The 57,262-nt window shown below is 72.7% G+C and carries 47 protein-coding genes (2 of these 47 running past the window's edge); 26 read left to right on the forward strand and 21 right to left on the reverse strand.

Features of this window, described 5'->3' with window-relative positions; genetic code table 11:
* Positions 1-514, forward strand: the 3' end of a protein-coding gene (locus ACIQWX_RS47410) for a M14 family zinc carboxypeptidase (protein ID WP_400886074.1). 1,946 nt of this gene lie to the left of the window's left edge; 514 of the gene's 2,460 nt are visible here — the last part of the coding sequence; its start codon lies beyond the left edge, outside the window; it ends in the stop codon at positions 512-514.
* 45 nt (positions 515-559) lie between these two features.
* Here ACIQWX_RS47410 and ACIQWX_RS47415 read toward each other — a convergent pair whose 3' ends face one another.
* From ACIQWX_RS47415 to ACIQWX_RS47425, 3 genes are all read right to left on the reverse strand, one after another.
* Complete coding sequence (locus ACIQWX_RS47415) at positions 560-1,252, reverse strand: LysE family translocator (RefSeq protein WP_400886076.1); 693 nt, start codon at positions 1,250-1,252, stop codon at positions 560-562.
* Positions 1,249-2,337, reverse strand: coding sequence for a DnaJ domain-containing protein (locus ACIQWX_RS47420; protein ID WP_400886078.1), 1,089 nt, complete (start codon positions 2,335-2,337; stop codon positions 1,249-1,251). Before ACIQWX_RS47420 ends, ACIQWX_RS47415 begins: the two co-directional genes overlap by 4 nt.
* A 342-nt stretch (positions 2,338-2,679) precedes the next feature.
* Complete coding sequence (locus ACIQWX_RS47425; protein ID WP_400886080.1) at positions 2,680-4,263, reverse strand: AMP-binding protein; 1,584 nt, start codon at positions 4,261-4,263, stop codon at positions 2,680-2,682.
* Positions 4,264-5,187: 924 nt separating this feature from the next.
* On the opposite strand from ACIQWX_RS47425, the gene ACIQWX_RS47430 reads away from it, so the two are divergent.
* The gene (locus tag ACIQWX_RS47430; protein WP_400886084.1) at positions 5,188-6,135 is read left to right on the forward strand and encodes a TIGR03557 family F420-dependent LLM class oxidoreductase; all 948 of its coding nucleotides are present in this window, start codon (positions 5,188-5,190) and stop codon (positions 6,133-6,135) included.
* Position 6,136: 1 nt separating this feature from the next.
* Here the strand turns inward: ACIQWX_RS47430 and ACIQWX_RS47435 are convergent, their stop codons facing one another.
* The 3 genes from ACIQWX_RS47435 to ACIQWX_RS47445 all read right to left on the reverse strand — a co-directional run bounded on the left by ACIQWX_RS47435 (position 6,137) and on the right by ACIQWX_RS47445 (position 9,216).
* On the reverse strand, positions 6,137-6,838 hold the full coding sequence (locus tag ACIQWX_RS47435; RefSeq protein ID WP_400886086.1) for a transporter substrate-binding domain-containing protein: 702 nt from the start codon (positions 6,836-6,838) through the stop codon (positions 6,137-6,139).
* Positions 6,839-6,887: 49 nt separating this feature from the next.
* Positions 6,888-7,919, reverse strand: a complete 1,032-nt coding sequence (locus ACIQWX_RS47440) for an aldose epimerase family protein (protein ID WP_400886089.1) — start codon at positions 7,917-7,919, stop codon at positions 6,888-6,890.
* Positions 7,920-7,980: 61 nt separating this feature from the next.
* Positions 7,981-9,216, reverse strand: coding sequence for a helix-turn-helix domain-containing protein (locus ACIQWX_RS47445; protein ID WP_400886092.1), 1,236 nt, complete (start codon positions 9,214-9,216; stop codon positions 7,981-7,983).
* A gap of 257 nt (positions 9,217-9,473) precedes the next feature.
* On the opposite strand from ACIQWX_RS47445, the gene ACIQWX_RS47450 reads away from it, so the two are divergent.
* From ACIQWX_RS47450 to ACIQWX_RS47480, 7 genes are all read left to right on the forward strand, one after another.
* Entirely contained in the window at positions 9,474-11,468 is a 1,995-nt protein-coding gene (locus ACIQWX_RS47450) for an MMPL family transporter (protein ID WP_400886094.1), read from the forward strand.
* Positions 11,465-12,862: an MFS transporter gene (locus ACIQWX_RS47455; protein ID WP_400886096.1), complete on the forward strand. Its 1,398-nt coding sequence runs from the start codon at positions 11,465-11,467 to the stop codon at positions 12,860-12,862. Before ACIQWX_RS47450 ends, ACIQWX_RS47455 begins: the two co-directional genes overlap by 4 nt.
* Positions 12,863-12,954: 92 nt before the next feature.
* Entirely contained in the window at positions 12,955-14,679 is a 1,725-nt protein-coding gene (locus ACIQWX_RS47460; protein WP_400886098.1) for a fatty acyl-AMP ligase, read from the forward strand.
* Entirely contained in the window at positions 14,676-21,269 is a 6,594-nt protein-coding gene (locus tag ACIQWX_RS47465) for a beta-ketoacyl synthase N-terminal-like domain-containing protein (protein ID WP_400886101.1), read from the forward strand. Before ACIQWX_RS47460 ends, ACIQWX_RS47465 begins: the two co-directional genes overlap by 4 nt.
* Positions 21,269-22,846, forward strand: coding sequence for an acyl-CoA carboxylase subunit beta (locus ACIQWX_RS47470; RefSeq protein WP_400886104.1), 1,578 nt, complete (start codon positions 21,269-21,271; stop codon positions 22,844-22,846). The genes ACIQWX_RS47465 and ACIQWX_RS47470 overlap by 1 nt, the downstream gene beginning before the upstream one ends.
* A gap of 11 nt (positions 22,847-22,857) precedes the next feature.
* A complete protein-coding gene (locus tag ACIQWX_RS47475) occupies positions 22,858-23,826 on the forward strand; it encodes an alpha/beta hydrolase (protein ID WP_400886106.1) in 969 nt (322 codons plus the stop codon).
* A 31-nt stretch (positions 23,827-23,857) separates the two neighbouring features.
* On the forward strand, positions 23,858-25,072 hold the full coding sequence (locus ACIQWX_RS47480) for a lipase family protein (RefSeq protein WP_400886109.1): 1,215 nt from the start codon (positions 23,858-23,860) through the stop codon (positions 25,070-25,072).
* A 3-nt stretch (positions 25,073-25,075) separates the two neighbouring features.
* On the opposite strand, the gene ACIQWX_RS47485 is transcribed toward ACIQWX_RS47480, so the two are convergent.
* Entirely contained in the window at positions 25,076-25,720 is a 645-nt protein-coding gene (locus tag ACIQWX_RS47485) for a cutinase family protein (protein WP_400886110.1), read from the reverse strand.
* Positions 25,721-25,856: 136 nt separating this feature from the next.
* On the reverse strand, positions 25,857-26,522 hold the full coding sequence (locus tag ACIQWX_RS47490; protein ID WP_400886112.1) for a TetR/AcrR family transcriptional regulator: 666 nt from the start codon (positions 26,520-26,522) through the stop codon (positions 25,857-25,859).
* A 69-nt stretch (positions 26,523-26,591) separates the two neighbouring features.
* Here ACIQWX_RS47490 and ACIQWX_RS47495 point away from each other — a divergent pair, with 69 nt between their 5' ends.
* Complete coding sequence (locus ACIQWX_RS47495) at positions 26,592-27,758, forward strand: helix-turn-helix domain-containing protein (protein ID WP_400886115.1); 1,167 nt, start codon at positions 26,592-26,594, stop codon at positions 27,756-27,758.
* Positions 27,759-27,795: 37 nt separating this feature from the next.
* Here the strand turns inward: ACIQWX_RS47495 and ACIQWX_RS47500 are convergent, their stop codons facing one another.
* On the reverse strand, positions 27,796-28,650 hold the full coding sequence (locus ACIQWX_RS47500; RefSeq protein WP_400886118.1) for an SDR family oxidoreductase: 855 nt from the start codon (positions 28,648-28,650) through the stop codon (positions 27,796-27,798).
* 114 nt (positions 28,651-28,764) lie between these two features.
* Here ACIQWX_RS47500 and ACIQWX_RS47505 point away from each other — a divergent pair, with 114 nt between their 5' ends.
* Positions 28,765-29,154, forward strand: coding sequence for a winged helix-turn-helix transcriptional regulator (locus ACIQWX_RS47505; protein ID WP_400886120.1), 390 nt, complete (start codon positions 28,765-28,767; stop codon positions 29,152-29,154).
* A 6-nt stretch (positions 29,155-29,160) separates the two neighbouring features.
* Here ACIQWX_RS47505 and ACIQWX_RS47510 read toward each other — a convergent pair whose 3' ends face one another.
* The gene (locus ACIQWX_RS47510) at positions 29,161-29,940 is read right to left on the reverse strand and encodes a hypothetical protein (protein WP_400886122.1); all 780 of its coding nucleotides are present in this window, start codon (positions 29,938-29,940) and stop codon (positions 29,161-29,163) included.
* Positions 29,941-30,005: 65 nt separating this feature from the next.
* Between ACIQWX_RS47510 and ACIQWX_RS47515 the strand changes: the two genes are divergently transcribed.
* The 7 genes from ACIQWX_RS47515 to fgd are packed head-to-tail and all read left to right on the forward strand — an operon-like array spanning position 30,006 to position 36,032.
* Positions 30,006-30,773: an SDR family oxidoreductase gene (locus ACIQWX_RS47515; RefSeq protein ID WP_400886125.1), complete on the forward strand. Its 768-nt coding sequence runs from the start codon at positions 30,006-30,008 to the stop codon at positions 30,771-30,773.
* Positions 30,770-31,648 carry an SDR family oxidoreductase gene (locus ACIQWX_RS47520; protein ID WP_400886126.1) on the forward strand — a complete coding sequence of 293 codons (879 nt, stop codon included), beginning with the start codon at positions 30,770-30,772 and terminating at the stop codon, positions 31,646-31,648. The genes ACIQWX_RS47515 and ACIQWX_RS47520 overlap by 4 nt, the downstream gene beginning before the upstream one ends.
* Entirely contained in the window at positions 31,648-32,388 is a 741-nt protein-coding gene (locus ACIQWX_RS47525) for an enoyl-CoA hydratase family protein (protein WP_400886128.1), read from the forward strand. The genes ACIQWX_RS47520 and ACIQWX_RS47525 overlap by 1 nt, the downstream gene beginning before the upstream one ends.
* Positions 32,378-33,241, forward strand: coding sequence for a CoA transferase subunit A (locus ACIQWX_RS47530; protein ID WP_400886130.1), 864 nt, complete (start codon positions 32,378-32,380; stop codon positions 33,239-33,241). The genes ACIQWX_RS47525 and ACIQWX_RS47530 overlap by 11 nt, the downstream gene beginning before the upstream one ends.
* Positions 33,238-33,969 (forward strand): CoA-transferase subunit beta, encoded by a 732-nt coding sequence (locus ACIQWX_RS47535; RefSeq protein ID WP_400886133.1) that lies wholly within the window; start codon positions 33,238-33,240, stop codon positions 33,967-33,969. The genes ACIQWX_RS47530 and ACIQWX_RS47535 overlap by 4 nt, the downstream gene beginning before the upstream one ends.
* Entirely contained in the window at positions 33,966-35,021 is a 1,056-nt protein-coding gene (locus tag ACIQWX_RS47540) for an NAD(P)H-dependent flavin oxidoreductase (RefSeq protein WP_400886135.1), read from the forward strand. Before ACIQWX_RS47535 ends, ACIQWX_RS47540 begins: the two co-directional genes overlap by 4 nt.
* Positions 35,022-35,027: 6 nt before the next feature.
* On the forward strand, positions 35,028-36,032 hold the full coding sequence (gene fgd, locus ACIQWX_RS47545; RefSeq protein ID WP_400886137.1) for a glucose-6-phosphate dehydrogenase (coenzyme-F420): 1,005 nt from the start codon (positions 35,028-35,030) through the stop codon (positions 36,030-36,032).
* Between the two features lies 1 nt (position 36,033).
* Here fgd and ACIQWX_RS47550 read toward each other — a convergent pair whose 3' ends face one another.
* From ACIQWX_RS47550 to ACIQWX_RS47560, 3 genes are read right to left on the reverse strand one after another with little or no spacing between them, the layout of a single operon-like run.
* A complete protein-coding gene (locus ACIQWX_RS47550) occupies positions 36,034-37,185 on the reverse strand; it encodes an acetyl-CoA C-acetyltransferase (RefSeq protein ID WP_400886139.1) in 1,152 nt (383 codons plus the stop codon).
* A gap of 8 nt (positions 37,186-37,193) precedes the next feature.
* The gene (locus ACIQWX_RS47555; protein WP_400886142.1) at positions 37,194-37,964 is read right to left on the reverse strand and encodes an SDR family oxidoreductase; all 771 of its coding nucleotides are present in this window, start codon (positions 37,962-37,964) and stop codon (positions 37,194-37,196) included.
* Positions 37,961-39,106 carry an acyl-CoA dehydrogenase family protein gene (locus ACIQWX_RS47560; RefSeq protein ID WP_400886144.1) on the reverse strand — a complete coding sequence of 382 codons (1,146 nt, stop codon included), beginning with the start codon at positions 39,104-39,106 and terminating at the stop codon, positions 37,961-37,963. Before ACIQWX_RS47560 ends, ACIQWX_RS47555 begins: the two co-directional genes overlap by 4 nt.
* A gap of 82 nt (positions 39,107-39,188) precedes the next feature.
* On the opposite strand from ACIQWX_RS47560, the gene ACIQWX_RS47565 reads away from it, so the two are divergent.
* From ACIQWX_RS47565 to ACIQWX_RS47585, 5 genes are read left to right on the forward strand one after another with little or no spacing between them, the layout of a single operon-like run.
* Positions 39,189-40,721 (forward strand): FadD3 family acyl-CoA ligase, encoded by a 1,533-nt coding sequence (locus ACIQWX_RS47565; protein ID WP_400886147.1) that lies wholly within the window; start codon positions 39,189-39,191, stop codon positions 40,719-40,721.
* Positions 40,718-41,563 carry an enoyl-CoA hydratase gene (locus ACIQWX_RS47570; RefSeq protein WP_400886148.1) on the forward strand — a complete coding sequence of 282 codons (846 nt, stop codon included), beginning with the start codon at positions 40,718-40,720 and terminating at the stop codon, positions 41,561-41,563. Before ACIQWX_RS47565 ends, ACIQWX_RS47570 begins: the two co-directional genes overlap by 4 nt.
* A complete protein-coding gene (locus tag ACIQWX_RS47575; RefSeq protein WP_400886151.1) occupies positions 41,563-42,693 on the forward strand; it encodes an acyl-CoA dehydrogenase family protein in 1,131 nt (376 codons plus the stop codon). The genes ACIQWX_RS47570 and ACIQWX_RS47575 overlap by 1 nt, the downstream gene beginning before the upstream one ends.
* A complete protein-coding gene (locus ACIQWX_RS47580; protein ID WP_400886153.1) occupies positions 42,690-43,604 on the forward strand; it encodes an acyl-CoA dehydrogenase family protein in 915 nt (304 codons plus the stop codon). The genes ACIQWX_RS47575 and ACIQWX_RS47580 overlap by 4 nt, the downstream gene beginning before the upstream one ends.
* On the forward strand, positions 43,601-44,638 hold the full coding sequence (locus ACIQWX_RS47585; RefSeq protein WP_400886156.1) for an acyl-CoA dehydrogenase family protein: 1,038 nt from the start codon (positions 43,601-43,603) through the stop codon (positions 44,636-44,638). Before ACIQWX_RS47580 ends, ACIQWX_RS47585 begins: the two co-directional genes overlap by 4 nt.
* On the opposite strand, the gene ACIQWX_RS47590 is transcribed toward ACIQWX_RS47585, so the two are convergent.
* From ACIQWX_RS47590 to ACIQWX_RS47600, 3 genes are all read right to left on the reverse strand, one after another.
* Complete coding sequence (locus tag ACIQWX_RS47590) at positions 44,635-46,449, reverse strand: flavin-containing monooxygenase (RefSeq protein WP_400886158.1); 1,815 nt, start codon at positions 46,447-46,449, stop codon at positions 44,635-44,637. The two genes, ACIQWX_RS47585 and ACIQWX_RS47590, sit on opposite strands and share 4 nt — an antisense overlap.
* 90 nt (positions 46,450-46,539) lie before the next feature.
* A complete protein-coding gene (locus ACIQWX_RS47595; RefSeq protein WP_400886161.1) occupies positions 46,540-47,712 on the reverse strand; it encodes a GAF domain-containing protein in 1,173 nt (390 codons plus the stop codon).
* Between the two features lie 160 nt (positions 47,713-47,872).
* Positions 47,873-48,640, reverse strand: coding sequence for a sigma-70 family RNA polymerase sigma factor (locus ACIQWX_RS47600; protein ID WP_400886163.1), 768 nt, complete (start codon positions 48,638-48,640; stop codon positions 47,873-47,875).
* 160 nt (positions 48,641-48,800) lie between these two features.
* On the opposite strand from ACIQWX_RS47600, the gene ACIQWX_RS47605 reads away from it, so the two are divergent.
* Positions 48,801-49,790: a TerC family protein gene (locus tag ACIQWX_RS47605; protein WP_400886165.1), complete on the forward strand. Its 990-nt coding sequence runs from the start codon at positions 48,801-48,803 to the stop codon at positions 49,788-49,790.
* Here ACIQWX_RS47605 and ACIQWX_RS47610 read toward each other — a convergent pair.
* Positions 49,770-50,186 carry a VOC family protein gene (locus ACIQWX_RS47610; RefSeq protein ID WP_400886167.1) on the reverse strand — a complete coding sequence of 139 codons (417 nt, stop codon included), beginning with the start codon at positions 50,184-50,186 and terminating at the stop codon, positions 49,770-49,772. The two genes, ACIQWX_RS47605 and ACIQWX_RS47610, sit on opposite strands and share 21 nt — an antisense overlap.
* Positions 50,187-50,208: 22 nt before the next feature.
* Between ACIQWX_RS47610 and ACIQWX_RS47615 the strand changes: the two genes are divergently transcribed.
* A complete protein-coding gene (locus ACIQWX_RS47615; RefSeq protein WP_400886169.1) occupies positions 50,209-50,856 on the forward strand; it encodes a GntR family transcriptional regulator in 648 nt (215 codons plus the stop codon).
* On the opposite strand, the gene ACIQWX_RS47620 is transcribed toward ACIQWX_RS47615, so the two are convergent.
* Positions 50,857-51,579 (reverse strand): TetR/AcrR family transcriptional regulator, encoded by a 723-nt coding sequence (locus ACIQWX_RS47620; protein WP_400886171.1) that lies wholly within the window; start codon positions 51,577-51,579, stop codon positions 50,857-50,859.
* An 89-nt stretch (positions 51,580-51,668) separates the two neighbouring features.
* Between ACIQWX_RS47620 and ACIQWX_RS47625 the strand changes: the two genes are divergently transcribed.
* The gene (locus ACIQWX_RS47625; RefSeq protein WP_400886173.1) at positions 51,669-53,186 is read left to right on the forward strand and encodes an FAD-dependent monooxygenase; all 1,518 of its coding nucleotides are present in this window, start codon (positions 51,669-51,671) and stop codon (positions 53,184-53,186) included.
* A gap of 110 nt (positions 53,187-53,296) precedes the next feature.
* Here the strand turns inward: ACIQWX_RS47625 and ACIQWX_RS47630 are convergent, their stop codons facing one another.
* From ACIQWX_RS47630 to ACIQWX_RS47640, 3 genes are all read right to left on the reverse strand, one after another.
* Positions 53,297-55,231 carry a DNA/RNA non-specific endonuclease gene (locus tag ACIQWX_RS47630; protein ID WP_400886175.1) on the reverse strand — a complete coding sequence of 645 codons (1,935 nt, stop codon included), beginning with the start codon at positions 55,229-55,231 and terminating at the stop codon, positions 53,297-53,299.
* A 174-nt stretch (positions 55,232-55,405) separates the two neighbouring features.
* Positions 55,406-57,022 (reverse strand): CocE/NonD family hydrolase, encoded by a 1,617-nt coding sequence (locus ACIQWX_RS47635; RefSeq protein ID WP_400886178.1) that lies wholly within the window; start codon positions 57,020-57,022, stop codon positions 55,406-55,408.
* On the reverse strand, positions 57,019-57,262 hold the final stretch of the coding sequence (locus tag ACIQWX_RS47640; RefSeq protein ID WP_400886180.1) for a TetR/AcrR family transcriptional regulator. Its footprint extends 359 nt past the window's final position; the window shows 244 of its 603 coding nt (coding positions 360-603); its start codon lies off the right edge, out of view; its stop codon occupies positions 57,019-57,021. Before ACIQWX_RS47640 ends, ACIQWX_RS47635 begins: the two co-directional genes overlap by 4 nt.

Below are 57,262 nucleotides of genomic sequence, written 5' to 3' on the forward strand. Positions count from 1 at the left end.
CGTGAACCCGCCGGGTGTCCCGCCGATCAACCAGAACTACCCGGCGGACGCGACGGCGGAAAGCTTCACGTTCCACGTCGACGGCCTGCCGAAGGTGGACAACGGGAAGTTCAGCGTCAACATCAACTGGGCGAACACCGCGACCGACTGGGACCTGTTCGTCTACGACGCGGCGGGCAACCTGGTCAGCTCGTCGGCCAACGGCGGCACGACGTCCGAGCACGCCGTGCTGTTCGACCCGCCGGCCGGCGACTACAAGGCCGTGGTGGTCAACTACGACCAGGCCGACCCGGCCACGGCCGACGACTGGACCGGTGACGTGTCGTTCGCGTCGCCGATCCCGCCGACGTACGGGCCCAAGGAGGCCTACCAGCTGACCTGTTCGTCGCCGAAGGGCAAGCTCGTGGGTGTGGCGGACGTGTTCGTCGACCGCGGCCAGACGGTCGACGTCGGCGAGGTCTGCACCCGTTCCGCGCACGCGCAGAAGCAGCGTGCTTCGGGTGGGGCTCGGTAGTTCGTTCCGTTTTGTGAAGGCCTCCTCGCCGCGGCGAGGAGGCCTTCACGGTGTCAGGGCGAGGGTGACGCCGAGGGCGACGAGAATCGTGCCGACGACGCGGTTGAGGGTGGGTTCGGCGTGGGCGTACCAGCGCTGGGTGGCGGGGGAGGAGAACAGCAGGGCCACGGAGAGGTGCCAGGCGCTCGAGGCGACGACGATGAGCCCCACGGCGGCGGCTTTGACCGCGGTGGGTTCGGTGGGCGGCAGGGCGGCGGTCAGGACGCTGCCGAAGAACGCGGCGGCCTTGGGGTTGGTCAGGTTGCTGACCACGCCTCGGCGGAAGTGCGTCGCGTGCTGCCGGCCGCCGGGCCGGTCCGGCGAGGTGCTGCCGGGTGGCTCGAGGGGACCCGGATCGGGTTGCGGAGCGCTGGGGTCGTCTTCCTGGCGCGGGGCACCTGCGTCCCGCGCCGGCGCTCGCCACCACAGCCGCACGCCCAGCCACGCGAGATACCCGCCGCACACCACCCGCAACGCCGTCGCCAGCCACGGCGTCCGAGCCAGCACGCTCCCCAGCCCGAACACCGCCACGGCCGCCAGCACCCCGCCCGCCGCGACCACCCCGAGCGCGACCGCCACCGCCGACCGGCGCGTCCCGGCCGCGGCCGTGTGCGCGATGAGCACGAAGTTCGGGCCCGGCGAAACGGCCGCCGGGAGGTAGGCCAGCAGCACCGTGCCCAGCGTGGCCGCGGCCGTCACGCCGCCCGGCCGCCGACCACCTGGTCGCGCATCGTCCGCAGCGCCTGGTGGTCCACTGTGGACGGATCGGCGGCCAGCCACTCGCCGATCTCGTGCAGGAACTCCTCCGGCGTCATCGGCGCCGCGGGCAGGTCGCCCGGATCGGCCGTGGTCAGGTCGCCGCTGCGGCTCGGGTACACGATCATCGCCCCGCGCAGCGCGACCCCGGGCAGCAGGCCGCGGTAGGCGGCGAGGCTCTCGGCGAGCCGGCTGCCGCCGCCGCGGAACGGGCGGCCGTTGCGCAGCAGCCTGCCGTCCTCGGCCGTCTCGTAGTGCCCGGGCAGCCACAGCTTCGACTCGATGAGGACCAGTCGCTTCCCGCACAGCACGGCGTGGTCGACGTCGGCGAACACCGAGCCGGGCCACGCAAGGCCGTGGAAGATCCGCGCGCCGGGCAGCCGGGTCAGGTAGGTCTCGAGCAGGTCGGCGGTGAGCCGCTCGGCCAGCTCGTCGCGCTCGGTGCCGGGCGCGCCGAACACGGTGCGGCCGCCGAACTCCTCGGCGTAGGCCTCGCGGGCCCGGCTCGCCCGCAGGTAGCCGCGGGCCAGGCGCTGGACGAGCAGCGCGGTGCCGGCGGTGAGCAGCAGCCAGACGATGAGCACCGGCGTGCTGAACCCGACGCCGGCGACCAGGGGCAGCAGCACCAGCACCATCCCGCCGACCGCGGCGACCACCGGCGTGTGCCCGGGCCCGCGGCGGCGGCCGTGGCGCATCCGGGTGTCCTCCCCGGCGAAGTGCCACCAGCTCAGGTCTTCGGCGTCGAGTTCGGGCAGGTCGGGGACGAAGCCGGGCTCGTCGCCGAAGCGCCGCCGGGGCCGCGGCCGGACCGGTACGGGCACCACGGTCGCGCCGCCGGAGTCGTAGCGCGCGCGGGAGACGGGGTCGCCCAGGACTTCGTATGCTTCGCGGAGCAGGCGGAACGTGCCGACGGTGCCGCCGCCGTCCGGGTGCATGGACTTCGCCAGCCGGCGGTAGGCCGTCTTGACGTCGGCCGCCGTGGCGTCCCGGCGGACGCCGAGCACCTCGTAGTAGTCGACCTCGGGCACGCGGGCGTTCACCTCCGGATGGCTGCGCGAAGACTTTATGGGACGCGGTTTTCCGCTCGCTCACCGCCTCTTCGGCGCGTCGGGGTGATGGTCCTCCGGCGCAGGTCAGTGCGGTGTCGGGAGTTCTGCCGCCTCGGAGGCGTGGCTCGGGACTGTCCACTGAGGACTCCGCGTCACTCGGAAGTGTTGCCGCGGCACGATTTTGGTGACGTTTCGTAGTGGTGATTCACTCGAAGAGACGCGAACACGTGTTCGATCCGCCGGGTATCGTGGAGGCATGTCCTCCCTCAGACGTGACGGGCCCACCGCCACCCCACCTCGGCAGCGGGCCCGTCACCCCCGTCAGCGCTCGCGCAGCAGGAAGCGCTGGAGCTTCCCGCTCGCGTTGCGCGGCAGCGCGTCGATGAACCGCACCCGTCGCGGGTACTTGTACGGCGCCGCAACGGCTTTGGCATGCTCCTGCAGGGCGTGCACGACGTCCGGACCAGGGGTGACGCCCGCGCGCAGCACGACGAAGGCGGTCACGAGCGCGCCCCGGTCCGGGTCGGGCGTGCCGACGACCGCGCACTCCTCGACGTCCGGGTGGCCGAGCAGCACCTCTTCGACCTCCGGAGCCGCGATGTTGTAACCGGAGGAGACGATCATGTCGTCGCTGCGCGCCACGAACCGGAAGTAACCGCCGGGTTCGCGGACGTAGGTGTCGCCGGTGATGTTCCAGCCGTCCCGGACGTAATCGGCCTGCCGCGGGTCCTCGAGGTAGCGGCAGCCGGTGGGGCCCTGCACCGCGAGCAGCCCGGGCGTGCCGTCGGGCACCGGCGTGCCGTCGACGTCCAGGACGGCGGCGCGGAACCCGGGCACGGCGGTGCCGGTCGTGCCCGGACGGGCGGCTTCGTCGGCGGCGGAGATGAAGACGTGCAGCATCTCCGTGCTGCCGATGCCGTCGATGAGCGGGCGCCCGACGACGTCGCGGTACCGCTCGGCCACGGCGGCGGGCAGTGCTTCGCCGGCGGAGACGGCGCGGCGCACGCCGGCCAGGAGGGCGCCGTCGCCGGAGCCGAGGATCGCGCGGTACGCGGTCGGTGCGGTGAAGAGCACGGTCACCGCGTGCTCGGCGACGATCGAGGCCAGTTCCTTGGGCGTGGCGCGCTCCACGAGGAGCACGGACGCGCCGGCGTGCAAGGGGAAGACGAGCAGTCCGCCCAGGCCGAAGGTGAACGCGAGGGGAGGGGTGCCGCAGAAGAGGTCGTCCGCGGTGGGCCGCACGACGTGGCGCGAGAACGTGTCGGCGATGGCGAGCAGGTCGCGGTGGAAGTGCATCGTCGCCTTGGGCGTCCCGGTGGTCCCGGAGGTGAAGGCGAGCAGCGCGACGTCGTCGGCGGCGGTGGGCACGTCGGCGAAGGCGGCCGGGTGCCGTGCGCAGCGCTCGTCCAGCTCGCTGCCGTAGGAGACGACGGGCAAGCCGGGTGGCAGCTCGTCGAGCAGGCGTTCGTCGCACAGGGCGACTGTGGGCCGGGCCCGCTCGACGATCTTGTCGAGCTCGTGGCGCCGCAGCATCGGCATGGTGGCGACGGCGACCGCCCCGGCCTTGAGCACGCCCAGCCAGCACGCCGCCAGCCACGGCGTGTTGGTGCCCCGCAGCAGCACGCGGTTTCCCGGAACGACCCCGAGCTCCGCGGTGAGCACGTGCGCGATCCGGTTGGCGCGGGCGAGGACGTCGCCGTAGGTCCACGTCTCATGCGGCGACCGCAGGCAGGGCCGATCGGGCCCGAAGCGGTCGACCGCGCCGTCGAGCAGGGCGGTGGCGGCGTTGAGCCGGTCCGGGTAGCGCAGCTCGGGCAGGTCGAACAGAAGCCGCGGCCACGCCTCCGCCGGCGGCAGCCGGTCCCGGCAGAACGAGTCGGTGTGCGCGCTGGGAGAAAGCCTCATCGCAACCCCTCGGGTCGACCTGCACCACGAGAAACGTAGCACCCGTTGCGACCGTCGAGAAGCCGCGATGCCGGATCGATGACGGCAGCGACGAGAAAGCGATATCACACCGTCGACCGGGGACAGCGCACAGTGACAGCCGCGGCGGACCAAGAGAGTTGCGCTGGTGGCCACGCGGCGCCGAGCGCGGAGAGGGTGCCGGCGGTCCAGCCAGGTAAGCCGGTCGGCCTTCGACGACGCGCTCGGCTGGGTCGCCGCCCGCTGGCTGCCTCCGCTGACCTGACCGCGCCAACCCGGCGCCGCAACCCGCCCAGCTACCCGGCCCACCCAGTCCTCTCGCCCCGGCTTGTCGGCTCGCCTCGGAGGCTTGGCCTGCCCACCTGCCCCGCAGTCCTGGCCCCGGCCCGGTGCGCCCCGTCGGCGCCGGCCTGCCCATGCCCGCTGCACTCAGGCCCGCTTCGCCCCGCCCTACCCGGCTCGCCCGCTTGCCTCGGAGGCTCGGCTTGCCCACCTACCTTGCAGCCCTAGCCTTGGTCTGGCGCGCCCCGTCGGCCTCGGTCCACCGAAGCCCGCTGCACCCCCGGCCCGCCCCGCCCGGCTCGCTTCGGAGGCTTGGTCCGCCCGCCCGCCCGCCCGCCCCGGGGCCCCGGGGCCGCTCGTGCCCGCTCCTCGGCTTGCTCCACTCCGCCCGGCTCGCTTGCTCGCTTCGGAAGCTTGGTCTGCTCATTTGCCTCGCCGTCCTGGCCCCGGACCAGCTCGCCCCGCCGACGCCGAGCCCGCCCATGCCCGCTCCACCCCGGCCCGGCCCCGCACTACCCAGCTCGCCGGCTCGCCTCGGAGGCTCGGCCTGCCCTACCTGCCCCGCCGCCCCGGCCCGCTGCCGTGTCCACGTTTCGGGCCACCGCCACGTGGTAGCCACCGATCATGGTGAGCGTCGGCTACTTCCTGTCGTCCGAAGAGTTTTCGCCGCGTGAGCTGGTCCGGCAGGCCCGGCTCGCCGAGTCCGCGGGGTTCGAGCGGCTGTGGATCTCCGACCACTTCCACCCCTGGCTGGACGAGCAGGGCAACAGCCCGTTCGTGTGGTCGGTGATCGGCGCGCTGAGCGAAGTCACTTCGCTGCCCATCTCCACCGCCGTCACGTGTCCGATCATCCGGATGCACCCCGCCGTCGTGGCGCATGCCGCCGCTACCGCCGGCGTGCAGTGCGAAGGGCGTTTCGTGCTCGGCGTCGGTACCGGTGAGGCGCTCAACGAGCACGTCACCGGTGAACAGTGGCCGCCGCCTGCTGTGCGGCTGGAGATGCTCGAAGAGGCGATCGACGTCATCCGGCAGCTGCACACCGGCAAGGAGGTCAACCACCGCGGCCGGTACTACACGGTCGACCACGCCCGGCTCTACACGCTGCCCGACGAGCCGGTGCCGATCTACGTGTCGGCGTTCGGCCCGGCCGCCACCGACCTCGCCGCCCGCGTGGGCGACGGCTTCTGCACGGTTATGCCGGACGCCGATCTGGTGCGCGAGTTCCGCAAAGGTGGCGGCGACAAGCCGGTGCAGGGCGGGCTGAAGGTGTGCTGGGCGGAGTCCGAAGAGGACGGTGTCCGCACGGCGCACCACCGGTGGCGCAACGAGCTCTTGCCCGGCAAGCTGCCCTCGACGCTCCCGACCCCGGCCGACTACGCGGCGGCGGCGAGCCTGGTGACCGAGGACATGGTCCGCGAGCAGTTCCCGTGCGGCCCGGACGCCGACCGGCACGTGGCAGCGGTGCGCGAGTTCGCCGAGGCCGGGTTCGACGAGGTCTACGTCCAGCAGATCGGCCCGGACCAGGACGCGTTCTTCGAAGCGTGGCGCACGCAGGTACTGCCGCGGCTGTGACTCAGGACGCGGCGGGAGCGACGGTCGCGTCCGGCTGGTTCGCCCGGCGCAACGCCTCCGCCACGAACCCGCTCGCCTTCAGCTCTTCGACCAGCTCACGCAGAAACTTCACCGTCGACGGCGAGCGGTCCGGCGACGTCCCGACGGCCTGCTGGATCTCCATGAACCGCTCCGGAACCACCCGCGTCCCCGGATGGGACGCGGCGTAGGCGGTCATCGGCTGGCGGATCCCGGCGGCCACCTCCAGGCCCTGCTCCTCGAACACGGCGACACCGTCCGAGCCGCGGACGACCGTCGCGTGCTCGAGACTGCGGGTCAGGAACAGGTCGTACGCCGAGCCCTGCTTGACCCCGACGCGGACCCCCGGCTGGTCGACGTCCGCCGGCGAGGCGAACGAAGAGCCTTCCGGCACCACGTACACGCCTTCGATGAGGACGTACGGCGCGGTGAACGCCACCGAAGCCGCCCGCGCCGGCTCGATCGCCAGGAAGCACAGGTCGGCCGCGCCCGAGGTCAGCGCTTCGAACGACTTGCGGGCCGCGTCGAAGCAGGCGAACTCCACCGGCACGCCCAGCCGCGCGGCCACTTCGCGGGCGATGTCGACGGTGACCCCGCCGGGGGCATCCGGTGTCCCGTGCGCGAGGACCGGATTGCCGAGGTTGATGGCGGCGCGCAGCACACCGGTGGGTGCGAGATCTCCCATGGTCGGCGAGGGTAACGCCGGGGGCCGCCCGCGCAGGGGCGAATGTTGCTCACGCCACCGGCGGCTCGTCCGACGTCGTCAGCGCGAAGGACGTCTCCTGGTGGTAGACCTCGCCTGGCCGGAGCACCGTGCTCGGGAAGTCCGGCCGGTTCGGCGAGTCCGGGAAGTGCTGCGCCTCCAGCGCGAACCCCGCGTGGGGATCGCCCAGGTGGTTGCCCGAATAGAACTGCAGGCCCGGCTCGGTCGTCCACATCGTGAGCAGCCGCCCGGACGACGGCTCCCAGACGCGGGCGGCGAACGGCGCACCGTCGTCGAGGACCCAGTTGTGGTCGTAGCCGTCCCCGATCGCCAGCTGCGGGTCCGGGTCGCCGAGCCGGGCGCCGATCGGCGTCGCGCGGCGGAAGTCGAACGGTGTCCCGCCGACCGGCACCGGGTCACCCACCGGGATCAGGTCCTCGCCGACCGCGCAGTAGCGGCTCGCGGCGAGCGTCAGGGAGTGGTCGTGCACGGTTCCGGCGCCGGCCAGGTTCCAGTACGTGTGGTTGGTCAGGTTGACGACCGTCGGCGCGTCGGTGGTCGCGCGGTAGGTGATCCGCAGCCGCTCGTCGAGGCGGTAGGTCACCTCGGTGGTGAGCCGGCCGGGGTAGCCCTGGTCGCCGTCCGGGCTGACCAGCGTGAGCCGCACGCCGTCCGGGACTTCGGAAGCGGACCACACGCGTGTGTCGAACCCCGCGGGCCCGCCGTGCAGGCTGTTCTTCCCGTCGTTCACCGGCACCCGGTGGAGGACGCCGTCGAGGGTGAACGCGCCGCCGGCGATCCGGTTGGCGTACCGGCCGATCACCGCGCCCAGGAAGACCCGCGGGGCGCCCGGCCGGTTGTTGGCCAGGTAACCGTCGAGATCGGGGTAGCCGAGCACGACGTCGGCCGGGCGCCCGGACCGGTCCGGTGCTTCGAGCGACTGGACGACGCCGCCGTAGTCCAGCAGACGCACGGTGATCCCGGACCGGAAGAGCGTGTAGCGGTGGACGTCGGCGCCGCCGGCCCGGCCGAAGAACTCCCGCGTGACTGTCGTGCGCGTCATCGGCGGCCTCCCCATTGTTAGCGCTAACAGCATGCGGGAGGAGGTGCCGCACGGTCAAGGGTCAGTGCTCGCCCGGCGGTTCCGTCCCGAGCAGCTGATGCGCCCGCAGCGTCATCTGGATCTCCAAACGCTGCGCCGGATCGGCCAGCCGGTCGCCGAAGAGGTCGCTCAGCTGGCTCACGCGGTAGCGGACGGTCTGCGGGTGCACGCCCAGCGCCTGCGCGATGTCCGGCGTGTTCCCGTTGTGCTCCAGCCAGCTCAGCAACGTCTCCGCCAGCCGGACCTGCTGCTTCACCGTCAGGCCCGCGAACGGCGCCAGGGTCTTGTCCGACAGCTCGTCGAGCAGGAACCGGTCGGCGAGCAGCCAGTGCGTCGCCAGGTGGTCGGCCGTGCGCGTCACCGCGCGGTCCTCGACCAGGCCGCGGCGCACCAGGTCGAGCGTGCGCCGGGCCCAGAGCGCCGACGTCGCCGCGTCGGCCGGCCGGACCCGGGGTCCGACGGCCGCGCGCCAGCCCGGCAGCCTGCCTTCGAGACCGAGCAGGTCGCGGTCGGGATGGGGGGTCAGCAGGCACGGTTCGGTGCCTTCGAGGTCGAGCAGGACGTCGCCGGCGACCTGTGGTGCCGGTGCCAGGTGCTGCTCGTCCCGCGGGTCGAGCGCGACGACGGTGACCCACTCCGGCATGGCCCAGTTCGCGGCCTTCGCCATCGTGGCCAGGGTCGCCGGCGACGACGGCGGGGTGGCCAGCAGGAGTTCGAGCAACCGCCGGCGACGGCGTTCGAGCGTGCCGGTCGCCATCGCCTGCGCCAGTGTGTACCCCTCGACCGAGTACGACGAAATCTCGTCCACGTAGGCGAAGATCGCTTCCGCGCCGACGCAGAGGACGGCCGCCGGGAAGCGGTGGGCCTGGCCCAGTTCCGCGACGTACCGCCACGCCGCGCGCCCGCCCGCGCGGTAGGCAGCCTGCAGCGAGTTCAGGCTGCCGCCGTCGTGGTGGACGCGCTTCCCGACCTCCCGGAACAGCTTCGGCCAATTGTCCTCAGTGGACGGTAGGTCGTCGATGCTGTCGATGCAGCTGAGCACGGCCTGTTCGATCGCCAGCACGATCATCTTCCCGAACTCGCCTTCGAGGGGCTTGGCGTACTCGGGCACGGCCCGCTGGATCTCCTCGAGGATCCGCCGTGACAGCGGGTCGGCGTGCGGGCGGAACCGTCGCGCGAGCTCGGTGGGCAGCGAGCACCACAGCTGCCGGGCCCGGCCGGTGCCACGGGGGTGCGGGACGGTGATCGTCCGGGTCATGGGCACCCCTTTCCGCATCGGCGCGGACGCCATGTACTCACACGGAAACGCCGGTTGGCAACGTCTTCCCCGCGCCCGGACCCGGTTCTGTCACGCAGGAGCCAACAGCGGCGCACGGATTTGTCACGCGTCCGACAAACGGCGGAACACTCACGGCGGCAAGGGTTTTCGAGATTCGATTTGTGAGCCGTGACCGTATCTTCCCGGGCCCCCGCGGAGTTAGCGTGATCAACCATGCGCGGTCGGAGGAAAAGGGGATGACACGGGTCGTTTCCTGGTGTTTCCGCCACGCCGTCGTGGTCGTCGCGCTGTGGCTGACGGCGCTGGCCGGGCTCGGTTTCGCCGCGCTGCACACGGGCGCGCATTTCCGCGACACGGTCGACCTGCCCGCGGCGGACAGCACCGCGGCGGCGAACCTGCTGCGCGCCACCGGTGCCGAAGAAAGCGTTGTCGTCCGGGCGCCGGACGGCCCGATCGACCGCGGCGCGGGCCGCGTGGACCTCGAGACGTTCGCCGGCCGCCTGGCGGCGCTGCCGCACGTCGTGGCCGTCAGCCCGCCGCCCGGCCGGGTGTCGCCCGACGGGCGGACCGCGGTGCTGACCGTCCGGTTCGACGCGCCGGCCACGACCCTCGGGCCGGAGACGGCGGACGCTCTCGCCGACGTCGTCCGCGACGCCCGCGGCCTCACCGCCGGCGCGTCGGGGGAGCTCGCCGCGATGACCGCGGGGGCGCCGAACCTGGGCAACGCCGGGATCGGCCTGCTCGCCGCGGCCCTGGTGCTGTTCGTGACGTTCCGGTCGCTGACCTGCGTCCTGCTCCCGGTCCTCACCGCCGTGGTGTCGGTCGGCTGCGCGCTCGCCGCCGTCACGCTCCTGTCGCGGGTCATGACCGTGCCCACGATCAGCACCGAGATCGCCGCGCTGCTGGGCCTCGGCGTCGGCGTGGACTACGCGCTGTTCGTGCTCACGCGCTACCAGCAGGGTCGCCGGGAAGGCGCGGACCCGGCCGCGGCGCTGGCCGTCGCGGCGGCGACATCGGGCCGCAGCGTCGTGTTCGCCGGCGTCACCGTGTGCGTCTCGCTGGCCGGGATGCTGACCGTCGGCCTGCCGTTCCTCGACGGGATCGCCGTCGCCGCCGCGGTTTCGGTGCTGCTCACCGCGTCGGCCGCGCTGACCCTGCTGCCGGCGTTGCTGCGACCGGTGGCCGCGCGGATGCGGATCCCGGTGGAGGGCGGCGGCCGCCGCTGGGCTCGGCTCGCGCGGTCGGTGACGCGGCGGCCGGGTCCGTACACGCTCGCCGCGCTGCTGGTGGTGGCCGTGCTCGCGCTGCCGATGACCGGGCTGCGGCTCGGCGTCCCGGACGCCTCCCTCGACCCGCCCGGCAGCATCACGCGCACGGCCGCGGAGCTGCTGCACGACGGCTTCGGCCCGGGCGCGGGCGCCCCGCTGCTGGTGGTGGGCACGGGCGACGCGTCGCTCGGCACCCTGCGCGAGGCGCTGCTCGCTCGTGCCGAAGTCGGGCCGCCCACCCCGCTCCCGGGTGGCGGCTGGCTGCTCACGGCCACGCCGCGCACCGCGCCCGACGACCCCGCCACCGCCGAGCTGCTGCGCTGGGCGCGGGCGATGGCCACCACCGTCGGCGGCCCGGACACGCACGTCGGCGGCCCGGTCGCCGCCCGGGCCGACTTCTCCGCGGCCGTCACCGCGCGGCTGCCGCTGTTCCTCCTCAGCGTCGTCGGCATCTCGGTCCTGTTGCTGGCGTGGGGGTTCCGCAGTGTCGTGATCCCGCTGACCGCGGCGGTGATGAACCTGCTGACCGCGGCCGCGACGACCGGCGCCGTCGTCTTCGCCTTCGGCGCGCCGATCGAGCCGTACCTGCCGGTGTTCCTGTTCGCCGGGCTGTTCGGGCTGTCGATGGACTACGAGGTCTTCCTCATCGCGCGCGTCCAGGAGGCGTGGCGCCGCCGCGGCGACACCCGGGCGGCGGTCGTCGACGGCGTCGCGGCGACCGGCCGGACCATCACCGCGGCCGCGCTGATCATGGCGCTGGTGTTCGTGGCGTTCGCCTTCGTGGACGCCCGCGTCGTGCGGGAAGCCGGCGTCGGCCTGACGGTCGCGGTGCTCCTCGACGCGGTCGTCGTCCGGTGCGTGCTGGTCCCGGCGGTGATGGCGTGGTTCGGCGAGGCCAACTGGTGGTTCCCGCGCCGGCGGCAGGCGCCGGTCGCGCGCGAACTGGTGGGGAGCGGGCGATGACGCGGCGGACCCTGGTGCTGATCGCGCTCGGCGCGTTCGTGACGACGCTGGACAACACGATCGTCGCGGCCGGCGCGCCGTCGATCGCCCACGACCTCGCCTTGGACCTCGGGGCGCTGCAATGGGTCGCGCTCGGCTACATGCTCCCGTTCGCGGGGCTGCTGCTGGTGGCGGGCACGCTGATCGACCGCTGGGGCCGCCGTCCGGCGCTGCTCGCCGGGCTGCTCGCGTTCGGGCTTGGCGCGGCCGCCGGCGGGCTGGCGGACTCGGTGGGGCTGCTGGTCGCGGCCCGGGTGGTGCAGGGCGCCGCTGCCGCGTTCCTGGTGCCGGGGCTGTTGAGCCTGCTGCGGGCCAACCTCGACGCGCGGGGACGGACACTCGGCGCCGCGGTCTGGACCGCGTGCCTGGCCGCCGCGCTCGCGCTGGGCCCGGCGCTCGGCGGCCTGCTGAGCGAGTACCTCGGCTGGGGCTGGATCTTCTTCGTCAACCTGCCGTTCGTGGCGGCGATGCTGGTGCTGGTGCCGGGAACCGTTCCGCGTGGCCGCGATCCCGGCGGGCCGAGGCCGGCCGCGGCCGCGATGACGGTCGTGACGGCGAGCCTGGTCCTGCTCACCGCGGCGCTCGTCGAACTCGGCGAGCACCCGCGGACCGGCGTGGCGCTGCTGGCCGCCGGGGTGGCGCTCGGTGGTGCGTTCGTGCTGCGCGAGCGGTGGGCACCGGCCCGGCTGGTGCCGGTGGAGCTGACCGGCAACCGGGTGTTCACCGGCTCGCTCGCGCTGCAAGTGTTGTGGGGACTGGGAATCTCGGGCATCGTCTTCTTCACGCCGTTGCTGCACCAGGACTTCCTCGGCCTCGACCCGGTGCGGGCCGGGCTGCCGCTGGCGCTGGTCGCGGTCGCGGTGGTGGCCGCGACCCCGCTGGTCCCCGCGGCCGTCGCCCGGCACGGTCCACATCGGACGGTCGCGGCCGGTCTCGGCGTGGTGGCGGCCGGGCTGCTCGCGCTCGCCGTGGTGAACCACGTCCCGGCGGTCCTCCCACGAATACCCGGGCTGGTGCTGATCGGGGCCGGTTCGGCGTTCACGACGCCGTTGACTTCCCACGCGCTGGACGTCGTCGCGGAACGGCAGGCCGGTACGGCGTCGGGGCTGCTCACGGCGTCGCGCGAGCTTTCGAGCGCGCTGGGGGTCGCGCTGATCGGAGCCGTTCTGACGGCCGTGCGGGGGTTGCGGCTCGACGCCGGTGCGCCGCCGGGTCCGGCGCTGGCCGCGGGGTACACCGCGGGCCTGCTCGCCGCGGCCGGGTTGACGCTCGCCGGCGCGCTGCTGGCCGTGCGCGTGTTGCGGAGCAGATCCGCCGAGACCTCGTCGCCGGGTGACAAACGCGCGGTGCCGTAATCCGCGTGCCGGTGAGTGTCGCAATTCGCTTGATTGACAACCGCACTGGCGCGGCTATTCACTGCGCCGGTAAACGCTCTCTGCGAGGTGCCATGGAAACCATTTCCCCGCCGGTTCCCGTCACCGGGGCCGAATCGACGGCCTCACTGGCGGCCCTGCTCGGCCAGTGGGCGCGGGTGCTCGGCGACGAGGTCGCGCTGACCCACCTGGACCACCGCGGCAGCGCGGACGGCCGGGCGGTCACGCTCACCTGGCGCGAACTCGACGATCGGGTCGGGACGGTCGCCGCGCGGTTGAGCGGAATCGCGGCGCCGGGCGAACGGGCGGCCGTGCTGGCCGGGCAATCCGTGGACTACGTCGTCGCGTTCCTCGGCGCGATCCGGGCGGGGCTGATCGCCGTGCCGCTGTTCGCGCCCGGCCTGCCCGGGCACGCGGGCCGGCTCGCCGCGGCGCTCGCCGACTGCACGCCGGGCGTCGTGCTCACCACGACCGAGGACATCGACGACGTCCACGCGTTCCTCGCCGAGTTGCCTTTACGACCCGACGTCGTCGCCGTCGATGCCCTCGCTCCGGCCGAACCCCGGGACTGGCCGATGCCGGACCCCGACGCGACCGCGTACCTGCAGTACACCTCGGGTTCCACCCGGACACCCGCCGGTGTCGTGCTGACGCACCGCAACGTGCTCGCCAACGCGCGTCAGGCGTGCACGGCCTACGGTGCCGAAAGCCGGACCACCTCGACGGTCAGCTGGCTCCCGCTCTTCCACGACATGGGCCTGATCCTGGGCATCGGCGCGCCGATGGCCGGCGGCATGGCGTCGGTGCTGATGGACCCGCTGGCGTTCCTCGAACGGCCGGCACGCTGGCTGCGCGCCCTTTCGGCCAGTCCCGGCGCGATCAGCGCGGCGCCCAACTTCGCGTATGCCTACTGCGCTTCCCGAGTGTCCGAAGCGGACAAGAGCTACCTGGAGCTGAGCCGGGTCGTCTCGCTCATCAACGGCAGCGAACCCGTGCTGCCGGCGACGATCGCGAAGTTCCAGGACGCCTTCGCCGAATGCGGGCTGCGGCCGGAGGTGCACCGGTCCTCCTACGGGCTGGCCGAGGCCACCGTGCTGGTTTCCGTTTCCGATGCCGGAAAACCGGCCCGGCAGGTCACGTTCGACCGCGACCGCCTCGCCGCCGGGTTCGCGGAGCCCGCCGCGGCCGGGTCGACCCTCGTCTCGTGCGGCCGCCCGGCCGGGCAGCGGGTGCGAATCGTCGATCCCGGCACCGGCGAACCGGCCGCGCCGGGTGAAGTCGGCGAGATCCGGGTCAGCGGCCCGAACGTCGGCCAGGGCTATTGGGGGCGTGACTCGTCGGCGACGTTCGGCCTGCCGCCGCTCGACCCGGACACCGGCGAAGGCTGGCTGGCGACCGGTGACCTCGGCGTCGTCTTCGAGGGCGAGCTGTACGTCACCGGGCGGCTGAAGGATCTGGTCGTCGTCGACGGGCGCAACCACTACCCGCAGGACATCGAGCAGACGGTGGAGGAGCACGCCGGCGTCCGGCCGCACTCGGCCGCCGCCTTCGCCATCGAGACCGGTGACGGGGAAGCCGCGGTCGTCGTGCTGGAACGCGCCAAGGACTCGTCGATCGACACCGCCGAGCTGACGCCCGCGGTGCGGGCGGCGGTGTCGGCCGGGCACGGCCTGGGCTTGCGTGACGTCGTGGTCCTCCCACCTGGCGACGTGCCGAGGACGTCCAGCGGGAAGATCAGCCGGGCGCGCTGCCGCAAGTCCTACGTGGACGGTTCTCTGACCGGACGGCGGCTCGGATGACGACCTCCGGCGCGGTGCGCGCGTGGTTGCTGGCCCGGCTCGGTCCGGTGGACCCCGACCGGCCCCTGCACGAAACGGGACTGTCCTCACGGGACGCGACGGCCCTCGCGGCCGATCTCGGCGAGTTCGTCGGACGCCCGCTCGACGTCACGCTCGTCTGGCAGTACCCGACGATCGACGCGCTTGCCGAGCATCTGTCCACAGGGGACTCCGCCGTGGCTTCCGCGCCCTCGCGGACGGAAGAGGAGCCGATCGCGATCATCGGCCTCGGGTGCCGGTTGCCGGGGGGCATCGACTCGCCGTCGGCTTTTTGGCGGTTCCTCGAGTCGGGAGGCGACGGCATCGGCGACGTCCCCGAAGGCCGCTGGGAGACGTTCGCGCCGGCGGGTGACCTGGCGGGCGTGCCGCCGCGGGGCGGGTTCCTCGACGACGTCGCCGGGTTCGACGCGGAGTTCTTCGGCATCACCCCGCGCGAGGCGCTGTCCATGGACCCGCAGCAGCGGATCCTCCTGGAGGTCGCGTGGGCGGCGCTGGAGCACGCCGGGATCCCGCCGTCGGGGCTGCGCGGCAGCCGGACCGGCGTGTTCGTCGGCCTGTCGGCCACCGAGTACGGCTCGCTGACGATGACCGACGTCACCGGCGTCGACGTCTGGTCGGGCACGGGTGCCGCGGCGAGCATCGCGGCGAACCGGCTGTCGTACCTGCTCGACCTGCGCGGCCCGAGCCTGACGCTGGACACGGCGTGCTCGTCGTCGCTGGTCGCGGTGCACCAGGCGATGCAGAGCCTGCGCCGCGGCGAGAGCGAGATCGCGCTGGCGGCCGGGGTGAACGTGCTGCTGTCGCCGGGCATCACAGCGGGCTTCCACCGCGCCGGCGTGCTGGCCGCGGACGGCCACTGCAAGCCGTTCGCCGCGGACGCCGACGGCATCGCCCGCGGCGAGGGTTGCGGAGTGGTGGTGCTGAAGCCGTTGCGCGCGGCCCGCGGCGACCGGGTCCTGGCGGTGCTGCGCGGCAGTGCGGTCAACTCCGACGGCCGGTCGAACGGCTTGACCGCGCCGAACCCCCTGGCGCAGGCGGACTTGCTGCGTTCGGCTTACGCGTCCTCCGGAGTCGATCCGTCCTCTGTGGACTACGTGGAGGCGCACGGAACGGGCACGCCGTTGGGTGACCCGTTGGAGGCGGGCGCGTTGTCGGCGATGCTCGGGCGCCCGGCCGACCGCCCGTTGCTGCTGGGCTCGGTGAAGAGCAACCTGGGCCACCTCGAAGGAGCGGCGGGCATCGCGGGGCTGCTGAAGGTGGTGCTGGCGATGACCCACCGGCGGCTGCCGCCGAGCTTGGGGTTCCGCGAGCCGAACCCGCACATCGACTTCACCGGGCTGCGGGTGGTGACGTCGCCGACGGAGTGGCCGCGTTATTCGGGCACGGCCCGCGCGGGGGTGTCGGCGTTCGGTTTCGGCGGAACGAACGCGCACGTGGTGGTGGAGGAGTGGCCGGCGGCATCGTTCCCGGTACGCGGGGGTGCGGTCGCGGAGCCGGCGGTGTTCGCGTTGTCGGCCCGGTCGGGCGAGGTGCTGCGGGCCCGGGCGAGGGAGCTGGCGGAATGGCTGGAGGGTGCTCCGGAGGTACCGCTGGGTGCGGTGGCATCGACGCTGGCACACCGGCGCGACCACTTGCCGGTGCGCGGCGCGGTGGTGGGGGAGACCCGGGCCGAGGTGGTGGCGGGGCTCCGTGAGCTGGCGGCCGGACGCGGCTTGGTGGGTAGCCAGGAAGCCGGCTCGGGCGGCCGGGTGGTTGGCCGCGGTGGTCCGCCCGCCGGCGTGCCGGGCGGCGCCGGCTCGGGTGGCGGGGTGGTTGGCCGCGGTGGTCCGCCCGCCGGCGTGCCGGGCGGCGCCGGCTCGGGTGGCCGGGTGGTTGGCCGCGGTGGTCCGCCCGCCGGCGTGCCGGGCGGCGCCGGCTCGGGTGGCGGGGTGGTTGGCCGCGATGGCCCGCCCGCCGGCGTGCCGGGCGGCGCGGGCTCGGGCGGCCGGGTGGTCGGCCCCGGTGGTCCGCCCGCCGGCGCGCCGGGCGGCGCGGCTCGCGAGGTGGCTGGCGATCGCGGTGGGGCCGGTGTGTCGGCGGCTGCCCGCGGCGAGTCGCCCCGCGCTCGTGGCGGGCTTGGCGGGTCGCCCACTGATCACGCGGCCGCGCCGGCCGGCGTGGTTCGCGAGGTTGCCAACCGCGATCCTGTCTTCGTCTTCTCCGGCTACGGCTCCCAATGGGACGGCATGGGCCGCGCCTTCCTTCGAACCGAACCCGCCTTCCAAGCCGAAGTCGAAGCGCTCGACCCAGCTTTCCTAGCCGAAGCCGGTTCGACCCTGACCGACCTCATCGAACGCGACCCCGGCGACCTCGCCACCACCCAGCTCGCCCTCTTCGGTATGCAGCTCGCCCTCGCCGGGCTCTGGCGCGCCCACGGGGTCACCCCCGCGGCCGTCGTCGGGCACTCCATGGGGGAAGTCGCCGCCGCCGTAGTGGCCGGGGCCCTGACCGCCGCCGATGGCCTGCGCGTCATGGCGACGAGGGCCCGCCTGCTCGCCGAACTCGATCAGAGCGGCGAAGGGGCCATGGCCGTTGTCGAGCTTTCGCCGCAGGAACTCGCCCGGTTCCCCGAGGTCACCGTCGCCGTTTACGCGTCGCCCACCCAGTGCACCGTCAGCGGGGCCGCGGACCAGGTCGACGCGCTCGTCGAGCACGCCGAACGCCTCGGCAGGCTCGCCCGGCGGCTCGCCGTCGGCGGGGCCGGGCACTCCGCCGCCGTCGACGCCGTGCTCGACCGGTTCCGCGTCGAGATCCACCCGACCAAACCAGGAATTCCCTTCTACACCACAGTTCTCGACAATCCGCAAGAGACACCCACCTTCGACGTCGAGTACTGGGCCGCGAACCTCCGCCGTCCGGTGCGGTTCAGCCAAGCGCTGAACGCCGCGGCCGAAGACGGGCACACCGTCTTCGTCGAAGTCTCGCCGCACCCGGTCGCCTCGGCCGCCATCGAACAGACCACCGGCGAACGAGCGTTGCCCTCCGCGAGCCGGAAGGTCGACGAACGGACGGCTTTCCTGACGAGCCTCGCCCGGCTCCACGTCAACGGCCGCCCCGGTGTGCTCGCGGCGCGGCCCCGGACGGCGACGGTCGACCTGCCCGGTCCGGTCTGGCGCCACCAGCGGTTCTGGCCGAACCGCCGAACCCGCACACACGGCGTCCACCCGCTGCTGGGCGTCCACATCGGACACCCCGGCGGCGACCTCTGGCAGGGAGACGTCGGCATCGAAGCGCTCCCGTGGCTGGCCGACCACACCGTGCGGGGGAAGCCGGTGTTCCCGGCGACCGGCTTCCTCGAACTGGCGCTCGCCGCCGCCGGCGGTGGCCGGGTCCGGGACCTCGAACTCCGCGAAGTCCTCGAACTCGACGACCGCACCGAGGTGACGACCAGCCGCACCGGCACCGAATTGAGCGTCCACGCAAAAACGAACGGCGAGTGGGTCCGCCACGCCACGGCCCGGATCGACCCCGGCGGCACCCCGTCGGCGCCGTTCGGTGCGACCACCGGCGAGCCCCTCGACCTCTATCGCGTCCTTACCGAGCTGGGCCAGGACTACGGCCCCGCCTTCCGCGGTCTGCGGAACGTCGTGGCCGCCGACGGCAGGGCCTCCGCGAACATCGTCCACCCCGACGACCACCCCGCCTACCTGCTGCACCCCGCCCTCGCCGACGCCTGCCTGCACGCGCTCGCCGCGGCCGTCGGGAACGCCGACGCCCTCTACCTGCCGCTCACCATCGGCGAGGTCGTCCTGGCCGGCGAGCCGCGCCACGGCGTGCGCGTGGACGCCGTCCTCACCTCGCGGGACCCGTCCGGGGACGGGCTGCTCGGCAGCGTCCAGCTCGTCGACGCCGACGACGTCGTCCTGGTCGAGTTCCGCGACGTCTACTGCCGCCGCTTCCGGGACGCGGCACTGGACCGGCTGCTGTACGAGGCCGCGTGGCAGCAGGTGGACCTCCCCGTCGCGCCGGAACGGCCGGGGCGCTGGATCGAGCTCACCGAAGACACCCTCGAGGACCAGCTGCCGGAAGACCCGACCGCGGTGCTCGTCCACCTCGGCAGCGGAGACAACCCCGCTCCGGACCGGGCCAGGGACCTCGTCGGGATGCTGTCCGAAGTCGTCGCCAGGCTGGCCGAACTGCCCGAGCCGCCCCGGTTGTGGCTGGTCACGGCCGGGGTGCAGAGCATCGAACCCGGCGAGCGCGGCGACCCCGACCTGGCCGCCCTGCGCGGGTTCGTCCGCGTGCTCGCCTTCGAACACCCCGAACTGCGCGTCAGCGCGGTCGACTTCGACGCCGGCCCGGACCCGGCTCGGCTGTGGGTCGGGCAGCTGCGCGACGAGGTCCGCGCGGACGGCCCCGACGACGAAGTCGCCTGGCGCGAAGGCGTCCGGTACGTGCGGCGGCTCGTCCGCCCCGAGCCGGGCGACCCGGTGCGCGAGCCGGTCCGCGACGGCGCCTACGTCATCACCGGCGGGCTCGGCGGGCTCGGCCTGGTCGCGGCGAAGTGGCTGGCCGAGCGCGGTGCGACGCGGGTGGTGCTCAACAGCCGGCGCGCCGCCGCGCCGCCGGACCTGGGGATCGACGTCCGCGTCGTGGCCGGCGACATCGCCGGGCCCGGCACGGCCGAAGCGCTGGTCGCGGCGGCCGTCGACGGCGGTGTGCCGCTGCGCGGGGTGCTGCACGCCGCCGGGGTCCTCGCCGACGGCGCCGCGATCAGCCTGGCCCCGGCCGCGCTCGACGCGGTCTGGCGGCCGAAGGCGCTCGGTGCCTGGCGGCTGCACGAGGCGACCGCCGGGCACGACCTCGACTGGTGGCTCGTTTACTCCTCGGCGGCCGCGCTGTTCGGCTCGCCCGGCCAGGCCGCGTACGCCACCGCCAACGCCTGGGCCGACGCCCTGGTCGCGTGGCGGCGGGCCCAGGGTCTCCCGGCGGCGACGATCGGGTGGGGTGCCTGGGGCGACGTCGGCGCCGCGGCCGGGTCGCGCAACCCGGTGCTCGAACCGCTCGGCACCGAGGAAGCGCTGTCGGCGCTCGACGCCGTCCTCGCGCGCGACCGCCAGGCGACCGGCATCGCCCGCCTCGACGCCGAGACGGTGCTGGACCTGTTCCCGCGGCTGGCCGAGCGGCCGTTCTTCGGGCTGTTCACACCTCGGACCGGACCGTCCACTTGGGACGGACTGGACGCGCTGCGGAAAGCGCCGCCGGAGGCCGCCCGGAGGGCGATCACCGACCACCTGGCCGGGCTCGTCGCGGGCGTGCTGGGCTACGCCGACGTCGAGCGGGACGTGCCGCTCACCCGGCTCGGCCTCGACTCGCTGTCGGCGATGCGCGCCCGGGGCGCGGTGGAACGCGATTTCGGCCTGCCGCTGCCGATCCCGCTGCTCCTGCGCGGCGCCAGCCTGGCCGAACTCGCCGCGCACCTCGCGGAGCAGGCCGGCTTCGGACCGGCTGAAGCCGAACCGGTCACCGCCGGTCCGCGCGATCCCGCCGAGCGGTGGGTGGCCCGGCACTGGCGGGCCGAGCTGGGCGGCGCGGAACCCGGCGTGCACGACGACTTCTTCGCCGCCGGCGGCGATCCCGAACGCGCGCGGCGGCTGCGGGCGGTGTTCGCGGAGCAGCTGGGCGCGGTGCCACCGGTGGAACGGCTGTTCGCCACGCCGACCGTCGCCGCGATGGCGGACCTGCTGCGCGGGGAGATCGAAGGCCACGGCGGCGGCCCGGTGCGGCTGCTGCGCGACGGCGTCGCCGAGCCGCTGTTCCTGTTCCACCCGGCCGGCGGCCCGACCAGTGTGTACCGCGAGCTCGTCCGGCTGCTGCCGGAGGGCCACCCGGTGTACGGGCTGGAGCGGATCGACGACGAGGACACCGTCGAGGCCAAGGCCGCGTGCTACGCCGAGCTGATCCGCGAAATCCAGCCGCGCGGACCGTACCGGCTGGGCGGCTGGTCGTTCGGCGGCTGTCTCGCCTACGAGACGGCCCGGCGGCTGGACGGCCCGGTCGACGTCGTGGTCCTGATCGACTCGATCCTGCCGCTGCTCGCGGCGGGGAAGCCGGCGGACCTGCTGCTGGACCGCTTCGACCGGTTCGCCGAGCACGTCTCGCGGACCTACGGCGTCCCGTTCGCGATCCCGCGCGACGAACTGTCCGCATTGGACGAAGACGCCCAGATCCGCTGGGTCATGCAACGCCTCGCCGACCAGGTCCCGGACCTGGGCGCCGGCGTCCTGCGCCACCAGTACGAGTCCTATGTGGACGCGCGGGTGGCCGAACGCTACACGCCGACGCCGTACGACGGCCGGGTCCTGTTGCTGCGGGCGCAAGAACCGCACCCGCTGACGACCACTTTGGACCCGCGGTACCTGCGCACGGACGACACCCTGGGCTGGGACGCGTACTGCGCGGACCTCGAAGTCGTCCGGGTGCCGGGCGACCACGTCTCGATGATCGACCCGCCGCACGTCGCGGTGATCGCCGCCGCGCTCGCGGCCCGGCTCGGAGCAGGAGTGCGGTGATGGACGAGCTCATGCCGACCACGGCGTTCCGGATCGCCGACCTCGAAGCGCGCCAGGACGAAGCCGTCCGGATCGCCGAGAAGCGGGCCGTCGACCGCCAGCACGCCAAGGGCAAGCTCACCGCGCGCGAACGGATCGGGCTGCTGCTCGACCCCGGCTCGTTCGTCGAGCTGGACCAGTTCGCGCGGCACCGGTGCGCGGAGTTCGGGATGGACGCCAACCGGCCCTACGGCGACGGCGTCGTCACCGGGCACGGGACGGTCGACGGACGGCAGATCTGCGTCTTCTCGCAGGACTTCACCGTCTTCGGCGGCAGCATGGGCGAAGTCTCCGGCGAGAAGGTCCTCAAGGTGATGGACCTGGCGATGTCGCTCGGCTGCCCGGTCGTCGGGATCAACGACTCCGGCGGCGCGCGCATCCAGGAGGGCGTCGTTTCGCTGGCGTACTACGCCGAACTGGGGCGGCGCAACGCCCACGCTTCCGGGGTCGTCCCGCAGATCTCGATGATCATGGGCCCGTGCGCGGGCGGGGCCGTCTACGCGCCGGCCATCACCGACTTCACCGTGATGGTGGACGAGACCTCGCACATGTTCGTCACCGGCCCGGACGTCGTGCACGCGGTGACGGGCGAGCGCGTCACCGCGCAGGAACTGGGCGGCGCGGCGGTGCAGAGCGAGGTCGCCGGCAACGCCCACCACCGGGCCGCCGACGAGCAGGACGCGATCGAGTGGGTGCAGACGCTGCTCGGCTACCTGCCGTCGAACAACCTCGACCCGGCCCCGGAGTACGCCGACGACACCAGCTCCGTCGTCACACCCGCCGATCTGGAGCTGGACCGGCTGGTGCCGGACTCGCCGAACCAGACCTACGACATGGCCGAGCTGATCGTCCGGCTGTTCGACGACGGCGAGTTCTCCGAGGTCCACAGTGCCTTCGCGCCCAACATGATCTGCGCGTTCGGCCGTGTCCAGGGCCGCACGGTCGGCGTCGTCGCGAACCAGCCGCGCCACCAGGCCGGCGTCCTCGACATCGACGCCTCGGAGAAGGCCGCGCGGTTCGTGCGCTTCTGCGACGCCTTCTCGATCCCGCTGCTCACCCTCGCCGACGTTCCCGGCTACCTGCCCGGCAGCGACCAGGAACGCGGCGGCATCATCCGCCGCGGCGCCAAGCTGATCTACGCCTACTCCGAGGCCACCGTGCCGAAGGTGACGGTGGTGGTCCGCAAGGCCTACGGCGGCGGCTACGCGGTGATGGGCTCCAAGCACCTCGGCGCCGACGTCACCCTCGCCTGGCCCACCGCCGAGATCGCGGTGATGGGCGCGGAGGGTGCGGTGCAGGTGCTCTACCGCCGTGAGCTGGCCGAACTGCCGCCGGAGCGGCGGGCGGCGGCGCGCCGGCGCCTCACCGAGGAGTACCGCAAGCGCCACACCGGCCCCTACCTGGCCGCCGAACGCGGCTACGTCGACCAGGTCGTCACGCCGTCGCAGACCCGGCTGCAGGTCGCGCGCGCCTTGAAGACCCTGCGGACCAAACGGCAGAGCCTGCCGGCCAAGAAGCACGGAAACATCCCCCTGTGAAGGAGACTTCGATGAGAGCCACCCTGCTGATGCTGGCCGTCGTGGTCCTGGTCGCCAGCGGTGTCACCGCCGCCCAGGCGAGCCCCGCCGTGGCCGACGACGGCGCGAAAGTCGTCCAGGAAACCTGGCTCGACGCCCGGACGGTCGACCTCAAGATCGATTCGCCGGCGCTGGGCACCACCGGGATGGTCCGGCTGATCGTGCCGTCCGGCTGGGCTTCGCAGCCGACGCGGACGTGGCCGGTGCTGTTCCTGCTGCACGGCTGCTGCGAACCGGTCGACTACAAGTCGTGGGACCAGTTCACCGACGTCAAGGCGTTCACCGCCACCAAGGACGCGCTCGTCGTGATGCCGACCGACGGCCCGGCCGGGATGTACACGAAGTGGTGGAACTTCGGGCTGTCGAGCAAACCCGACTGGGACACGTTCCACACCGCCGAAGTGCGCCAGATCGTCGAACGCGGCTACCACGGCGGCACCCGCCGGGCGATCGCCGGGCTGTCGATCGGCGGGTACGGCGCCATGGCGTACGCCTTCCAGCACAAGGGGATGTTCGCCGCGGCGGCGTCGTACTCCGGCGTGCCGAACACGCTCTACCCGGGCATCCCGGTCTGGATCATCGGCATCCTCGCCCGCGCCGGGATCTTCAACTACCTGAACCTGTGGGGCGACTCCTTCGGGATGCAGCCGATCTGGTCGTCGCACAACCCGTACGACCACGTCCAGGACCTGCGCGGCACGGCGCTCTACCTCTCCTGCGGCAACGGGCAGACCGGGCCGCTCGACCCGCCCGGGCAGTCCGATGTGCTCGAACCGTCGGCGTTGCTGTCTTCGCAGAGCTTCACGGACAAGCTGCGGCAGGCCGGCATCCCGGCGACGGTCGACTACTACGGGCCGGGCACGCACAGCTGGCCGTACTGGCAGCGGGCCCTGCACAACTCGTGGCCGGTCCTGGCCGGCGCGCTCGGACTCCCCGCCTGAGCGTTCTTCTCTTTCCCCGATGGAGGTTGTGGTGAAGTCTGTCCCTTTGCGACGCGTGCTGTCCGCGCTCCTGGGCGTTTCCCTGGCGGCGCTGGGAGTCGTGGCCGCGAGCCCGCCCGCCGGTGCCGTCGCGGCGCCGATCCTGCCCGGCCCGTTCGACGACTCGTTCTACACCCCGCCGTCGCCGCTGCCGGCCGGGAAGCCCGGTGACGTCCTGCGCTGGCGCCCGTCGGTGCCGCTGCTGAACGCCGCCAACGCCGACGCCTGGCAGGTCATGTACCTCTCGACCAACGCGCGTGGCCTGCCGGACGCGGTCACCGGGACGATCCTGGTGCCGAAGGGCAAGGACCCGGCGAAGGCGCCGATCGTCGGCTACGCCGTCGGCACGCAGGGCCCGGCGTTCAAGTGCACCGCGTCCAAGGCGATGGAACGCGGCACGCTCTACGACCAGCCGGCCGTCAACGACTCGCTGTCCAGCGGGTTCGCCGTCGCGGTGACCGACTACGAAGGCTATTCGCCGACGACCACGCCGACGTACATCACCGGCCAGTCCGAAGGACCCGCCGTGATCGACTCGGTGCGGGCGGCGCAGAACCTCCCGGCCGCCAAGCTCGCCAAGACCGCCAAGGTGATCTTCCAGGGGTACTCCCAAGGCGGCGGCGGATCGATGTGGGCGGGGGAGAAGGCGCCCGCGTATGCGCCGGAGCTGAACGTCGTCGGCGTCGTCGCGGGCGGGGTGCCCGCCGACCTGACCGAAGTCGCGAAAGGACTGGACGGGTACATCGGCTTCGGGTTCCTCGCGTTCGCCGCGGTCGGGCTCGACGCCGCCTACCCGGAGCTGAAGCTCGATTCGTTCCTCAACGACACCGGGCGGCAGCAGCTGAACGACGCCAAGAAGAACGCGTGCGTCGCCGAACTCCTGCTGAACTACTCGTTCAAGAAGATCAGCGACTACACGACGTCGAACCCGCTGAACACGCCGCAGTGGCAGGCGCGGCTGGCGCAGAACAAGCTGGGCGCGAACCCGCCGCGGGTGCCGGTGTTCCAGTACCACGCGAGCACCGACGAGATCGTCAACACCCCGCAGGCGGAAGCCCTGCACCGCGCGTACTGCGCGGCCGGGGTCCGGGAACAGTGGCAGACCTACATCTCCGACCACGCCACCGGAATCCTGGCCGGGAACGGGGACGCCCACCAGTGGATCGTCAAGCGGTTCGCCGGTGAGCAGGCCCCGTCCAACTGCTGAGCGTCAGAACTTGCTCGCGGCGAAGGCGGCGGCGTCGGAGGCGTCGCCGCCATAGCTCAGGTGGGCCAGGAAGTTGGCGCCGCCCGCTTGGCAGATCGGGTCGCCGTCGGCGCAGTAGTCCTTGGTGCGGCTCTGGTACGTCCCGGTCACCTGACGGCCGATCGCGCGGATCGGGTTGCCGAACAGCAGCACGGCCGCGATCCGCGGGGCCAGCTCCGCCGGGATGGTCGCGACGATCGGGCCGCCGACGACCGCGCCGTCGCTGCTGATGCCGAGGGAGTTGTCGACGACGTTGGCGCCCTGGGAGTAGCCGACCAGGACGAACCGCTGCTGCGGGCAGGCCGCGGCCTGCGCCTTGACGTGGTTGACCAGGTCGGTGTTGCCCTTCTGCACCGACGCGGGCTCGCCGAGGTCCGCGGGGTAGTCGACCCGGTAGCCGCTCAGCGAACGCGGCCGCAGCTGGTTCTGCACGGCCTGGTAGACGGGATCGCCGACGATGAACCCCAGCGTGCCGGGTTCGAACGTGCCGCGGGCGACCGGCACGTCGACGTCGGTGCACGGCGCGGCCGACGCCACGGGCGCGGTGGCGACGGCGAGCCCGGCGGCGGCGAGGCCGACCGAAAGGGCAGCGGAAAACAGACGACTCATGGCTGATCTCACCTCTGGTCGCGGAGAAAACCGGAATGTCCGCAAACGCTTTCCCAAAAAGGGGAAGAAAGCAAGAAGAGATTCGATCTGGCCGGGGTAATTGTTCAGCCGGTGACAAACAGTCCGATGTGGACGCTCAGGTCGTGCACTGCCCGGCGTCGACGCGGTCCAGCAATGCGGGGTCGAGACCGCGCACGGCGGCCATCACGAACCCGGTGGCGAGCTCGCCCGCCGCGATCGGGTCGACACCGGGGGAGTGGGAGACGTGCATCGCGGCCCGGCCGACCAGGCCGACCATCATCGCGGCCAGCAGGTCCGCGCCGGGACCGGGCGTGCGTCCGTGCGCGAGCAGGTGCTCGCGCACGCGGTCGACGACGTGCGCGGTGACCGTGTCGGCGAGGGTGCGCCGCTCGTCCGACATCTCGTCGACGGCGGAGTCGAACAGCATCCGGAAGCCGGCCGGGTGGGCCCGGGCGTAGCGGAACATGGCCATCACGGCGAGCCGGACGCGGTCTTCGAGCGGGCTCGCGCTCGCGGTTTCGTAGGCGGTGAGGATCCAGTTCCGCAGCGCGGCTACCTCGCGGCTCACGGTGGCGCGGAAAAGCGCCGCCTTGTCCCCGAAATGCGCGTAGAGCGTCGGTTTCGTGGAGTCGGCGCGGGCGGCGATCAGGTCCATCGTGGCCTGGGCGTACCCGCGTTCGGCGAACACCGCGCGGGCGGCGTCGAGCAGCTCGCCGTCGGTGGGCCGGGCGGCCGGGCTCCGGCGCGTGCTGGATCGATCAGGGGACCGCGGCCTGCTCATGGAGGTGTACTGTACGGTCCCGCTGCTTTACTGTCCGGTAAAGCTCACCCGCCCCGCGAAGGGAGCCCGGTGTCCGGCGACCAAGCTCGGCAGCAAGTCCCGGTGGCGCACGAGGTGTCCGGACGCGCGGAGCTGGCCGCGCTGATGCGCCCGGCGGTCCCGTCGCTGGTGGACTGGATCGTCCGGGAGGTGTGGCAGGCCGTCCCGGTCTACGCCCGGCACGGCCGCGTCACCCGGCACGGGGTCGAGTGCGCGGTGGTGCTGTTCGTCGACCTCGTCGAGGATCCGCTCGCGCCGCGGGACCGGTTGTACGAGACGTGCCGCCGGCTCGGCGCGGGCGAGGCGTACGAGGGCCGGACCCTCGACGACCTGCAGGCGGCCTACCGCGTCGGCACCCGCGCGGGCTGGCGGTGGATCATGCGCCTGGGCCGCCGGCAACGGCTGTCGTCGGCGGTGATGGCGCGCTTGGCGGAGATGTTGTTCGGCTACGCGGACGACCTGGCGCGGATGTCGATCCGCGGGCACCGCGAGGCGGAGGCGGAGCTCGGCGGCACGCGGGCGAGCCTGCGCCGCCGGCTGCTGCGCCTGGTCACCGGCCCGGTGCCGCCGACGGACGCGGTGGTGGCCGAGCTCGCGACGGCGGCCGGCTGGCCGGTGCCCGGCGAGGTGGCCGCCGTCGTCCTCGAGGCGCCGGTGGAGCCGTGCTGGGGACCCGAGGTGCTGGCCGACCTCGAGCCGCCGCAGCCCTGGCTGGTGGTGCCGGCCCCGGTGGACGGGCGGTTGCTCGCCGCCCTCGGGGTCCGGGCCGCGGTGGGACCGCCGGTCCGGCCGTCGGCGTCGGCGCAGTCCCTGCGCTGGGCGCGGGCGACGCTGCGGCTGGTGGGCGAAGGCGCGCTGCCGGACGCTCCGGTGACGTGGTGCGCGAAGCACTTGACGACGCTTTGGCTGCTCTGCGACCCGGCTCTGGCCGAGCAGGTGGCCCGTCAGGAACTGGCCCCGCTGGCCGGGTTCCCGGACCGCACGCGCCGCCGGTTGAGCGAGACCTTGCTGTCGTGGCTGGAAAACGGCGGCAACTCGGAGAAGATCGCGGTGGACCTGTCGGTGCACCCGCAGACGGTCCGGTACCGCGTGCGGCAGCTCAAGGAGGCGTTCGGCGAGCGGCTGGAGGACGCCGAGGCGCGGTTCGCGATGCAGGCGGCGTTGCGGGTGTCGGCGTTGCGGTCGCGCGGCGCGTGAAGGTCTCCTCCGCTCGGGGAGGAGACCTTCCCGGACGTCAGCCCTTGACCAAGGCGGTGACGGCTTCCGCCAACGGCGTCGTCGGCCGGCCGAGGAGGCGGCGCAGGTCGCCGGAGTCCGACGTCAGCTCGCCCTCGGCGATGCCGCGGTCGGCGTCGGCCAGCATGGCCGCCACCGGCTCCGGCAGCCCGGCGCCGACGAGGACCTTCCGGTACTGCTCGACCGGCAGGTCCTGGTAGGTGACCGGCTTGCCCGCCGCGGCCGAGACGGCGGCGGCGAGGTCGGCGTAGCCGAACGGCTCGTCGCCGGCCAGCTCGTACACCTTGCCCTGGTGGCCTTCGCCGGTCAGGACCTCGACGGCGGCTTCCGCGAAGTCGATCCGCGGGACGGCGCCGAGCTTGCCCTCGCCGGCGCTGCCGACGAAGGAGCCGACGGTGAGCGCCTGGGCGATCGTCTGCGCGTAGTTCTCGGTGTACCAGCCGTTGCGCAGGAGGGTGAACGGCAAGCCCGACGCGCGGATGGCCTCCTCGGTGGCCTTGTGGTCCGGCGCGACGAACAGCTTCGTCGTGTCGGCGGCCAGGACGCTCGTGTAGGCGAGGTGCCCGACGCCGGCCTCGCGGGCGGCCGCGATGACGGCTTCGTGCTGGGCCAGCCGCTGCCCGGGCGTGCTGCTCGAGACGAGCAGCACCTTGTCCGCCCCGGCGAAGGCCGCGGTGAGGCTCGCGGGGTCGTCGTAGTCGGCCCGCCGCACCTGAACGCCCCGCGCGGCGAAGTCGGCGGCCTTCCCGGGATCGCGCACGGCGGCGACGACCTCGCCGGGCGCGACCTTCTTCAGCAGGCCTTCCACGACCAGGCGGCCGAGCTGGCCGGTGGCACCGGTGACCACGATCATCTGTTTGCTCCTTCGGTTCGCTTACCATCAGAGTGTACTAACTTTTCGAAAGTGCGAACTGTTGGTGAGCATGCTCACCTGGGGTTCCGGGTCGGGCGAGGTACCGTTGACGCCATGAGCGAGTGGCTGGACGAGCACGGGCAGGTGGTGTTCGACGTGTTCGCGCAGGCGTGCACGTCCCGCGCGACGCTCGAGCACATCACCGGCCGGTGGGGGATCTTGGCGATGGCCGCCCTCCACGACGGCACGCTCCGGTTCAACGCCCTGCGCCGCCGGGTGTCCGGGGTGAGCGAGAAGATGCTGGCCCAGACCCTGCAGGCCCTGGAGCGCGACGGGTTCGTCCACCGCGAGGCCCAGCCGACCATTCCGCCGAAGGTGGAGTACAGCTTGACCCCTCGCGGCCGCCGCACGGCGGCGCTGCTGCTGGCGCTGATCGAGGACGTCGAGGGCCAGATGCCCGAGGTCATGGCGGCGAACGCGGAGTACGACGCCGCTAAGTCGTAACGGGTTCTAGTCCGCCCAAGGGAGCCGCACGGCTTCGAGTTCGGGGTCGCTCAGCAGGGCTTCGATCAGGTCCGGCGGGCCGGCGACCTTGGTGCCCCACAGGTCGTAGTCGGTGCCCAGGCACCACGAGCGGTCCGCGGCCCAGAGGTTCGAGGGGCTGAAGCCGACCTCGGGGTTGTCGTAGAGGATTCCGGCGTCGCCGAGGCGTCCGGCGTGCACCACGAGGTTCTCGAGGTCGAGGAACCCGGACGTCGCCGGGCAGTAGTAGGCGAAGCAGGGCGTGTCCGGCCCCGCGGGACTGTGTTCGGCGAGCACGTCGATCAGCCGCGTCCAGGTCTCGCGGTCGAGGCTTCCCTCCGTGGGCGGGGCGATGCCGAGTGGCCAGCTGCCGTCCTTCTTGACCGACGGGAAGCACTGGTGGCCGGGCAGCAGTCCGTCGGGAACGACCGGGTCGCCGGTGCGCTCGGCCAGTTCCGCCCAGCGCAACCGCCGCCAGCCGGGACCCGGGTGTTCCGCGCGGCCCAACCCGCCGCCCGTCGTGACGGTCGTGGCTTCGAGGTCGATGCCGGCCACGACGAGCGGCTCGACGCTGCCTTCCGCCAGCCGCGCCTGCCGGAGCTCGTGGTACGTCGACCCGGTCGGCCCTCGCTCGTGCTCGTACATCGCGTTGAGCACCCAGGCCGAGCCGGGCATCGCCGGTGGCAGGAAACCCGTCAGGCCGTCGCCGCACAGGTCCTGCAGCCAGTCCGCGGCTCCGGGCGGCGCGAGCGGCCAGTGGTCGTCCATGCGCCCATGATCCCGGACGCACCACCAACCTTGCCCAAAGTTGGAACGTGTTCTAGTTTTGGGGAGTGAAGACCGATCTGGGCCTGTCCGGCGCCGTCGTCCTGGTGACGGGTGGCGTCCGCGGTGTCGGCCGGGGCATCACCGACGTGTTCCTCGCCCACGGCGCCCACGTGGTCACCTGCGCTCGCCACCACGCCGCCACCGACGCCGAGTTCCGCGCCTGTGACGTCCGGGACGAAACCCAGGTCGAAGCCCTCATCGACGGGATCGTCAAGGATCACGGCCGCCTCGACGTCGTCGTCAACAACGCCGGCGGCGCACCCTACGCGCCTGCCGCCACCGGGTCGCCGCGGCTGCACGACAGAGTCGTCCAGCTCAACCTGCTCGCTCCGCTCCTGGTCTCGCAACGAGCCAACGCCGTCATGCAACGCCAGGCCGCAGGCGGCTCGATCGTGATGATCTCCAGTGTCAGCGGTACGCGCGCGTCGCCCGGGACCGCCGCCTACGGGGCCGCCAAGGCGGGGCTCGACAGCCTCACCGCCAGCCTCGCCGTCGAGTGGGCGCCGAAGGTGCGGGTCAACGCCCTGGACGTCGGCATGGTGCGCACCGAACAGGCCCACCTGCACTACGGCAGCGAGGCCGCGGTCGACGCGGTCGGGAAGACCGTGCCGCTCGGGCGGCTGGCCGAGCCGGCGGAAGTGGGCGCCTGCGCCGCCTTCCTCGCCTCCGGCCTGGCCTCCTACGTCTCCGGCGCGACCCTGCTCGTGCACGGCGGGGGAGAGGTCCCGGCGTTCCTCGCCGCGGCCGACGTCAACCAACGGGAGGATTCGTGAGCGGGTTGTGCCAGGACCGGGTGGTCGTGGTGACCGGCGCCGGCCGCGGCATCGGGCGGGCCCACGCCCTCGCCTTCGCCGCCGAAGGCGCGCCGGTCGTGGTGAACGACGTGGACGCGGACGCGACCGCCGGGGTCGTCGCGGAAATCGAGGCGCTGGGCGGGAAGGCCGTCGCCAGCGCCGACGACATCGCCGACTGGACCGGGGCGAAGAACCTCATCGACACCGCCCTGGCGCACTTCGGCCGCCTGGACGTGCTCGTCAACAACGCGGGGTTCGTCCGCGACCGGATGCTGGTCAACCTGAGCGAGGACGAGTGGGACGCGGTCGTGCGAGTGCACCTCAAAGGCCACTTCGCTCCGTTGAGGCACGCCGCCGACCACTGGCGGGCCGAGGCGAAAGCCGGACGCACACCGAGTGCGCGCGTCATCAACACCAGTTCCGGCGCCGGGCTGCTCGGCAGCGTCGGCCAGGGCAACTATTCCGCCGCGAAGGCGGGGATCGCCAGCCTGACCGTAGTGGCGGCGGCCGAGCTGGCGCGCTACGGCGTGACGGTGAACGCGATCGCGCCGGCCGCGCGGACCCGGATGACCGAGGCGGTCTTCGCGTCGATGGCGCGTCCGGACGACGGCTTCGACGCGATGGCACCCGAGAACGTCTCGCCATTGGTGGTCTGGCTGGGCAGCGAGGAGTCCGCGCAGGTGACCGGCCGGGTCTTCGAGGTCGAGGGCGGCAAGATCTCGGTGGCACAGGCCTGGCGGCACGGCCCGGTCGTGGACAAGGGCGACCGGTGGGACCCGGCCGAGCTCGGCCCGGTGGTCAAGGACCTGCTCGAGCGCGCGCCCGAGCCCGAGCCCGTCTACGGAGCGAGCTGATGGCGATCCTCACCAAGCGCGACGGGCACGTCGAGGTCGTCACCGTCGACTTCCCGCCGGTCAACGCGCTGCCCGTGCAGGGCTGGTTCGACCTGGCCGACGCGCTCACGCAAGCCGGCCGCGATCCCGAAGTGCACGTCGTGATCCTCCGCGCGGAAGGCCGCGGCTTCAACGCCGGGGTCGACATCAAGGAAATCCAACGCAGCGCCGGCTACGACGCGCTGGTCGGCGCGAACCGGGGCTGCTACGCGGCTTTCGGGGCCGTCTACGACTGCGAGGTCCCGGTTGTAGCGGCCGTGCACGGGTTCTGCCTCGGCGGCGGAATCGGGCTGGTCGGCAACGCCGACGTCGTCCTCGCGTCCGACGACGCCACCTTCGGCGTCCCCGAGGTCGAACGCGGCGCACTCGGCGCCGCGACCCACCTAGCCCGGCTCGTGCCGCAGCACCTCATGCGCACCCTCTACTTCACCGCGCGCACCATCACCGCCGCCGAGCTGCACGCGCACGGCTCGGTCTACCAGGTCGTCCCGCGCGCCGAGCTGGACGACGCCGCGCTCGCCGTCGCCCGCGACATCGCGAAGAAGGACCCGCGGGTCATCCGGGCGGCCAAAGAGGCGCTGAACGGCATCGACACCCAGCAGGTGCACCGCAGCTACCGGTTCGAGCAGGGCTTCACCTTCGAGCTCAACCTGCTCGGCGCGTCCGACGAAGCCCGCGAGGAGTTCTTGAATGGCCGATAAGCGCACGACCGCCGACGAGGTGGCGGCCGAGCTGGCAGACGGCATGACGATCGGGATCGGCGGCTGGGGTTCGCGGCGCAAGCCGATGGCCCTGGTCCGCGCGATCCTTCGCACGCCCGTCAAGGACCTCACGGTCGTCTCCTACGGCGGCCCGGACGTCGGCCTGCTGTGCGCGGCGGGCAAGGTCAAGCGGGTGGTCTTCGGGTTCGTGACGCTCGACTCGATCCCGTTCGACCCGTGGTTCGGCCGCGCGCGCGAGACCGGCGCCATCGCCGTCACCGAGTACGACGAAGGCATGTTCGGTGCCGCGCTTTCCGCGGCCGCTCAACGGCTTCCGTTCCTGCCGATGCGAGCGGGCCTCGGCTCTGAGGTGATGCGCGCCAACCCGGGCCTGCGGACCGTGCGATCGCCGTACGCCGACGGCGAGGAGCTGGTCGCGGTCCCGGCGCAGCACCTGGACGTCGCACTGGTGCACCTCAACCGCGCCGACCCGCGCGGCAACGCCCAGTACCTCGGCCCGGACCCGTACTTCGACGACCTGTTCTGCCTGGCCGCGGCCAAACGGTTTGTCTCCGTGGAGAAAGTCGTCGACACGACCGAGCTGACAGCGGGCGGACCGATCCAGTCGCTGCTGCTCAACCGAAGCGCGGTCGACGGTGTCATCGAGTCCCCGCGCGGCGCCCACTTCACCACGGCGGTCCCGGACTACGGTCGCGACGAACGGTTCCAGCGCCACTACGCGGCCTGCGCCAAGGACCTCGACGCGTGGCCGGGCTTCGCGGACCGGTTCCTGTCCGGTGACGAAACGCGGTACCTGTCCGAAGTGGACAAGTTCGAGGCGGAGGCGGCATGAGCGCGACGAGGGCCGAGATCGTCGTCGTGGCGATGGCCGAGGTGTTCCGCGGCGACGGCGAGATCGTGGTCAGCCCGATGGGCCTGGTCCCGCAGCTGGGGGCCAAGCTCGCGCGCCTGACGTTCGAGCCCGACCTGCTGATGTCCGACGGCGAGGCCTACCTCGTGACGACCGACGGCGTGGTCGAGGGCTGGCAGCCGTTTCGCAAGATGCTCGACACGATCGTCCCGCACGGCCGCCGGCACGTCGTGATGGGCGCCAACCAGATCGACCGGTACGGCAACCAGAACATCTCCGCGATCGGCGACCACGGCCGGCCGCAGAAGCAGCTCCTCGGCGTGCGCGGCGCGCCGGGCAACACGGTCAACCACCGCACCAGCTACTGGGTTCCCCGGCACTCCCCGCGGGTCTTCGTGGACACTGTGGACGTCGTGTCGGGCGTCGGCTACGACAACGCGGCCAAAGCCGGGCCGTCGGCGCAGAAGTACCACGACGTCCACCGGGTGGTGACGAACCTCGGCGTGTTCGACTTCGGTGGTCCCGACCACGCGATGCGGGCGGTCTCGCTGCACCCCGGCGTCACCCGCGACGAGGTCGTGGCGGCCACGACGTTCGAGATCGACTTGTCCACTGTGGATATCAGCCGTGAGCCGACCGGCGAAGAGCTGCGGCTGCTCCGCGAGGTCGTGGACCCGAAGAGCCTGCGCGACAAGGAAGTCCCGGCGTGAAGACCGCGCTGACCGAGCTCGTCGGCGTCGACCACCCGATCGTGCAGACCGGCATGGGCTGGGTCGCCGGCCCGCGGCTCGTCTCGGCGACCGCCGACGCGGGCGCGCTCGGCATCCTCGCGTCGGCCACGATGACGTTCGCCGAACTGGAAGCCGCGATCGCCGAAGTCAAGAAGCGCACGGAAAAGCCGTTCGGCGTCAACCTCCGCGCCGACGCGGCGGACGCCGGCGACCGCGTCGACCTGCTGATCCGCGAAGACGTCAAGGTGGCGTCGTTCGCGCTCGCGCCGCGCAAGGAGATGATCGCGAAACTGCGGGACCACGGGATCGTCGTGATCCCATCGGTCGGCGCCGCGCGGCACGCCGAGAAGGTCGCCGCCTGGGGTGCGGACGCGGTCATCGTCCAGGGCGGCGAAGGCGGCGGGCACACCGGGGGAGTGGCCACGACGTTGCTGCTGCCGAGCGTGCTGGACGCGGTCGACATCCCGGTCGTCGCCGCCGGTGGCTTCTTCGACGGCCGCGGCCTGGCCGCCGCGCTGGCCTACGGCGCGGCCGGCGTCGCGATGGGCACCCGGTTCCTGCTGAGCAAGGAGAGCACGGTCCCCGACGACGTCAAGCGCGTCTACCTCGAGCAGGGTCTCACCGGGACGGTCGTCACCCGGCGCGTCGACGGCCTGCCGCACCGCGTCCTGCGCACCGACCTGGTGGAGAAGCTCGAACGCACCGGCCGGATCCGCGGCCTCGCGCAGGCCGCGCGCAACGCGCTGCGCTTCCGGAATATCACCGGACTGTCCCCGGTTGCCATGGTCAAAGAAGGCCTTGCGATGAAGCACGGCAACGATCTGACCTGGAGTCAGCTGGTCATGGCGGCCAACACCCCGATGCTGTTGCGGGCGGGGCTGGTCGACGGCCGGACGGACGCCGGAGTGCTAGCGTCGGGACAGGTGGTGGGCATGATCCACGACCTGCCCACGGTGGCCGGGATCGTCGCGGGCACAGTGGCCGAGGCGGGTGAGATCCTTCGCCGTCTCGGCCGGGAAACGGGAGGATGAGCGAGGGTGGCGCTGAAGGTCGGTTACAAGGCGTCCGCGGAGCAGTTCGGGCCGCGGGACCTGGTCGAATACGCCGTGCGCGCCGAAGAGGTCGGCCTCGACTCGGTTTGGGTGTCGGACCACTTCTTGCCGTGGCGGCACGAAGGCGGCCACGCGCCGTGGGCGCTGGCCTGGATGCCGGCGGTGGCCGAGCGGACGAAGCGGGTGCAGATCGGCACGAGCGTGCTGACCCCGACGTTCCGGTACAACCCGGCGGTGATCGCGCAGGCGTTCGCGACGATGTCGCTGCTGTCGGGTGGCCGCGTGATCCTCGGCGTGGGGTCCGGCGAGGCGCTGAACGAGATCGCGGTGTCGGGGCGGGAGTGGCCGGAGTTCAAGGAGCGCTTCGCCCGGCTGCGCGAGTCGATCAAGCTGATCCGCGAGCTGTGGACCAGCGACAACGTGAACTTCAAGGGCGACTACTACGAGCTGGTGGACGCCAAGATCTACGACCGGCCGGAGCAGCCGGTGCCGGTGTACATCGCCGCCGGTGGTCCGGTGGTGGCCAAGTACGCGGGCCGCGCGGGCGACGGGTTCATTTGCACGTCCGGCAAGGGCATGGACCTCTACACCGAGAAGCTGATGCCCGCGGTGAAGGAGGGCGCCGAGGCGGCCGAGAAGACCGTCGAGGACGTCGACCGGACGATCGAGATCAAGCTGTCCTACGACCGCGACCACGAGAAGGCGCTGGAGAACACCCGGTTCTGGGCGCCGCTGTCGCTGTCGGCGGAGCAGAAGCACAGCGTCTCCTCGGCCGAGGAGATGGAGCGGCTGGCCGACGAGCTGCCGATCGAGCAGGTCGCCAAGCGGTGGATCGTGGCGTCGGACCCGGACGAGGCCGTGGCGCAGATCAAGCCGTACCTGGACGCGGGGCTGAACCACCTGGTGTTCCACGGGCCGGGGCACGACCAGGAGCGGTTCCTGAGCCAGTTCTCCGAGGACGTGCTGCCGAAGCTGCGCGCCCTCGGCTGAGTCACAGCCGTTCGATGATGGTGACGTTCGCGGTGCCGCCGCCTTCGCACATCGTCTGCAGGCCGTAACGCCCCTCGCGGCGCTCCAGCTCGTGCAGGAGCGTCGCGAGGAGTTTGGTCCCGGTCGCCCCGATCGGGTGGCCGAGGGCGATGCCGCCGCCGTTGACGTTCACCCGCTCGGGGTCCGCGCCCGTTTCGTCCAGCCACGCCAGCACCACGCTGGCGAACGCCTCGTTGACCTCGAACAGGTCGATGTCCTCGACGCTCAACCCGGTCTTCCGGAGCGCCTGCGCGGTGGCGGGGATCGGGCCGGTCAACATCCACACCGGGTCGGCCGCCCGCACCGACAGGTGGTGGATGCGGGCTCGCGGCGTCAGGTCGTGCTCCTTCACGAACGCTTCCGACGCCACCAATGCCGCACTCGCGCCGTCGGAAATCTGGCTGGCCACCGCCGCTGTCAGCCGGGATCCCGCGCTCAGCGGCTTCAACCCGCGCATCCGCTCCGGTGACGTGTCCCGGCGCGGCCCCTCGTCGTGCCGGAAGCCGTCCACCGGCGCGATTTCCCCGTCGAACCGGCCGGAATCGATGGCCGCGAGGGCTCGTTGGTGGCTGCGGAACGCGTACTCCTCCATCGCCTCCCGGCTGATGTCCCAGTGCTCGGCGATCATGTCGGCGCTGCGGAACTGCGACACCTCGACGCTGCCGTAGCGCTCCTGCCAGCCCTTCGAGCCGGAGAACGGGTCGTCGAAGCCGTACTCGCGCCCGGCCAGCATGGCCGCGCCGATCGGGATGCGGCTCATGTTCTGCACCCCGCCGGCCAGCACCAGGTCCTGCGTACCCGACATGACGGCCTGCGCGGCGAAGTGCACCGCCTGCTGGCTCGACCCGCACTGCCGGTCGACCGTCACCCCGGGCACGTGGTCGGGGTAGCCGGCCGCGAGCCACGCGGTGCGCGCGACGTTGCCCGACTGCGGGCCCAGGGTGTCGACGCAGCCGAGGATGACGTCGTCGACGAGGTCCGGGTCGACGCCCGCGCGTTCGACGACCGCCCGGATGACGTGCGCGCCGAGATCGGCGGAGTGCCACCCGGACAGCGCGCCGCCGCGCCGGCCGACCGGGGTGCGGACGGCGTCGAGGAGGAAGGCTTCGGGCACGGGAGCTCCTAGGGGTGCTGGCTGGAGACGGAGACGACTTCGCCGGTGAGGTAGCTCGCGTAGTCGCTGGCGAGGAAGACCATGACGTTCGCGACCTCCCACGGCTCGGCCGCCCGGCCGAATGCCTCTTGCTTGGTCAGGTCGGCCAGGAGTTCGTCGCTGGTCACCTTGGCGAGGAACGGGTGCATGGCCAGGCTCGGCGCGACGGCGTTGATCCGGACGCCGTGCTCGGCGGCGTCGAGCGCCGAACACCGGGTGAGTGCCATGACCCCGGCCTTCGCGGCCGCGTAGTGTGCCTGACCGGCTTGGGCGCGCCAGCCGATCACCGAGGCGTTGTTGACGATCGCCCCGCCACCGCCCTGGGCGACGAACTGCTTCAAGGCCGCGCGGGTGCAGCGGAACGTCCCGGTGAGGGTGATGTCGAGGACCTTCGACCACTCGTCATCGGTCATGTCCAGCACGGACTTCGTGCCGCCGAGCCCGGCGTTGTTGACCATGACGTCGAGCCGTCCGAAGTGGTCGACGGCGCCGTCGATGAGCGCCTGGACCTGGTCTTCCTTCGTGACGTCGCAGGGGAGCGCGTGCACCTTGCCCAGCTCGGCGAGTTCGGCGGCCTTCTCCCCGAGACGCCGTTCGTGCCAATCGCTGATCACGACGTTCGCGCCCTCTTCGAGACAGCGCTTGGCCACGGCCGACCCGATGCCGGTGCCGGCCGCGGCGGTCACCACGACGACCTTGCCGGACAACAGGTCGTGGCCGGCTGGGTAGTGCGGGATCACGGGCGCGCCTCCCTCGGCAGGCCGAGCACGCGCTCGGCGATGATGTTCCGCTCGATTTCGTCCGACCCGCCGTAGATGGTGTCGGCGCGGGTGAACAGGTACAGCCGCTGCCAGTCGTCCAGTTCGCCACCGGAGGCGGTCAGCGAACGCGCCCCTCGCGCCCGCATCGCGAGCTCGCCGAGCCCGCGGTGCCACTGCGCCCACAGCAGCTTGCCGACGGCGACCTCCGGTCCGGCGGGGCGGCCGAGCGTCCGCAGGGCGTGGGCACGCAGGACGCGCAGGCCGATGCGGGCGCGGGTGAGGTCGGCGCGCAGCAGGGGGTCGTCGTAGGTGCCGAGCCGTTTCGCCTCGGCGGTGATGTCGTCGAGTTCGCGGCGGAAGCCGATCTGCTGGCCCAGCGTCGAAACCCCGCGTTCGAACCCGAGCGTGGCCATGGCGATCTTCCAGCCTTCGCCCGGCGCGCCGACGACGAGGTCGGCGGCCGTGCGGGCGTCGTCGAAGAAGACTTCGTTGAACTCCGACGTCCCGGTGAGCTGCTGGATCGGCCGGACCGTCACGCCGTCCTGACGCAGTGGCACCAGCAAGTAGGAGAGCCCGTGGTGGCGCTGCGACCCCGGTTCGGTGCGGGCGACGACGAAGCACCAGTCGGCCACGTGGGCCAGGGACGTCCAGATCTTCTGGCCGTTGACCACCCATTCGCCGTCACGCAGGACCGCGGACGTCGAGACGGCGGCCAGGTCGGAGCCGGCGCCGGGCTCGGAGTAGCCCTGGCACCAGAGTTCTTCGACGGCGACGATCTTGGGCAGGAAACGAGCCTGCTGCTCGGGTGTGCCGAAGGCGATGAGCGTCGGGCCGAGCAGCTGTTCGCCGATGTGGTTGACCCGGGCGGGCGCACCGGAGGCCGCGTACTCCTCGTGGAACGCCACTTGGTCGTCGAGGGACAGGCCGCGGCCGCCGTGCTCGACCGGCCAGCCGACGCACGTCCAGCCCGCCGCGGCGAGGTGGCGTTCCCAGGCCAGCCGCAGGTCGAACGCCTCGTGCTCGCGTCCCGGCCCGCCGAGGCCACGCAGCTGGGCGAACTCGCCGGTCAGGTTGTCCGCGAGCCAGCCCGCGACCTCGCGGCGGAATCGCGTCGGTTCCACGCACGCCTCCTTGCTGCCGGGCCGGTCCGGCACCTAGGGTAATGAGAACACGTTCTAGTTTGCCGGTCCAGAGGAGGGTGTGGTGGGACAGACCACGATCCCGGCCGTCGTCCGCGATGCCGCCGCGAAGTTCGGCGCCGCGGAGGCACTGGTCGACGGCGACGTCCGGCTCGGCTTCGACGCGCTTCTGGAACGTGTTCAATCGGTCGCGCGGGCCTTCGCGGCCCGGGGCGTCCAGCCCGGCGACCGCGTCGCCATCACCCTGCCCAACACCCACCACTGGGTGCTCACGGCGCTGGGCGCGCTCTACGCAGGCGCGGCCCTGGTGCCGGTCAACACCCGGTTCACCGCCGCCGAGACCGTGGACCTGCTGGTCCGCAGCCGGGCGAAAGCCCTGGTCGTGGCCGCGGACTTCCTCGGCGCGGACCGCCACGCCGCGATCGTGGCCACCGGCGCCGGCCTGCCGGACCTCGGCACGGTCGTCCGGGTGCCCCTCGAACAACCGCACCGGCCGGTGCCGGGCACCCTCGGCTGGGACGAGTTCCTGGACCTCGCGGAGCAGGTGCCGCTCGCGGAGGCCGAAAGCCGCGCGGACGCCGTCCGGCCGGACGACGTCAGCGACATCCTGTTCACCTCGGGCACGACCGGCCGCTCGAAGGGCGTGCTGTCGGCGCACCGCCAGGTGGTTGGCGTCGCCGCGGCCTGGGCGGACTGCGGCCGGGTCACCGCCGACGACCGGTACCTGGTGATCAACCCGTTCTTCCACAGCTTCGGCTACAAGGCCGGCATCGTGGTCGGGCTGCTGACCGGCGCGACGATCGTGCCGCAGGCGGTGTTCGACGTGCGGGCCGCCCTGGACCTGATCGCCCGCGAACGCGTCTCGGTGCTCCCGGGCGCGCCGACGATCTTCCAGTCACTGCTGAACGAACCCGAACGCGGCGACCTCTCGTCATTGCGGCTGGCGGTGACCGGCGCGGCCGACGTGCCGGCGTCGCTCGTCCGGCGCATGCGGGCCGAGCTGGGCTTCGACATCGTCTTGACCGCGTACGGCCTCACCGAAGCCGTGGTGGTGACGATGTGCCGGCCGGGCGACGACGCCGAGCTGGTCGCGCGCACGTCCGGCCGCGCGACGGCGGACTTCGAGGTCGCGATCCACGGTTCGCCCGGCGAGGTCGTGGTCCGCGGGCCGAACGTGATGCTCGGCTACCTCGACGACCCGGACGCCACCGCGAAGGCCGTCGACGAGCAGGGCTGGCTCCACACCGGCGACGTCGGCGAGCTGGACGCCGACGGCAACCTCACGCTCACCGGCCGGCTCAAGGACATGTACATCTGCGGCGGCTTCAACGTCTACCCGGCCGAGGTCGAGCACGCCCTGACCGAACTGGACGGCGTCCGCGACGTCGCCGTCGTCGGCGTCCCGGACGAACGGCTCGGCGAGGTCGGCAAGGCCTTCGTCGTCGGCACCGGACTGTCCGAACGGGACGTCCTGGCGTTCTGCCGCGAGCGGCTGGCCAACTACAAGACCCCGCGGTTCGTCGCGTTCCTGGACGAACTGCCCCGCAACGCTTCCGGCAAGGTGCTGAAGCGGCTGCTGACCGAGGAGAACGCATGAGTGAACCGGTGGTCCGCTCCGAGCGGCGCGGGCCGGTCGCGGTCGTCACGATGAACCGGCCCGACTACCGCAACGCCCAGAACTCGGCCATGACCTACGCGCTCGACGACGCCTTCACCGAGGCCGTGAACGACCCCGAGGTCAAGGTGATCGTGCTGGCGGGGGAAGGAAAGCACTTCTCGGCCGGGCACGACATCGGCAGCCCGGGCCGCGACGCGGATCAGACGTTCGACCGGCGCGCGGTGCTGTGGTGGGACCACACCGACCGGGCCGGCGGTGACCAGCGGTTCGCCCGCGAGTCCGAGGTCTACCTCGGGATGTGCCGCCGGTGGCGGGAAATCCCGAAACCGATGATCGCGAGCATCCAGGGCGCGTGCATCGCGGGTGGCTTGATGCTGGCGTGGGTATGCGACCTGATCGTGGCCGCGGACGACGCGTTCTTCGCCGATCCCGTGGTGCGCATGGGGATTCCGGGTGTCGAGTACTTCGCGCACCCGTGGGTGCTCGGCCCGCGCGCGGCCAAGGAAGTGCTCTTCACCGGGGAGCGGTTCACCGTCCAGCAAGCCAAGGAGTGGGGGATGGTGACCCGGATCGTGCCGCGTGCCGAGCTGGAACAGCACACCCTCGAACTGGCCGAAAAGATCAGCGGGATGCCGCAGTTCGGGCTGGCACTGGCGAAGAAAGCCGTCAACCAGGCCGAGGACCTGATGGGCCTGCGGTCCGGAATGGACTCCGTGTTCGGCCTCCACCACCTGGCGCACGCGCACAACGCGGAGACGTCGGAAGATTCGCTGGGCGGGCAGTCGGCGCGGTCGATGCGTGACGCGAACAAGGGGGCGTGATGGACCTCGACGTCGACGAGGCGTCCGCGGCCTTCCGCGACGAGGCCCGGTCGTGGCTTTCCGAGCACGTGCGGACGCTGCCGTCGATGGACACCGCCGAGGGCTTCGCGGCGCACCGCGAATGGGAAGCCGAGCTGGCGGAGGCGCGGTGGTCGGTCGTGTCGTGGCCGCGGGAGTACCACGGCCGGGACGCGCCGATGCTGCAGTGGCTGCTGTTCGAGGAGGAGTACTACGCCTCGGGCGCACCAGGACGCGTGAGCCAGAACGGCATCTTCATGCTCGGCCCGACGTTGTTCGCCCACGGTACGCAAGAGCAGCGCGACCGGATCCTGCCCGCGATGGCGACGGGCGAGCAGGTGTGGGCGCAGGCGTGGTCGGAACCCGAAGCGGGCAGCGACATCGCGGCGTTGCGCAGCACGGCGGTCCGCACCGACGGCGGGTGGTTGTTGTCGGGGCAGAAGACGTGGAGTTCCCGGGCCACCTTCGCCGACCGCGCGTTCGGGTTGTTCCGCACCGACCCGGACGCGCAGCGCCACCACGGCCTGACGTACTTCATGGCCGACCTGCGCGCGGACGGCGTGACGGTCCGGCCGATCCCGCAGCTCGACGGCGAACCCGGGTTCGCCGAGATCTTCTTCGACGAGGTGTTCGTGCCGGACGAGGACGTGATCGGGGAGGTGGGGCAGGGCTGGCGGGTCGCGATGACGACCGCGAACAACGAGCGTGGCCTGTCGCTGCGCAGCCCCGGCCGGTTCCTCGCCGCGGCCGATCGCCTGGCCGACCTCTGGCGTTCCCGTGGCTCCGCGGATTCCACAAAGGACCGCGTTGCGGACGCCTGGATCGGGGCTCGCGCCTACCAGCTCTACACGTTCGGCACGGTGAGCCGCTTGGCCGAGGGCGGCGAGCTGGGCCCGGAATCGAGCGTCAACAAGCTGTTCTGGTCCCACCTGGACGTCGAACTTCACGAGACCGCGTTGGACGTGCTGGGCCCGGAGGCGGAGACCGACGAGGCGTGGGTGAACGGCTACCTGTTCTCCCTGGCCGGGCCGATCTACGGCGGTACCGACCAGATCCAGCGGAACACGATCGCCGAACGGCTGCTGAAGCTGCCCAGGGAGGCCCGCCGATGAGGTTCCAGCTGTCGCCGGAGCACCGGCAGTTCGCCGCGACGCTGCACGACCTGCTGGGCGGGGCGGACACCGCGGCGACCACCCGGGCCTGGGCGGCGGGGGAGCACGACCGCGGCCTCAAGCTCTGGCGTGCGCTCGCCGACGTCGGGGTGTTCGGACTGCTCGTGCCGGAGGACGCCGGCGGTCTCGGCGCCGGCCCGGTCGACCTGGTAGTCGCGTTCGAAGCGCTCGGCTACCACGCCGTCCCGGGCCCGCTCGTCGAGTCGGCCGCGGTCGCCCCGGCGCTGCTGACCGGCGACCGGCTCACCGCCCTCACCGAAGGCGACCTCCTGGCCACCCTCGCCGCGCCGCCGGAAGTCCCCTTGGCGCTGGACGCCGACGTCGCGGGTGTGGTGCTGGACCTCACCGGCGCCGAGCTGGAACCGGAGCCCGAACTCGTCCGCTCGATCGACCCGGCCCGACGGCTGTTCCGGGTCCCCGCGACCCCGGCGGGCGAGGTGGCCGCGTTCGACTTGGGCGTCCTCGCCGTGTCCGCTCAGCTGCTCGGCGCCGGTCAGTGGCTCCTCGACACGTCGGTGGCGTACGCCAAGCAGCGTCGCCAGTACGGCCGGGCCATCGGCGAGTACCAGGCGATCAAGCACCTGCTCGCCGACGTCGCCACCCGGCTCGAACTGGCCCGCCCGCTGGTCCACGGCGCGGCCGTCGCCGGTGAGACGTTCGCCCGGGACGTCTCGGCGGCGAAGGTCATGGCGGGCGACGCCGCGTACCTCGCCGCGCGGACGGCCCTGCAGGTGCACGGCGCCATCGGCTACACCGTCGAGCACGACCTCGGCCTGCGCCTGACGAAGGTGCGGGCCCTCGCCGGCGCCTGGGGGACCGGGGCCTTCCACCGGACGCGGGTGCTGCGATGACCGACCCCCAGGACACCGAGGAAGCCCAGGCCCTGCGGGACGCCGTCCGGTCCCTGCTGACCCGCCGGTCGGGCCCGGAGGCGGTGCGCGCGGCGATGGCGTCCCCCCTCGGGTACGACGACAAGCTCTGGTCGACGCTGTGCGAGCAGATCGGCGTGGCCGCGCTGGCGATCCCCGAGCACTACGGCGGCGCGGGTGCCGGCCTGGCCGAGGTGTGCGTGGTCATGGCCGAACTCGGCCGGACCCTGACCCCCGTCCCGATGCTGGGTTCCGCCGTGCTGTGCGGGGAAGCGTTGCTGCGCACGGGAAACGACGAAGCTTGCGAACGGCTGCTGCCGGGCATCGCCGCGGGTACCACCCTCGCCGCGCTGGCCTGGTCCGACGAGGACTGGACGCCCGGGCTCACCGCGTCGGACACCGGACTCGACGGCCGCGCGCACTACGTCCTCGACGGCGACCTCGCGGACGTCCTCTTGGCGGTGGCCCGGACAGCGGACGGTGTCGGCTTGTTCGAGGTGCCTCTCGACGGCGTCCGCCGCGAACGCGTCACCACGCTCGACCCGACCCGGCGGCTCGCCGTGGTGGACTTCGCGTCGAGCCCGGCCCGCCGCCTCGACGCCGACGGGTTCAGGCTTGAAAAACTGCTCGACACGGCCGTGATCGCGGTGGCCGCGGAACAGGTCGGCGCGGCGGCCCGGGCTCTGGAGCTGACGGTGGAGTACACGAAGCAACGCCGCCAGTTCGGCCGCCCGATCGGCTCGTTCCAGGCGCTGAAGCACCGGATGGCCGACGTGCACGTCCACGTCGAAGCGGCCCGCTCGGCGCTGTACGCGGCCATTGTGGACGGTGACGCCGAAGCCGTCGCGACGGCGAAAGTCGTGTGCGGCGAGGCGTTTTCGCACGCGGCGGCGGAGATGGTCCAGCTCCACGGCGGCATCGCGATCACCTGGGAACACGACGCCCACCTGTACTTCAAGCGCGCACACGGGACCGCCCTCCTCTTCGGCGATCCCGTGCGCGCGCTGTCGGGCTAGGAAAGGTGGTGCACTTCCTGCAACCCGTAGACCGGCGTCGGGATGCCCTCGGCGCGGGCCTTCAGCTGCAGCGCCAGGTAGAGCGAGTAGTGCCGTGACTGGTGCAGGTTGCCGCCGTGGAACCACAAGCCTTCCTGCTGCGTGGGTTTCCACATGTTCCGCTGCTCGCCCTCCCACGGCCCGGGGTCCTTGGTCGTGTCCGAGCCCAGGCCCCAGACCTTGCCGACCCTGTCCGCGACCTCCTGGCTGATCAGGTCGGCCGCCCAGCCGTTCATCGAGCCGTAGCCCGTCGCGTAGACCACCAGGTCGGCCTCCAGCTCGGTGCCGTCGTCGAGCTTCACGGACGTCTCGGTCAGCTCGACGACCTGGCCGTGCGCGAGCCTGACGTCACCGTCGGCAACCAGGTCCGCCGCGCCCACGTCGATGTAGTAGCCCGAGCCGCGGCGCAGGTACTTCATGAAGAGGCCGGAATCGTCGTCGCCCCAGTCGTGGCGGAAGCCCGCCGCTTCGAGGCGGTCGTAGAACTCCTGGTCACGCTCCTTGATCGCCGCGTACACCGGCTGCTGGAACGTGTGCATGATCCGGTACGGCAGCGAGGCGAACGTCAGGTCCGCCTTCTGCGTCGTCATCCCGGCTTCCAGGGCGCGTTCCGAATAGAGGTCGCCGAGGCCGAGGTCCATCAGCGAGTCCGACTTCACGATGTGCGTCGAGCTGCGCTGGACCATCGTGACGTCGGCGCCGGCCTCCCACAGCGCGCCGCAGATGTCGAACGCCGAATTGTTCGACCCGATGATCACGGCCTTCTTGCCGCGGTAGGCGTCCGGGCCGGGGTGGCGCGAGCTGTGGTGCTGCTCGCCGCGGAAGCGGTCCTGGCCGGGCAGCACCGGGACGTTCGGCTTGCCCGACATGCCGGTCGCGAGCACCAGCTGCTTCGGCGTCAGCACGACCTCTTCGCCGTCGCGGTCGAGGACGACGGTCCACTCCTTCGCCTCTTCGTCGTAGGTGGCACTCTTGCACGTCGTCGACGACCAGTAGTTGACCTCCATGACCTTCGTGTACATCTCGAGCCAGTCGGCGATCTTGTCCTTCGGCGCGAACACCGGCCAGGTGCGCGGGAAGTCCAGGTAGGGCAGGTGGTCGTACCAGACCGGGTCGTGCAGGCACAGCGACTTGTACCGGCCGCGCCACTGGTCGCCCGGGCGCGCGTACCGGTCGACGACCACGTGCGGCACGCCGAGCTGCCGCAGCCGCGCGCCCAGCGCGATCCCGCCCTGCCCGCCGCCGATGACGACGACGTACGGCTGCCGGGTCGTGCCCAGCTCGGCCGCTTCGGCCTGCCGCGCCTCGGCCCAGGTGACGCGCTCGCGGTTGATGCCGTGCTCCGCGCCCTTCGGCCGGCCGGTGCCGAGCGGCTCCTCGTGGCCCTTCAGCTCGTACAGCGTCGTGAGGAACGTGAACGCGCCTTCGCCGTTGAGCCGCAGGTGCCCGCGACCCCGGCCGGCGGCCGTCTCGAACCCGATCCACGCTTCGACGATCCCGCCGGCCTCGGTCGGTTCCTCGGCGATGTGGAAGCCGGTCGCGCCGGTGCCGTCCATGGTGGCCAGCAGCAGATCCTTGACGCCGCCGCGGTTTTCGACCGTCTTGAGGTTCCAGGTGAACGCGATCAGGTCGCGCCAGAACGACGTCGTCGCGAAGAGGGCGGCCGCCCGGTCGGCGTCCCGGGCCGCGAGTGCGGCCTCGAATTCGGCGAGCCAGCCGTCGACGCGCTGCCGGGGATCGAGGGCCGCGGCCGGTTCGAGGGTCTGGGTCATGAGCGGACCTCCCCGCGTCGGGCACCGTCGTCGTCGGCGGCGCGTTCCGGGCAGCCAACCCCGGCGGGCCGGGTCGGGGGAAGGGTTGCCCTAAGGTTGCATCAGCACGACGTCGACGCCGGGGGCGAACCGGTACGGCCGCGCGAGCAGCAGGCCGCCGATCAGCTTGCGCAGCCGCGACAGCTCGGCGCGCACGGTCACCAGGTGCGTCCGGTCGCCGTAGAGCGTCTCCGACAGCTGCGCCGCCGACACCCCGGCCGGGCCCGCGGTCGCGATCAGCCGCAGCAGGTCCGCCTGCCGCCTGCCGAGCGGGTGCGTCCATCGCGCGGAGCCTTCGACGACCGCGCGCGGCGGTTCGAGGTCGAGGGTCAGCCTCAAGGTTTTGCGCCGGTTCGGCCGCAGGAGCCAGCCCCCGGGCACCGGCTCGGGCTCGCACGCGCCGAGGCCGCGGACCGCGACCGGCACGCCGTGGCGGGGCGCGGCCACCCGGTCGATCCCGTGGACGCCGCTCTGCGCCGCGACCCAGCCGTGGGCGTCGACGACCAGCCCGGTCGTGCGCAGCAGGGGACCGGACAGCCGGCGCAGCGCTTCGAGCCGGGCCTCGTGCCGCTGGTGCAGGACGGCCTCGGCGAGCCGCACCGACGTCCCGACCAGGGCGACGGTCATCGGGTGGACGGTCTCGGCCGGGCCGCTGACGTCGACGATCCCGAGCAGCTCGCCGGTCCGCGGGTCGTGCACCGGCGAGGCGGTGCAGGTCCAGGTGTGGTGCGAGCGCACGAAGTGCTCGGCGGCGAACATCTGCACCGGCGCGGCTTCGGCCAGCGCGGTGCCGATCGCGTTGCTGCCGATCGCGGGCTCCGACCAGGTGGCGCCCTCGGTGAAGCCGAGCGAGTCGGCGCGGTGACGCACCCCGCGGGCACCTTCACGCCAGAGGACGACGCCGTCGGCGTCGGTGACGACCATCAGGTGGTGCGCGTCTTCGGCGACCGACGTCAGCGCGCCGCGCAGTTCGGGCAGCACCTCGTTCAGCCGGCAGACCGTCCGCCGCCGTTCGACTTCGGCGGCCCCCACGGGATCGGGCGCGGGCGGCCGGTCGGGATCGACCCCCTGCGCGGCGACGCGGCGCCAGGACCGTTCGACGAGCCGGCGCGGCGCCTTCGCGGGCGCGCGCCCGGCGAGGACGGCGTCGTGGATGCCGGCGAGCAGCCGGGCGTGCCCGGCGACGTCGGTGCCGGGCCGGACCGCGCAGACTTCGTCGTCCACCGCCACCTCCTGGGCCGGGCTTCACGGTAACCCGGGGGAGCGGGGGCGGGGCAACCTTCGCGCAACGGTGGTCGGGCTCGGCCCTCTCCCGCCCGTGAACTCCGCGAGCCCGCTGTCTTGAATGAGTCATTCAGGTCTTCGGAGGTCCTGAATGACTCATTCAAGACACTCCTGGCGCGGGCGAATCAGCCGGGAGGCGGGCCGCCGAGCCCGGCAGCTCGCGGTTCGCCTCGTCCAGCCCGCTCGCCACCGACCGGCACGCGCCGCAGCCCGCGATGTGGTTCGCGACTACGCTCGCCCGGCGCGGGGACAGCGCGCCCCGGACCCACGCCCCCATCCGGCGGCGGGGCTCGCGGCACACCGGTTCCTCCGCGTCGGGCACCTGGACCTGCAGGTACGCCTGGCGCAGCCCCTCGCGCGCCCGCATCGCCAGCGCCGAGACGCTGTTCGGCGACAGGCCCAGCAGCGGGGCCGCCTCCGTCGGTGTGTCGCCCTCGGCCTCGGTCCGCCACAGCACCGTCCGCCACCGGCCGGGCAGCGTGCAGTACGCCGACCACACCAGCTTCGCGTTGGTCCGGTGCAGCGCCGGCTCGTCGGCGCCGCTCGCACTCGTCTCCGGGACGGTCTCGCACAGCTCGACCCGGCTGCCCTGCCTGCCCCAGCGGCACACGAGGTTCCGCAGCGTCACCACGAGGTAGGGCCGCAGGTCGCCGTCCGGCCCGCCGCCCGCGCGCACGACGGCCAGCACCCTGGCGAACGTCTCGGCCACCAGGTCGTCGCGCTCCGCGGGCTGCTTCGCCCACGCCGCGGCGGTCCGGCGCAGCGGCTCGGCGTGCCGGCGGAACAGGACGCCGGCGGCGTCGAGGTCACCCGCGCGGAAGGCGGCGAGCAGCACGGCGTCCGGCGGCTCGTCGACGGCACTCCCCATCGGCACTCTCCGTCATCACGCGGCACTCAAAGTAAGAGGTACGGGAGTGTACGGCACAGGCGCCCGTGTGCCGACCGCTGGAGCTGTCCACAGTGGACTCCTGATGCGCGGTCGCGGGGCCGCCCTTACGATCGCGGCACACACGGGAGCGGGGGAGCGCATGGGCGTCGGCACCTGGCTGGTCACCATCGGCGTCGTCGTGGCGCTGCTCGCGGTCGACCTCGTGCTCGCCGCGCTCCGGCCGCACCGGGTCGGGTTCGGTGAGGCCGTCGCGTGGTCGGTGGGCTACATCCTGGTCGCGGTGGCGTTCGGCGTCTGGCTGACGCTGGCCCACGGCGGCGAATTCGGCACCGAGTACTTCGCCGGCTACATCGTCGAAAAGAGCCTGTCGGTCGACAACCTGTTCGTCTTCGTGATCATCATGACGACGTTCGCCGTCCCCGAAGAGCACCAGCACAAGGTGCTCACCTTCGGGATCGTCCTCGCGCTGGTCATGCGGGCGATCTTCATCGTGCTCGGCGCGACGCTCCTTTCGCTGTTCTCGGTGATGTTCCTGCTGTTCGGGCTGCTGCTGATCTACACCGGCGTCCAGCTGTTCCGGCACCGCGACGCCGACCCCGACATCGAGCACAACGTCGTGGTCCGGACGGCCCGCCGGGTCCTGCCGGTCTCCGACGCCTACGACGGCGGCCGGCTGCTCACCCGCGAAGGCGGCCGCCGGGTGGTGACGCCGCTGGTCGTGGTGCTCGTCGCGATCGGCGGCGTCGACCTGCTGTTCGCCCTCGACTCGATCCCGGCGGTCTTCGGCGTCACCGAGGAGCCCTACATCGTCTTCGCCGCGAACGCCTTCGCGCTGCTCGGCCTGCGTGCGCTGTACTTCCTGGTGAAAGGCCTGCTCGATCGGCTCGTGTACCTCTCGGCCGGGCTGGCGGTGATCCTCGCGTTCATCGGGGTGAAGCTGATCCTGCACTGGGCGCACGTCGACATCGACGAGCGCGTGCCGGAGATCGCGACGCCGGTGAGCCTCGCGGTGATCATCGGGGTGCTGGCCGTCGTGACGGTCGCCAGCCTGGTCAAGACCCGGCGCGACCCCGGGGCGAAGGCGCACCCGGGATCCCTGCGGGGGTCGTCAGACCGCGAAGACCTGTGAGTCGTCCGCGAAGGCCTTGAACTCCAGGGCGTTCCCGGCGGGGTCGAGCAGGAACATCGTCCACTGCTCGCCGGGCTGCCCCTCGAAGCGGACGTAGGGCTCGATCACGAACTCCGTCCCGGCCGCGCGCAGCCGCTCGGCGAGCGCCTGGAACTCGGGGATCGTGAGGATCAGGCCGAAGTGGGGGACCGGCACGTCGTGGCCGTCGACCGGGTTGTGGATCCGCTCGGGCCCCTTCGGTGCCAGGTGCGTCACGAACTGGTGGCCGTGCAGGTTCCAGTCGACCCAGGTGTCGGCGCTGCGGCCCTGGTCGAGGCCGAGGACTTCGCCGTAGAAGCGGCGGGCGGCGGTCAGGTCGTCGACGGGCATGGCGAGGTGGAAGCGCGGGATCGTCATGTCTGAATGTTAACATCAGGACATGAATGCTCAAGTGGCTCCCGCGCGGCGGCGCGGGCTGGCCGACGAGGTGGCCGACCGCATCCGGGACGCGATCTTCGACGGCACCTACCCGCCGGGCGGCTCGCTGCGCGAAGTGGAGCTGGCGGACGCACTCGGCGTCAGCCGCGGCCCGGTGCGGGAGGCGCTGCTCAAGCTCGAGCGCGAGGGGCTGGTCCGGAGCGAGTGGCACCGCGGGACGACGGTGACGGCACTGTCCGATGTGGACGTCGCCGAGCTGGACACCCTGCGGGCGGCGCTGGAGCAGCTCGCCGTCACGCTGGTGGTCGACCGCGGTCCCGACCTGACGGCGGTCGACGCCGTGGTCGCGCGCATGGACCGGGCGGCCGACGAGCACGAGATGGTCCGCTGCGACCTGGACTTCCACGACGCGGTGTACGCCGCCGCCGGCCACCGCCGCCTGCGCGAGGCGTGGGAAGCGATCCGCTCGCAGGTCCACCTGTTCCTGCTGACGCGGATCGGCGTCGAGTCGCAGGGTTACCTCGCGGGCATCCCCGCCGAGCACCGGCAGCTCGCCGAGGCACTGCGGGCCGGCGACCGTGACGCGGCTTTGGACCTGTTCGCCGTCCACCGCCGCCACGCGTTCGACGTGCTCACCGGACGGTCCTGACTAAGCCGGCAGGTGCGCGGCGATCCCGGCCAGCACCCGGTCCAGCCCGGCTGCGAAACCCCGCTCCTGGCGGTCGGCGGCGTGCGGCAGCTCGGCCTCGATCATCACCCGCGTGAACCGCGGGTAGGCGTCGCTGCCCATGATCATCGGGCCGTACTCGCCTTCCCGTTCCATCCACTGGTCGTGGCTGAGGCCCGACCGCCGCGCGGCCTCGCGGTCGGCCAGCTCGGCCAGGACGTGACCCAGGACGAACGCCGAGAGCGTGCCGAGCGCGGCGAGCATGTCGTCGGTGCCGAGGTCCATGCCGTCGAACGCCGAGAGCGTGCGCTCGCGCCAGCGGAGGCTGTGCGGGCCGTGGATCGCCCGGCCCGCGAGCACGTTCGCGAACCAGGGGTGGCGCAGGCAGACCTCCCGCAGCGACCGGGCGATGGTGCGCAGCCCCTCGTGCCACCCGGCGGGCAGCTCGGTTTCCCGCAGCTCGCCCAGCACCTCGTCGCCCATCAGCTCCAGTACTTCGTCCTTTTTGGACACGTATCGGTAGAGCGACGTCGTCCCGGCGCCGAGCTCGGCGGCGACGCGCCGCATCGACACGGCGTCGAGGCCTTCGGCGTCGGCGATCCGGATGGCGGCCAGGGCGACGTCGCGCCGGGTGTGCGCGGGCTTCGGGCCGCGCGTGCCCTGCTCGGGACGCAGCCAGAGCGGCGGCTGGTCGTTCGCCGGCACCGCGGACCTCCTTCGTTATTGCGAACACTGTACCCAGTTCGCTAGCGTGACTCTTACTGAGCACACTGTTCCGGGTTTTGGGGGCGAGGATGGATTTCGACGTGGTCGTGGCCGGTGGCGGCCCGGTGGGCCTGCTGCTGGCGGGCGAACTCAGGCTGGGCGGCGCCCGGGTGCTGGTGCTGGAACGGGAGGCGGAAACGCCGCGGGCGCGCTTCGGGTCGATGGGGGCGCGGGCGCTGAACACCCCCTCGGTGCACGCGCTGCACCTGCGCGGCCTGCTGCCCGCCGTCGAACGGGCGGCCGCGATGTGGGTCGATCCGAAGACGCTGCCCGCTCCCGGAGACGCGCCGGGGGACTTCTTCGTCGGGCACTTCGCGGGGATCGGCATCCGGGCCGGCCGGCTGCGCCCGCCCGGGCCGGGCGAGGAGTTCCTCGGCGCGGGGGTGATCAGCCAGGCCGCCCTGGAGGAGATCCTCCGCTCGTGGGCGGCCGTGGAGGTGCGGCGCGGCGTCGCGCTGACCGGGTTCGACACCGGCGACGACGGCGTGACCGTCCACACCGGACAGGGTGCCGTGCGGGCCGGCTGGCTGGTCGGCGCGGACGGCGGCCGCAGCACCGTGCGCCGGCTGGCCGGGTTCGAGTTCCCCGGCGAGGACCCCGTCTTCACCGGCCGGCAGGCGGTGGTGGACCTCGACGCGCCGGAGAAGCTCGTCGCGGGCGACTGGCAGCACGGCGAAAACGGCTCGTACGTCCTCGGTGGCTGGGGCGGCGGCGACGAGCCGCCGCGCGTGCACACCGTCGAGTACGAGGTGACCGCCGATCGCGACGAGCCGGTGACGGCGGCGGAAATGCAGGCGAGCCTGCGACGGGTCAGCGGCACCGACGTGGCGGTCACGCGCGTGCACGTCGGCACCCGGTACGCGGACACGACCCGGCAGGCGACGACGTACCGGAGCGGCCGCGTCCTGCTCTGCGGCGACGCCGCGCACGTCCATTCGCCCGCGGGCGGGCAGGGCCTCAACGTCGGGCTCGGCGACGCGGTCAACCTGGGGTGGAAGCTCGCCCCGGTCGCGCGCGGGCTCGCCCCGGAGTCCCTGGTGGACACCTACACGCCTGAACGGCACCCGATCGGTGCGTGGGTCCAGCGCTGGAGCATGGCGCAGACGGCGCTGAGCACACCGCGCGGACCGCGCGCGGAGGCGTTGCGCGAGGTGGTGGCCGACCTCCTGGACACCGCGGACGGCGCGACCCACGTGGTTTCCCGCATCGGCGGTGGCTGGCAGCACTACGACCTCCCGGGCGGCCACCCGCTGACCGGCCACCGGGTGCCCGACCTGGCCCTGGCCGACGGGACGACGCTGGCGACCCGGTTCCGCGAGGGCGGCGCGGTGCTCTTGGACACGGGGACGGGAGCGGCCCCGGTGGCGGCGGAGTGGGGGAGCAGGCTGCGGGTGGTGACGGCGCGGCCGCTGGCGTTCCCGGACGAGCGGCTGGCCGCGCTGGTGCGTCCGGACGGTTACCTGGCGTGGGCTTCGGTGGGTGACCTGGTCGTGGCGGAGCTGCGTTCGGCGTTGGCGAGGTGGCTGGGCCCGGCCGGCGGTTCTTGACGGCGGCGCCCGGCCACACCCCGCATGCCGTTCGAAACCGGCCGCGACCTACGACGAGCCGCTGCCCGACGCCCGGGACCTCGCGGCTGCCGCGGCCGGTCACGCCGTGGTCAGAGCAGCAGGTCGCCCGGGCCGCCGACCTCCCGCACCGACCCGGTCGATTCCAGGCGCTCCAACGGGTCCGCGTCGGGCAGCGCGCCGAACGACAGCCCGGTCAGCGACTCGATGCGCCGGACCGGGACCTGGTACGTGCGGTAGGCGGCGTAGCTGAACTCGCCCGCGACCTCCAGCCCGCGGATCAGCTCCTCCTGGCTCAGCAGGTACGCCGTCGCCGACAGCGTGCCGTCGGCCTTCACCATCGCGACCACCTTCCAGAACTGGCGCGGCAGCTGGACCCCGCGGTAGCGGTCGTCGTCCTCGGCGAGCACCGGGCCGGTCACCACGCTGACCTTCAGCGCGTGGTTCTCCGCGTTGTTCAGGACGTAGTCCTCGAGCCCGGCCCACGTCGTCTTGTTCTGGTTGAAGTCCTTGTGCTGCGGCGAGCAGTTGGTGAAGTGGAACGTGTCGTCGTTGGCCAGCTGCGCGATCGCGGCCGTCGCGCCCCACGCCGGGTCGAGACGGCGGACCAGGTGCCCGCGGTCGAGCGGGTTGGCCCGGTAGACCTCCTCGCCGACCTGCTCGCCCTCCTCGACCCGGGGGTCCAGCGACCAGTGGTCGGCGTCGCGGCGCAGGGCCTGGCTGGTACGGCCATCGATGTTGACGGCGGTGAAGAAGGCCAGGCGCCGCACCTTGTTCAGCACGACGCTGAAGTGGTGGTAGGGCAGCACGTACCGCGGCTCGCTCGTCGCCTGGCGGTTCTCCGCGGCCAGCGGAACCAGGGCGTCGGGCAGGGCGGGCAGCGGCACCGTGTGCCCGGGCAGGAAGCCCGGGTCGTAACCTTCGCGGTTCGAGTAGTCGGGGTCGATTCCCCCGGCCTCGGCCGTCGTCGCCGGTTCGGCGCGCAGCCGGATGTCGACCGGCGTCGTCAGGGTGAGCACCTGCGGACCGCCGTCGGCGACCGGCCGGGCGCGCTCGGGCCGGGTGCCGAGCCGGTCGACCAACGCCTGCCGGTCGGCCGAAAACCGCTGTCCGCGCAGGAAGGCCAGCAGCCGGCTGACCCGGATCCCCTCGTTGAGGAAGCCGCCGTACTCCGCGTGCCCCGCGGCCGGGACGCTGGCGTGGTGCAAGGCCACGACCTCCCACTGGTCGTTGAACACCGGCGAGCCCGACGAACCGGGTTCGGTGTCGGTTTCGTAGTGCAGGAACGTGTCCAGGACGTCGACGATCCGGTTTTCCCGCAGGGCGACCTGTTTCTTGCCACCGCGTGGGTGCTGGATGATGGTGACGAAGTCGCCGACGATCGCCTTGCCCTCACTGCCGATCAGCCGGTTGAACCCGAACGGGCGCAGGTCGGCCGCGGCCGCCCCGACCGCGACGAGCGCGAAGTCGAGGTCTTCGTCGGCGACGAAGAAGCGGTCCGGGTCGAGCCCGAACGCGCGCACCGGCCGGGGGAGGCCGTCGACGCCGTCCTGGTAGTCGAACTCGACGACGCTGGACCCGGCCGTCGCGGCGTCGGGCAGCACGTGGTGGTTGGTGAGCAGGAGTTCCGGTGACACCAGCGATCCGGTGCCGTAGCCGGTGAGCCGGCCGCGGTCGTCGCGGATGTTCACCCGGCCGACGGCCGCCGAAGCCGTGACGCCGCCTTCGAGGTAGCCCACGCCGAGGAGGTCGTCGGTGAGCACGATCCGTTCGAGGATCGCGCCGGCGGCGGTCATCGCCGCCGGGTCGCCCGCCGCGATCGCGGCCGGGTTGACCGGCCGCACGTCGGGGTAGTACCGGCCGAGCCGGTCGATCCGGGTGGCGACGCGGCTGGGCTCGTCGGCTTCGGCGATGCCACCGGGCTTGCGCAGCAAGGCGATCTTCGCCCGCCGCTGCCCGGCCCGTTCCTCGGCGCGCGTGGCGGCGGCGCGTTCCTGTTCGGACTGCTCGTCCGTCTTGACGTCCACAGTGCCTCCCCGGCGAATCGGAGCACCGCGTTAGTCGTGCGGCCGCGGAATGCGTTACAGAATTCCGCGTCGCCTCCGGAAAATTCTTTTTCACGCCATTTCGCGTTGGTTTCGCCGCGTGCCGGGAATTCGGGAAAATAACCGTCGGTCAAGAGGGCGGAACCCGCCGCGCGTTCACGTCCGGACCGGGAGCACGATCGCCGACGGGCGGGCCGGGTCGTGGTGGACCTCCTGGTCCGCGGCGCGCAGGGTGGTCGCGGTGGCGTGCGGCTCGCCGGTGCCGGGATTGCGGGCGTAGCGCGGGAACGCGCCGCTGGACACCTGCACCCGGATGCGGTGCCCGCGCCGGAAGCGGTGCGCCGTCGGCCACATCCGCACGCCGGCCGCGGCCGGCTCGTCCGCGTTCGTCAGGCTCGTCAGTCCGTCGCAGACGTTGACCGACCGGCCGCCGGGGTCGACGTCGCAGAGCCGGACGAAGACGTCGGCGAAGGAAAGGCTGCTGCGGAACCAGATCTCCGCGTGCACGTCCCCGATGACCTCGACGTCCTCCTCGAGCACGGCCGTGGTGTAGGTGAGGACGTCGGCGCGGGCTTCCAGGGCCGCGTTGTCGACGCGGCCGGCGTCCGGGGCCATGCGCACGCCGCCGGCCGCGGGCGTCGGGTCCGCCGGGTCGTAGCGGTAGCGGTCGGGCTCGGACTCCGCGGGCTCGTCCACCGACAACGATCCGCCATTGTGAAGGTGGAACCGTTGCGGCGCATAGCCTTCCGGTGGCCAGGAGGCGAAGTCGCGCCAGGCTTCCTCGCCCATGACGAACAGCCGGACCGGCGCGCGCTCGGGTGGCTCCTCGCCGCGGGCGTGCGCGAGCGCGAAGGTGAGCGTCTCCCGGAGCGTGGTGCCCGTGCCGGCGAGCAGGTCGGGCCGGCCGGCGTGGGTCCACGGCCCGACGGTCAGCCGGGGCCGCCGTCCCGCGTCCTGCAGCGTCCGGAAGTCTCGCAGCTGGCCGGGCAGGAAGATGTCGTACCAGCCGCCGATCGCGCTCACCGGCACGGTGACGTCCGCGACGCGCGCCCGGTGGTCGACCGCCGCCCACCGCGGGTGGTTTTCGGCGTGGGCCAAGACGTCCTGGATGTAGTCGGAGCGGTGGCCGATGGCGACGACGTCCGCCTGCGCGAGCGGCAGCGTGGCCAGCGCCCGCTCGAGCTTCTTCGCCTGGCCGCGCTGACGCAGCAGCGCGAACCGGCGCTCCTGGACGGCGACCTGGACGCCCCAGCCGAACGGCGTCTCCAGCGAAAGGCCGTCCTCCCGCAGGAACTCCAGCGTCAGCCCGGATTCGGTGACGTGCGGGACCATCGCCTTCACCTGCGGCGGCAGCCGGTCGGCGACGGCCCACTGGACGTAGCCGAGGTAGCTCGCGCCGACGAGCACCACCGCGTCGCCGGACCACGGCTGCCGGACCACCCAGTCCAGCGTCGCGAGGCCGTCTTCGCGTTCCTGCCGCAACGGGTCGAAGACGCCGCCGGAGCCGAAGCCGCCGCGCGTGCTCTGGACCAGCACCTGGAAGCCGCGTTCGGCCAGCGGCCGGGCGAGCAACGCGCCGAACGGGCCTTTCCGGCCGTAGGGACTGCGGATCAGCGCGGTCGGCAGGCCGTCCCCGCCCGTGCGGGGCGCCCACCGGTCGGCGAGCAGCTCGGCGCCGTCGGGCATCGGGACGCGCAGGTCGCGCTGGACGACCAGGCGCCGGGTCGCCGGGGCGGGCAGCTCCAGCAGGCGTTCGAGGACACGGCTGATCACCGGTCGGCCTCCTTCGTGATCGTCGCGGTGACGACCGACCGGATCCGCAGCAGCCGGTCGGTGAACCCGCTCGCGTCGAGCGGGTCCGGCCCGCCGACGACCCAGGCGTTGACGACCGCGCCCGCCCCGCCGGTCAGGAACGTGGCCAGGTCCTCGACCTCCCGATCGCCGAGCCGGTCGCCGAGGGCCTGGCCGAGGTGCCGGCGGTTGAGCGGGAGGAACAGGCCGGTGAGCGCCTCG

The organism is Amycolatopsis sp. NPDC098790 (genome assembly GCF_044759945.1).
Lineage (GTDB): Bacteria > Actinomycetota > Actinomycetes > Mycobacteriales > Pseudonocardiaceae > Amycolatopsis.

Coding starts and splice junctions, on each gene's coding strand:
- ACIQWX_RS47425 (WP_400886080.1), bottom strand. CDS start 4,263: ATGAGGCTTTCTCCCAGCGCGCACACCGACTCGTTCTGCCGGGACCGG.
- ACIQWX_RS47590 (WP_400886158.1), bottom strand. CDS start 46,449: ATGACCCAGACCCTCGAACCGGCCGCGGCCCTCGATCCCCGGCAGCGC.
- ACIQWX_RS47435 (WP_400886086.1), bottom strand. CDS start 6,838: ATGGGAGATCTCGCACCCACCGGTGTGCTGCGCGCCGCCATCAACCTC.
- ACIQWX_RS47585 (WP_400886156.1), top strand. CDS start 43,601: ATGACCGACCCCCAGGACACCGAGGAAGCCCAGGCCCTGCGGGACGCC.
- ACIQWX_RS47605 (WP_400886165.1), top strand. CDS start 48,801: ATGGGCGTCGGCACCTGGCTGGTCACCATCGGCGTCGTCGTGGCGCTG.
- ACIQWX_RS47460 (WP_400886098.1), top strand. CDS start 12,955: ATGGAAACCATTTCCCCGCCGGTTCCCGTCACCGGGGCCGAATCGACG.
- ACIQWX_RS47500 (WP_400886118.1), bottom strand. CDS start 28,650: ATGATCGTGGTCACCGGTGCCACCGGCCAGCTCGGCCGCCTGGTCGTG.
- ACIQWX_RS47580 (WP_400886153.1), top strand. CDS start 42,690: ATGAGGTTCCAGCTGTCGCCGGAGCACCGGCAGTTCGCCGCGACGCTG.
- ACIQWX_RS47535 (WP_400886133.1), top strand. CDS start 33,238: ATGAGCGCGACGAGGGCCGAGATCGTCGTCGTGGCGATGGCCGAGGTG.
- ACIQWX_RS47600 (WP_400886163.1), bottom strand. CDS start 48,640: ATGGGGAGTGCCGTCGACGAGCCGCCGGACGCCGTGCTGCTCGCCGCC.
- ACIQWX_RS47505 (WP_400886120.1), top strand. CDS start 28,765: ATGAGCGAGTGGCTGGACGAGCACGGGCAGGTGGTGTTCGACGTGTTC.
- ACIQWX_RS47530 (WP_400886130.1), top strand. CDS start 32,378: ATGGCCGATAAGCGCACGACCGCCGACGAGGTGGCGGCCGAGCTGGCA.
- ACIQWX_RS47570 (WP_400886148.1), top strand. CDS start 40,718: ATGAGTGAACCGGTGGTCCGCTCCGAGCGGCGCGGGCCGGTCGCGGTC.
- ACIQWX_RS47490 (WP_400886112.1), bottom strand. CDS start 26,522: ATGAGCAGGCCGCGGTCCCCTGATCGATCCAGCACGCGCCGGAGCCCG.
- ACIQWX_RS47465 (WP_400886101.1), top strand. CDS start 14,676: ATGACGACCTCCGGCGCGGTGCGCGCGTGGTTGCTGGCCCGGCTCGGT.
- ACIQWX_RS47470 (WP_400886104.1), top strand. CDS start 21,269: ATGGACGAGCTCATGCCGACCACGGCGTTCCGGATCGCCGACCTCGAA.
- ACIQWX_RS47510 (WP_400886122.1), bottom strand. CDS start 29,940: ATGGACGACCACTGGCCGCTCGCGCCGCCCGGAGCCGCGGACTGGCTG.
- ACIQWX_RS47615 (WP_400886169.1), top strand. CDS start 50,209: ATGAATGCTCAAGTGGCTCCCGCGCGGCGGCGCGGGCTGGCCGACGAG.
- ACIQWX_RS47430 (WP_400886084.1), top strand. CDS start 5,188: ATGGTGAGCGTCGGCTACTTCCTGTCGTCCGAAGAGTTTTCGCCGCGT.
- ACIQWX_RS47575 (WP_400886151.1), top strand. CDS start 41,563: ATGGACCTCGACGTCGACGAGGCGTCCGCGGCCTTCCGCGACGAGGCC.
- ACIQWX_RS47525 (WP_400886128.1), top strand. CDS start 31,648: ATGGCGATCCTCACCAAGCGCGACGGGCACGTCGAGGTCGTCACCGTC.
- ACIQWX_RS47440 (WP_400886089.1), bottom strand. CDS start 7,919: ATGACGCGCACGACAGTCACGCGGGAGTTCTTCGGCCGGGCCGGCGGC.
- ACIQWX_RS47445 (WP_400886092.1), bottom strand. CDS start 9,216: ATGACCCGGACGATCACCGTCCCGCACCCCCGTGGCACCGGCCGGGCC.
- ACIQWX_RS47625 (WP_400886173.1), top strand. CDS start 51,669: ATGGATTTCGACGTGGTCGTGGCCGGTGGCGGCCCGGTGGGCCTGCTG.
- ACIQWX_RS47475 (WP_400886106.1), top strand. CDS start 22,858: ATGAGAGCCACCCTGCTGATGCTGGCCGTCGTGGTCCTGGTCGCCAGC.
- ACIQWX_RS47450 (WP_400886094.1), top strand. CDS start 9,474: ATGACACGGGTCGTTTCCTGGTGTTTCCGCCACGCCGTCGTGGTCGTC.
- ACIQWX_RS47485 (WP_400886110.1), bottom strand. CDS start 25,720: ATGAGTCGTCTGTTTTCCGCTGCCCTTTCGGTCGGCCTCGCCGCCGCC.
- ACIQWX_RS47455 (WP_400886096.1), top strand. CDS start 11,465: ATGACGCGGCGGACCCTGGTGCTGATCGCGCTCGGCGCGTTCGTGACG.
- ACIQWX_RS47610 (WP_400886167.1), bottom strand. CDS start 50,186: ATGACGATCCCGCGCTTCCACCTCGCCATGCCCGTCGACGACCTGACC.